The sequence below is a fragment of the Pseudomonas sp. CCNWLW23 genome, assembly GCF_037095675.1.
Lineage (GTDB): Bacteria > Pseudomonadota > Gammaproteobacteria > Pseudomonadales > Pseudomonadaceae > Aquipseudomonas > Aquipseudomonas atacamensis.
The window spans coordinates 1-43,050 of record NZ_JBAWKM010000030.1 but is presented as its reverse complement, the minus strand read 5'-3'; the positions used below and the strand labels follow the sequence as shown (position 1 = coordinate 43,050).

Below are 43,050 nucleotides of genomic sequence, written 5' to 3'. Positions count from 1 at the left end.
CTTCTCCCCTCCTCTTTAAAACCGCGAAACACTCCGCATCGCATCCACCAGATAGCGCATGGCGATCCGGTCGCTTTCCGATAGCTCTCGATAACGTTCCACCAGTTTCAATTCCTCGGAATTGAGACGGCGTCTTCTGCGCCCGCCGCCCAAGCAAGGAAAGATGCCCAACATTTCGGTGATGCCCTGTATTTTTGCCATGGACGATGTCCTTCTCTATTGAGTCAAGAAACTGCTGAACCTCACATCGCCCTGCCTCTTCGAGCAGCGTCGTGTGCCCCGCCGGCACGAAGGCTTGTATCCGGTCTTGCTCATAGAATAGGAATTAAATCGGCGTTGAAAAGTGGTTTTTAGAGTAATTAATCGAAAAAAGCAGATATGCCCTCTAAATCAGAGGGCCCTGTCAGAAAAATTACAGACATGTCTTGTTTCATTGCCAGATGGCGCAACGCAAACAAGCCTTTTTGCCCGACAATCGAACCGATTAAGCTAGCGGGCATCTGTTTATAGTCCGTTGCGTTTGGCCGAAGGCATGACCGAACCGTAATTTCCGATCCGACAGGTGCCAGGAACGGCGCTGGATTGCACACGACAGGTTGTATTTATGCACCGCAGGAATTTGCTCAAAGCGTCCATGGCCATTGCGGCCTATACCGGTCTTTCCGCGTCGGGTCTGTTGGCTGCTCGCGCCTGGGCGGCCAATGGTGGCGCCGCCGATGGCGAGGCCCAGGCTTTCGATTTCGAAGCGTTGAAGCGTCAGGCCAAGCAGCTCGCCGGCAATGCCTATCAGGATACGAAACAGGTGTTGCCGCCAACCCTGGCGACCATGACTCCGCAGAATTTCAACGCGATCCGCTACGACGGCGAGCATTCCTTGTGGAAGGAAAACAAAGGTCAGTTGGACGTGCAGTTCTTCCACGTCGGCATGGGTTTCCGTCAGCCGGTGCGCATGTACAGCGTTGATCCGAAGACGCGCATGGCGCGCGAGGTGCATTTCCGCCCGGCGCTGTTCAATTACGAGAACACTTCGGTCGACACCCAGCAGCTCAAGGGCGATCTGGGTTTTGCCGGCTTCAAACTGTTCAAGGCGCCGGAGCTGGATCGGCATGATGTGGTGTCGTTTCTCGGCGCCAGCTATTTCCGTGCGGTCGATGCTACTGGCCAATATGGCCTCTCCGCGCGCGGCCTGGCCATTGATACCTACGCGAAGAAGCGCGAAGAGTTTCCCGACTTCACCAAGTTCTGGTTCGAGACGCCTGACAAGAACGCCACGCGTTTTGTGGTCTACGCCCTGCTCGACTCGCCGAGCGCCACTGGCGCGTATCGCTTCGACATCGATTGCCAGGCCGAGCGCGTGGTCATGGAAATCGACGCGCACATCAATGCCCGTACCACCATCGAACAACTCGGCGTGGCGCCAATGACGAGCATGTTCAGCTGCGGCACCCACGAACGGCGCATGTGCGACACCATTCATCCGCAAATCCACGACTCCGATCGCTTGGCCATGTGGCGCGGCAATGGCGAGTGGATCTGCCGTCCGTTGAACAATCCGGCAAAGCTGCAATTCAACGCATTTGCCGACAAGGACCCGAAAGGTTTCGGCCTGGTGCAGACCGACCACGAATTCGCCAACTATCAGGACACCGTCGACTGGTACAGCAAGCGCCCGAGCCTGTGGGTAGAACCGACAACCGCATGGGGCGAAGGCTCGATCGATCTGCTGGAAATTCCTACGACCGGCGAGACGCTGGATAACATCGTCGCCTTCTGGACGCCGAAGAAACCCGTGGCTGCCGGTGATTCGCTGAACTACGGGTACAAGCTGTACTGGAGCGCCCTGCCACCGGTCGGCACGCCACTGGCGCGGGTGCACGCGACGCGTTCGGGCATGGGCGGCTTCACCGAAGGTTGGGCGCCGGGTGAACACTACCCGCCAGTCTGGGCGCGGCGCTTCGCCGTGGACTTCACCGGTGGCGGCCTCGAGCGCCTGCCACAGGGCACCGGGATCGAGCCGGTGATTACCTGTTCCAACGGCAAGGTGCAGGACTTCAGCGTGCTGGTGCTGGATGACATCAAGGGTTATCGGATCCTGTTCGACTGGTATCCGACCAATGACAGTGTCGAGCCGGTGGAACTGCGCCTGTTCATTCGCACCAATGACCGCACGCTGAGCGAGACCTGGCTGTACCAGTATTTCCCGCCGGCGCCGGACAAGCGTAAATACCCTTGAGGTTCTAAGGCGGCGGTTCTGGCGTCATTCGCGAGCAGGCTCGCTCCCACAGGGGTCCGCATTCCTACTGTGGGAGCGAGCCTGCTCGCGAAGAGGCCCGCCTGACAACGCAAACTTGTGCCGAATAGAAAAGCCCCGACCATCACTGGTTCGGGGCTTTTGCTTTCCAGCCTTCAATCAATCACGCAAATCCGACTCATGAATGGGCTGATCCCGATGGGTCGCGCGCTGATACTGCGCCGGCCACACTGCTTTGCGTCCGCCCAGATCATCGTCGGCGTGCAGCGGCCAGTACGGATCGCGCAGCAGCTCTCGGGCGAGGAAAATGATATCAGCCTGACAGGTACGCAGAATGTGCTCGGCCTGGGCCGGCTCGGTAATCATTCCGACAGTACCGGTGGCGATGCCTGACTCTTTGCGTACCCGCTCGGCAAAGCGCGTCTGATAACCCGGCCCGACCGGAATTTCCGCGTTTGCAGCTGTCCCTCCTGAAGACACGTCAATGAGATCGGCGCCCAGCGTGTGAAGGCGACGCGCCAGTTCCACGGTCTCATCCGGGTTCCAGCCGTCTTCGACCCAATCAGTCGCCGAGACGCGGACAAACACCGGCAATTCCTCCGGCCAAACCGCCCTCACCGCTTCAGTGACTTGCAGCACCAGACGGATACGATTCTCGAACGAACCACCGTACTGATCGCGGCGTTGATTGCTCAGCGGCGAGAGAAACTGATGCAGCAGATAGCCATGCGCGGCATGCACCTCGACCACGCTGAACCCCGCCGTCAGCGCGCGCTTGGCCGCGTCGACAAAGGCCTGGATCACTTCGGCGATCTGCCCCTCATCCAGCTGCTTCGGTTGAGTGTGTTGCGGATCGAAAGCAATCGGGGATGGCCCGACCGGGGTCCAGCCGCCATCCTCGGGTTTGACGCTGCCATGCTTGCCGATCCACGGCCGATGGGTGCTGGCCTTGCGCCCGGCGTGGGCCAGCTGAATGCCGGCGACCGCGCCCTGGGCGGTGATGAAGCGGGTGATGCGTTGCAGCGGTGCGATCTGTTCGTCGTTCCACAGGCCGAGGTCTTCGGCGGTGATGCGCCCGTCGGCCGTAACCGCCGTGGCTTCGGTGAAAACCAGACCGGCACCGCCCACCGCGCGGCTGCCCAGGTGCACCAGGTGCCAGTCGTTGGCCAGGCCATCGACGCTGGAGTACTGGCACATCGGCGACACGGCGATGCGGTTGGGCAGGGTCAGTTGGCGCAGGGTAAAGGGTTCAAGCAGCAGACTCATGGGGCACCTCTCGAATCAGTGGGCAGGCTCCAGGGTTCTGTTTGAAAAGTCGACGAGTGACAGAAAAAGGGTACAGCGCCCGCCCCCGCGGGCAAGAATTCGACAAGACGTCACAAGGCCAATCAAGCAGTGCTTAGAGCCTAGTCGACAACGGGGGATCTTGGAGGGTTCCAGAAAAGATCGCAGCCTTCGGCAGCTCCAACAGAGGAATGCGAACCCCTGTAGGAGCTGCCGAAGGCTGCGATCTTTTGATCTTCAGCGCGGTTCGATATGAGCAATCATCAACTGCACAGTCTCGTTGCCACGAAACTCGTTGACGTCGAGCTTGTAAGCCAGTTCAACCCATTGAATCGTCGGGTTCGGCCACACATCGCGATCAATGCCAAACGCGATGCCATCGAGCTTCACCGAACCGCATTCGCTTTTCAGCACCACTTTCAAATGCCGTTCGCCAACCACGCGCTGCTCGACCAGTTGAAACACACCGTGAAACAGCGGCTCCGGAAAGTGCTGACCCCATGGCCCGGCGTGGCGCAAGGCGCGGGCCAGTTCGAGGTGGAACTCTTCGACGGCCAGCGTGCCGTCCGACAACATTCGCCCAGTGAGGTCTTCTTCGCGAAGTTGCCTACGTACTTCAGCGTCGAATGCCTCGGCGAACAGCGGAAAATTCTCCTGCGGCAAGGTCAGACCAGCGGCCATCGCGTGGCCACCGTACTTGGCGATCAGGTTCGGATGCTGCGCCGCGACCACGCTCAGCGCATCGCGAATATGGAAGCCCTGCACCGAGCGACCGGAGCCCTTGAGCAGACCATCACCGGCATCGGCGAAGGCAATGGTCGGGCGGAAATAGCGCTCTTTCATCCGCGAGGCGAGGATGCCGATCACGCCCTGATGCCACTCCGGATCGAACAGGCACAGACCGAACGGCATCGACTCGACCGGCAGATCCTTGAGCTGCGCCAGCGCTTCACGCTGCATGCCCTGCTCGATGGATTTGCGATCCTGGTTCATACCGTCCAGTTGCGCAGCCATCTCCCGCGCCAGATTGGCGTCGGCAGTGAGCAGGCATTCGATGCCCAGGCTCATGTCGTCCAGACGCCCGGCGGCGTTCAGGCGCGGGCCGACGATGAAACCCAGGTCGGTGGAAGTGATCCGCGCAGCCTCTCGCTTGGCGACTTCGAGAATCGCCTTGATCCCCGGCCGCGCCCGGCCGGCACGAATCCGCTCCAGCCCTTGATGCACGAGAATGCGGTTGTTGGCATCCAGCGGCACCACGTCGGCGACGCTGCCCAGCGCCACCAGATCGAGCAGTTCGCCGATGTTCGGTTGTGGTTTGCTCTCGTACCAGCCGAGGCTGCGCAGACGCGCGCGCAACGCCATGAGTACGTAAAAGATCACTCCGACGCCGGCCAGCGCTTTGCTCGGAAACTCGCAGCCCGGCTGGTTCGGATTGACCAGCGCATCGGCCTGCGGCAGTTCATCGCCGGGCAAGTGGTGGTCGGTGATCAACACCTTCAGTCCGGCGCGCTTGGCCGCCGCGACGCCTTCGACGCTGGAGATGCCGTTATCGACGGTGATCAATAGTTGCGGTTCACGGGTCAGCGCGACTTCGACGATTTCCGGCGTCAGGCCATAGCCGTATTCGAAACGGTTCGGCACCAGATAATCGACATGCGCAGCGCCCAGCAGGCGCAGGCCGAGCACACCGACAGTGCTGGCGGTGGCGCCGTCCGCGTCGAAGTCGCCGACGATCAAAATGCGCTGGCGTTGCTCCAATGCCGTCACCAGCAGGGCAACCGCCGCCTCAATGCCTTTGAGCTGCTGGAACGGGATCAAGCGCGCCAGACTTTTGTCCAGCTCCGCTTCCGATTGCACGCCCCGCGCCGCGTACAGGCGGGTCAGCAGTGGCGGCAGATCACCAAGAAAAGGCAGCGTGGCAGGCAGTTGACGAGGTTCGATACGCATGGGGCGAAGGAGGCTTCTCTTTGATTCGTGGGAAATATCAGCGGTGTCGCGACCTCAGCCGCGCTCACCTTGCAGCCATTGCAACTGGACTTCGTGCTGACCGCGGTCGTCGGTGACGAAGATCGTGCCTTCGCTGATCATCACGTCCCACTTGATGACGCGCGGCATGTCCTTGGCCAGGGTCTCCAGCACTTCCTGCGGGACGGCGGCGATGTTGACGTTTTTCAGGTTCTTGATCGCCGGGATCACCTTGGTTTCCCAGACACGCAGGCTGCCGTAGGCCAGCAGGCTGGTGCGTTCGGTGCGGCGCGAGCACCAGGTCAGGCGATCGGCATCCGGCTGGCCGACTTCGATCCAGTGCAGGACACGGTCGTCCAGGCTCTTTTCCCACAAGGCCGGTTCATCCACGTCTGACAGACCACGGCCGAACGACAGCTGCTCGTTGTACCAGAGCGCGTAGGCCAGCAGCCGCACAGTCATGCGTTCTTCGGTCTCCGAAGGATGACGGGCGATGGTCTGCTTGACGCTTTCGTAGACGCTGCGGTCGAGGTCGGTGAGGTTCAGTTCGAATTTGTAGGTAGTGGACGGCTGGGCCATGAACGGGCTTCTTGATACGAGGAAAGTCGGCAAGTCTAACCGATGCCACAGGCAATCATCGAATTGATGGCGATCCAGCTGCGGCGTCTGACAGCCGGCTATGTTAAAACCCTGTATCCGTTCAGCCTTGTCCTACAGGATTTCGCATGCCGTTCACCAGCAAACCGCTCTCGGGTCTGAAAGTCATTGAATTGGGTACGCTGATCGCCGGGCCGTTTGCCTCGCGCATTTGCGGCGAATTCGGCGCCGAGGTGATCAAGATCGAGTCGCCGGACGGCGGCGATCCCCTGCGCAAGTGGCGCAAATTGTACGAAGGCACCTCGTTGTGGTGGTTCGTCCAGGCGCGCAACAAGAAGTCGCTGACCCTCAATCTGAAACACCCGGACGGTTTGGCGATCCTGAACCAGCTGCTGGGCGAAGCCGACATCCTCATCGAGAATTTCCGCCCCGGCGTCCTGGAAAAACTCGGCCTGAGCTGGGGAACCCTGCACGCACTGAACCCGAAACTGGTGATGGTGCGCCTGTCCGGTTTTGGTCAGACCGGGCCGATGAAGGACCAGCCGGGTTTCGGTGCGGTCGGCGAATCCATGGGTGGCCTGCGGTACATCACCGGTTTCGAAGATCGGCCACCGGTGCGTACCGGCATTTCCATCGGTGATTCGATTGCCGCGCTGTGGGGCGTGATCGGTGCGCTGATGGCGCTGCGTCATCGCGAGGTCAATGGCGGGCTGGGCCAAGTGGTCGACGTTGCGCTGTATGAAGCTATCTTCGCGATGATGGAAAGCATGGTGCCGGAGTTCGACGTGTTCGGTTTCATTCGTGAGCGCAGCGGCAACATCATGCCGGGCATCACGCCCTCTTCGATCCACACCAGCGCCGACGGCAAGCATGTGCAGATCGGCGCCAATGGTGATGCAATCTTCAAACGCTTCATGCTCGTGATTGGCCGCGAAGATCTTGCCAACGACCCACTGCTGGCCAGTAACGACGGGCGCGACAGTCGCCGGGACGAGTTGTATGGCGTGATTGATCGCTGGGTCAATTCCTTACCACTGCAGACTGTTCTCGACTTGCTCAATCAGGCCGACGTACCGGTCAGCCGGATCTTCAGCGCCGAGGACATGTTCAACGATCCGCAATATCTGGCGCGAGAGATGTTCCTGCACGCCAAGCTGCCGGACGGCAAGGACTTCAAGATGCCCGGCATCGTGCCGAAACTTTCCGAAACCCCAGGTTCATCCGAATGGGTCGGGCCGCAGTTGGGCGAACACAATGCGCAGGTGCTTGGCGATCTGGGCTACGACGCGGCGCAAATCGCTCGGCTGCGCGAAGACGGGGCCATCTGAGCAGCGCCGGGCGCTTCGGTTTTTCAAGCAACAAGCCGCGCACTGGGCAAACGCCGGGCAAAAGAAACCCCGAGAAGTGGGGAGACGACTCGGGGTTAAACGGGGTCTGCTTCGAGACCCGTAGCAGCAAGCGACAAGCACCGGAGCACAATGCTTGATCTCGCTGTTATGGGGTCTGACTGACAGGGATGCAGGAAGGTTCCCACAAAAAATATTTCATCTTTACAGGGCCGGACGCTTGTCCAGAGCTGCATTGCGCAACGCCGCAATCACGCAGGGTTCCAGCCGCCCTTCGGCGATCATCACGTCACGGTGCAGGCCGTCCACCACGTCGGTCAGCAAGCGCTTGTCGCTCAACTGGGCCTGATTGAATTCGCGTTCCACCACAATGGCGCCGCTGCTGTTCTTCAGCGTCACCAGACATTCACCATGGCTGCCGCGAGGGGTCAGCGTCACCTGATACGGGCTCAGAGCCTCACCGAGCAATAGACTGATACTTTCCATCTCGATCTCCACTCAATAGTCCGAAAACACAGTGCCTGGGGCGTGTTCACATTAAATGACCACCGGCCCGAGAAGAAAGTTCTGCCTGTCGCGTCCCAACCTTGCGGGTCCGCGTCTGACAGAGCATGCACGGCGAAGATGACAGAAAAATATTCGCCGGTTTCAGGCCTCGATGAGCTCCTGCGGGGTGATCAGATAACTGTCCAGCAGACCTCTCATCAACACCGCCGAAACCGGCGTTTGCAGCCGTCCCAGCAGGCGCAGGCGTTGCTGGCGGAGCAGCGGCTCCAGATCACTCATCAAACTCTGCGCGACCGAGCCCAGCAGAATCAGGGCACGCGCCTCATGGTGCGCCGCCAGGTGATGAATCAAAGCCAGCCCATCGCCACCCTTGAGCTGCGGATCGCAGATGGCGATATCGACCGCGCCGCGATGCCCCAGTGAACTCAAGGCTGACGCCAGCGAAGGCGCGGTCAATACATCGTAGATGCCGATGGCATTGAGCATTTGATGCAATGCCATCAGCTGGAACGGGTTGAGTTCAAGAATCAGGACTTTAAGCGAGCGCATGGGCGACCTCTGGAGCGATCATCGCGGACTCTCACCGCAGTTGTCGTTCACTCTAGGGCAGGCGTCTTAAGCCTCCCATCAGAAAAGTAGCCGCGTCTTGCAGGACATTTCCCTTCTTTACTGCAGACAGCGACACCCGCTCTCGGTCCTGCGCTGAGTGATATCGGTCCAGCCACCCAACAGGCCGCGCAATTTACCGTCACCGCTGTAAAACGGCACGGTCCACTGATAAACCTCGCGAGACCCGCCCTTGAACAGCAGCTGTCGTTTGCTGAAGCGCGACTTGCGGGTCTGCAACTGGGCGATGAATTCATCGTGGAGCATGCGCGCGGTGGTTTCCGGAAACGCATCGACTTCGATCAGCAGGCGCCCCTGCATCTGGTCCAAGCGCACCGACAGCGCTTCCTCGTAACTGCGATTGCAGATGATCAACCGCCCGTGCAGATCACGGACAAACACCGGATCCGGCATCGAATCGATCAGGGCGTGCTGAAAGGCCAGTTGATCGCCCAACTCCTTTTCCGCCGCGCAGCGCAACTTGATCACGGCCGCTAGGCGTCTGTTCCACACTAGCGACAGCATCCCGAAAACGCCGATTACCCCCATCGCCCAGCATGCCCACTCGACCAGGCGTTCCCAGACGGAGGGCACGGGCGGCGGCGAAACGCCCGCCAGCCACTTGAGACGCATCGCCCGCAACTCCGCCGCAGGGAACGCTTCCAGCGCCTTGTTGAGAATACTCAGTAGTTGCGGCATGCCTTTTCGTACAGCCAGATGATCGGCTTCCCACTTGCCCTCTACCAGGGCACCGACCTTGAGCATGCCCAACGGATAGAGCTGCGCGCCGATTTCGTTTTCGATGGTTGCGTAGGCTTCACCGCTCTCGACCAGCGCCCGCGCTTCGGCGTAGGTTTTCACCGAGCGTATTTCAATCGACGGATAATCGCGGCGAATCGCATCCTCCAGGGCATGACGGGCGGGCAGCACCAGAACGCGCTTGGCCAGTTGCTCGAAAGACTCCACCCGCGGGGTATTGGCATGTCCGACAAAAACCCAGCCTGCCCCTCCAAAAGCATGACTGAAATCGAGAAACGCCTTGCGATCATCACTCATGGCCAAGGTCGTACTGATGTCCGCGACTCCGCTTTGCAGGCGATCGAGCATATGGTCGGTAGAGAACGATTCCTGGTGCTCGAATTGCAGGCCGGTCATTGCGCTGACGCGCTTGAGCACATCGTTGTTCAGACCGCTCCACTGGCCATGTTCGTCCTGAAACAGGTACAACGGATATTGCACCGATGCCACCGTCACTCTGGGGTTGTCACGTATCCATTGCTGCTCGTGCGCATCCAGCTCGATAGCCTGGACACTGGCTGACGCATTGGCCTGATCGAGTGCCATTTGCGCTGCCATGCCGCTGTGTGTCCACCCCAGCACCGCCAACAAAAACAACCAGCCCAGTGCCGGTTTCAAACCTCTGTAAAACAGCATTGCCATTTCCTTCGTGATCGACTCACCCGTCCTTCGTGGGTGAAAACCCGAGCAGTGTGGCAGCAGAAACAAAAAAGCCCGTCAGGAGACGGGCTTCAAAATGTGACAGCTTTTACTGGCTTAGAGTGGCTTGCCGCGGTTGCCATGCTGGCTGACAAAGGCTTGCACGGCTTTCAGGTCGTTTGGCAGAACCGTGCAGCGCTCGTTTCGCTCAAACAAATCAGAAAGATGTGCAGGTAGTTCGAGCGCTTTTCCTACACCCGCTTTCTCCACTGCCTCAGGAAACTTGACCGGATGGGCAGTACCCAGAATGACCATCGGGATATCCAGGCTGCGACGGCATTCGCGCGCGGCTTTCACACCGATGGCAGTGTGCGGGTCGAGCACCTCACCGGTTTGCTCGTAGACGTCGGCGATGGTTTCGCAGGTCTGCGCATCGTCCACCGCCAGGGAATCGAACAGCTTGCGTGCTTCGGTCCAGCGCTCTTGCTCGACGCTGAAACTGCCGTCCTTTTTGAACGAGTCCATCAGGCCGGCAATCGCCGCACCGTTACGGCCGTGCAGGTCGAACAGCAGGCGCTCGAAGTTCGACGACACCATGATGTCCATCGACGGCGACAGCGTTGCGTGCAGGGTTTCCTTGACGTACTGGTTGCCGCTCATGAAGCGGTGCAGGATGTCGTTGCGGTTGGTCGCGACGATCAACTGGTTGATCGGCAGGCCCATGTTGCGCGCCAGGTAACCGGCGAAGATGTCGCCGAAGTTACCGGTCGGTACCGAGAACGACACCGAACGCGCCGGACCGCCCAACTGCAGGGACGCATGGAAGTAGTAAACGATCTGGGCCATGATCCGCGCCCAGTTGATCGAGTTCACCGCCACCAGACGCGTGCCTTTGAGGAAGCTCTGGTCGGCGAAGCTGTTCTTGACCATTTCCTGGCAGTCATCGAAGTTGCCTTCGATGGCGATGTTGTGGATGTTCTCGCCGAAGATCGTCGTCATCTGCCGACGCTGCACTTCCGATACACGCTGATGCGGGTGCAGGATGAAGATGTCGACATTTTCGCAGTGCTTGCAGCCTTCGATGGCCGCAGAACCGGTGTCACCAGAGGTGGCACCGACAATCACCACGCGCTCGCCGCGCTTTTCCAGCACGTAATCGAGCAGGCGACCGAGCAGTTGCAGGGCGAAGTCCTTGAACGCCAGGGTCGGGCCGTGGAACAGCTCAAGCACCCATTCATTACCGTTCAACTGACGCAGTGGCGCCACGGCGCTGTGCGCGAACACGCCGTAGGTTTCTTCGAGAATTTTCTTGAAATCGGCATCCGGAATGCTGCCGGTGACAAACGGGCGCATCACCCGGAAGGCCAGTTCGTGATACGGCAGGCCGGCCCAGGAAGCGATTTCTTCCTGAGTGAAACGTGGCAGGTTTTCCGGGACGTACAGACCGCCGTCGGTCGCCAGACCGGCCAGCAGGACCTCTTCGAAATTCAGGGCCGGGGCCTGGCCGCGAGTACTGATATATCGCATTTTTTTCAAACCTTCGGTTTGAGCTGCAAGCTGCAAGCTGCAAGTCGCAAGTAAAAGCCAGACTGCTTCTCTCTTGCCGCTTGCAGCTCGAAGCTTGCCGCTGCTTTTAGTTCAAATGTTCGACACGGATCCGTACAACCGGGCCGTCGACGCCAGCCAGTGCTTCCAGCGCGGTGATCGCATCGTTGATGCGCTGCTCGACCACGCGGTGGGTCAGCAGGATCATCGGCACCAGGCCGTCATGCTCTTCGACTTCCTTCTGCATGATCGATTCGATATTGATGCCGCGCTCCGACAGGATGCTCGCCACCTGCGCCAGTACGCCCGGATGATCCTTGGCGTGAATGCGCAGGTAGTAAGCGCTTTCGCAGGCTTCGATCGGCAGGATCGGATGCGCCGACAGCGAGTCCGGCTGGAAGGCCAGGTGCGGCACACGGTTTTCCGGGTCGGAAGTCATCGCGCGAACCACGTCGACCAGGTCGGCGATCACCGAGGAAGCGGTCGGCTCCATGCCAGCGCCGGCACCGTAGAACAGCGTCGAACCGGCGGCGTCGCCGTTGACCATCACTGCGTTCATCACGCCGTTGACGTTGGCGATCAGGCGATCGGCCGGAATCAGCGTCGGGTGCACGCGCAACTCGATGCCGGCGTCAGTGCTGCGCGCCACGCCGAGGTGCTTGATGCGATAGCCCAGCGCTTCGGCGTAGTTGACGTCGGCGGTGGTCAGTTTGGTGATGCCTTCGGTGTAAGCCTTGTCGAATTGCAGCGGAATGCCGAAGGCAATCGACGCCAGAATGGTCAGCTTGTGCGCGGCATCGATGCCTTCGACGTCGAAGGTCGGGTCGGCTTCGGCGTAACCCAGCGCTTGCGCTTCGGCGAGTACGTCTTCAAACGTACGGCCCTTCTCGCGCATTTCGGTGAGGATGAAGTTGCCGGTACCGTTGATGATCCCGGCAACCCAGTTGATGCGGTTGGCGGACAGGCCTTCGCGGATCGCCTTGATCACCGGAATGCCACCGGCCACCGCCGCTTCGAATGCCACGATCACGCCTTTCTCGCGTGCCTTGGCGAAAATCTCATTACCGTGAACGGCTATCAGCGCCTTGTTCGCGGTGACCACATGCTTGCCATTCTCGATGGCCTTGAGTACCAGCTCGCGGGCAACGGTGTAGCCGCCCATCAGCTCTATGACGATGTCGATCTCAGGGTTCGTGGCCACTTCGAAGACATCGTTGGTAATCGCAATACCGGTCGTCTGGAACTGAGGCTTTGGCGTGCGCGTGGCAATTTGTGCCACTTCGATTCCACGCCCGGCACGACGAGCAATTTCCTCGGCGTTGCGCTGAAGTACGTTGAAGGTACCGCCACCGACGGTCCCTAACCCACAGATGCCTACTTTGACCGGATTCACTGTGAACTCCCCATGAAACGGCCGACACAGGGTCGGCCGGAAAACAACCGCGTGCTCGCGGCTCTCTGTTGATGGCCCGGCGCTGTTGCCGCCGGACCACGATCGTCAACGGTTGCCCGTGACGATGCGAATTACTTCGCGCCCAGCGCCAGTTTGGCGACTTGTGGCGCCGGCTGGTAGCCCGGAATGACCTGGCCGTCGGCCAAAACGATGGCCGGTGTACCGTTCACGCCGATCGACTGACCGAGGGCGAATTGCTTGGAAACCGGGTTATCGCACTTGGCGGCCTTGATTTCCTTGCCATCGACCATTTTGTCCATGGCGGCTTTCTTGTCTTTCGAGCACCACACTGCTTGCAGCTGCTCGTCACCCGGCGAATTCAGGCCCTGGCGCGGGAACGCCACGTAGCGCACTTCAATGCCGCGCTTGTTCAGCTCCGGCACTTCGGCGTGCAGTTTATGGCAGTACGGACAGGTGGTGTCGGTGAACACGGTGATATGCGATTTGGTCTCGCCCACGGCCGGGTAGACCACGGTTTCGGCCACCGGGATGGCATTGATCAGTTTGGAAATGCCCAGGCGTTCGGTCTTCTCGGTCAGGTTGACCGGTTTGCCATTCGCCAGCTGATACAGGTTGCCCTGCACGATGTACTGGCCATCGGCGCTGGCGTACAGCACGCGGCTGCCTTTGAGTTTGACTTCGTACATGCCAGGCAATGGGCTGGCACTGATGCTCTCGACCGGAACCTCGAGTTCGAGTTTTTCCAGGCTTTGACGAATGGCTTTGTCAGCCGCGTCGTCAGCGACGGCAAAGGTGCTCACCAACGCAATGGCGGCGGCGGCGAAAATCTGGGTCAGACGCATGAGTACTCCTGAGGGCGGGCCAATGAAACGGTCAGAACGCCCGTGCGAAACACCGGGTCATAACCGTCCATCGTGCAAACCGGCAAAGCCTAACACATAAGGTCACGAGGGCCGAATGCGCCTGTCGCCACACACTCATGTGCCACTGACCCACAACCACATGTGGCGGACACACATTATTGTGGCGAGGGGATTTATCCCCGCTGGGTTGCGAAGCAGCCCTAAGCCATCCACCGCGATCTTTCACTCAAAATCGAGCCAGCCGGGTTTGCGACTGCTGCGCAGCCGAACGGGGATAAATCCCCTCGCCACAGGTCAGTGTTTCAACATTATGGGATGTGTCAGCCGCGTGGGTGGTGCTTGGCATGCAAGTCCTGCAAGCGGGCGCGGGCGACATGGGTATAGATCTGCGTCGTAGACAGGTCGCTGTGCCCGAGCAGCATCTGCACCACGCGCAAGTCCGCGCCATGGTTGAGCAGGTGTGTGGCGAACGCGTGGCGCAAGGTGTGCGGCGACAGCGACTTGCTGATCCCGGCGACCTTGGCCTGATGCTTGATGCGATGCCAGAACGTCTGCCGGGTCATCTGCTCGCCGCGCTGGCTGGGGAACAGCACATCGCTGGGGCGGCCACCGAGCAACTCGCCACGACCATCACGCATATAACGCTCGACCCACACAATCGCCTCCTCGCCCATCGGCACCAGACGCTCCTTGCTGCCCTTGCCCATCACCCGCAATACGCCTTGGCGCAGGTTGACCTGCTCCAGCGTCAGGCTGATCAGTTCGGTCACGCGCAGGCCACAGGCATACAGCACTTCCAGCATCGCGCGGTCGCGCTGGCCGATGGCTTCGCTCAGATCCGGCGCCTTGAGCAGTGCTTCGACATCGGCTTCCGACAGCGACTTGGGCAACGGCCGCCCCAGTTGCGGCATGTCGACGCGCAACGTCGGGTCGACGCTGATCAGTTTTTCCCGCAACAGATAGCGATAAAAGCCACGCACCCCGGAGAGAAATCTCGCGGTGGAGCGCGGCTTGTAGTTTTGCTCCAGCCGCCACGCCAGATGATCGAGGATCAATTCGCGGCCGGCATTGATCAGCTCGAGATTTTTCTCCTGCAACCAGCCGTTGAACAGCGCGAGGTCACTGCGATAGGCGTCGCGGGTATTGTCGGACAGGCCTTTCTCCAGCCATAAAGCGTCGAGAAATTGATCAATCAGCGGATGGTCGATGGCAGGCATGGGTGCTCGGGGCAGGCAGTTTTTAACACTGCGCGCAAATAGACAGTGAACGACGGGAATGGCCGCTAGTCTTTCATAGCCAGCCAGATCAAGGAACAGGGAGCATCAATGAACGAGCAGCAAATTCTCTTGGCATTTGGCGGGATCGGCGCGGCGGCGCTGGGTTGTCAGTGGCTGGCATGGCGCCTGAAGCTGCCGGCCATTCTGTTTCTGCTGCTGACCGGCATTTTGGCCGGCCCGCTGCTGGGTTGGCTCGACCCGCAGGAAATGTTCGGCCCGCTGCTGATGCCACTGGTGTCGCTGGCAGTGGCGCTGATTCTGTTCGAAGGCAGCCTGACCCTGCACCTGTCGGAATGGAAAGAGATCGGCAGCGTCGTTCATCGACTGGTGACCCTCGGTGCGATTTCGACCTGGATCGTCATCGCGGTCGCCACGCACTTTCTGCTGGGCTTCGACTGGATGCTGGCGATTCTGTTTGGCAGCCTGACGCTGGTCACCGGTCCGACCGTGATCGTGCCGATGCTGCGGGTGGTGCGGCCAAAAGCTTCGATTGCCAACATCCTGCGCTGGGAAGGCATCGTCATCGATCCGATCGGCGCTCTGCTCGCCGTCGTGGTGTACAGCTTCATCATCGCCAGCGCTGAAGGGCATGGCCTCAAGCAAAGTCTTCTCACCTTCGGCGGGGTGATCCTCTGCGGCGCGGTGTTTGGTGTCGTCGGTGGTTGGCTGCTGGGGACGGTGATCCGACGTCAATGGCTGCCGGAATACCTGCATAACCTGGCCTCCCTGGCAGCCGTGCTGGCGATTTTCATCGGTGCCAACCAAGTGATGCATGAGTCCGGACTGCTGGCGGTGACGCTGATGGGCATGTGGCTGGCCAACATGAAAGGCGTGGACGTGCGGCACATCCTGCACTTCAAAGAAAACCTCAGCGTGTTGCTGATTTCCGGGCTGTTCATCCTGCTCGCGGCGCGCCTGGACCTAGACGCTTTGCTTGGCCTGGGACCGCTGGTGTTGATTCTGCTGTTGGTGATCCAGCTGATCGCTCGCCCATTGAATGTTTTGCTCAGCACCGCCGGTTCCAGTCTGAGCTGGCGCGAACGGGCGTTGCTGTGCTGGATCGCGCCGCGCGGGATCGTCGCTGCGGCTGTCTCGGCGATTTTCGCGATTCGCCTGGATGAATCCGGACATCAAGGCGCCCTGCTCCTGGTGCCGCTGACCTTTGCGGTAATCATCGGCACCGTGGTTTTGCAAAGCGCAACGGCTCGACCGCTGGCACGGCTGTTAAAGGTCGCCGAACCGGCGCCGAGCGGTTTTCTGATCGTTGGAGCCAATGGCCCGGCCCGTGAATTGGGCAAGTCGCTGCAGCAACTGGGCAGCCGCGTGCTGCTGACCGATTCGAGCTGGGAAAATATCCGCGCGGCACGTATGGAAGGCTTGCCGACCTACTTCGGCAACCCGGCGTCGCAGCATGCCGACGCGCATCTGGACCTGGTGGGGTTGGGGCATTTGCTGGCACTGTCACCGTCGGGCGAGCTGAACACATTGGCGGCGATGCGCTTTCGTCATGACTTCGGTCATCAGCGCCTGTTCGGTCTGGCTAGCGGCCATGAAAGCCGCCGCAGCGACAAGCACCGCGCAAGCCTGGAACACCGGGGCAATCAATTGGGCAGTGAGGCACTGACCTATTCGAAACTGGCCGGCCAGATGGGCCAGGGTGCCGAGCTGTACAGCACAACCTTGACGGATGGGTTTGGCTGGGAGGATTACCTAGCGCTGCATGGCAATCGCGCGACGCTGCTGTTCATGCGTGATGACAGCGGCTGGGTGCATGTGGTGACACCGGAAACGGCGTTGAAGCCGGGAGCTGGGTGGACGTTGCTGGCATTGATTCAACCGCAAGGTTCCGGCGCCTGACAGACCGATTCGCGAGCAGGCTCGCTCCCACATTTGAATTCCTGTGGGAGCGAGCCTGCTCGCGAAGGCCGCGACTCGGTCACAGATAGACAGAAGATCCTTGCAGCACGAATCGCAGGCAACAAAAAAGCAGCCCGTAGGCTGCTTTTTTCTGCATCGGAAGCTGGGCTTAAGCCAGTTTTTCCTTGATGCGTGCTGCTTTACCCGACAGGTCGCGCAGGTAGTACAGCTTGGCTTTACGTACGTCACCGCGACGTTTGACAGCCATGCTGTCGATCTGCGGGGAGTAGGTCTGGAAAGTACGTTCTACGCCAACACCGTTGGAGATTTTACGAACGGTGAACGCACTGTTCACGCCGCGGTTACGCTTGGCGATTACAACGCCTTCGAACGCTTGCAGACGGGAACGATCGCCTTCCTTCACTTTCACCTGAACGACAATAGTGTCGCCTGGGGCGAAGGTAGGGATTTCTTTGGTCATCTGCTCTGCTTCGAGTGCAAGGATGATTTTGTTGGTCATGCTGTGCTCCTAAGGTAAATCGTTCGATCTACCATCGATACGTTGTTAACTATCGTCCCGCTCGCGGATGTATTCCTCGAGCAGCTTCTTCTCTTCTCCAGAAAGCGAGCGGCTTTCCAGAAGATCGGCGCGTCGTTCATAGGTCCGACCAAGGGACTGCTGTAAACGCCAACGCCGGATATGCGCGTGATTGCCACTCAGCAACACGTCGGGAACACGCTGATCCGCATACACCTCCGGTCGGGTGTAGTGCGGGCAATCCAGCAGACCATCCGTAAAGGAATCTTCCTCAGCGGAATCCGCATGCCCTAAAGCTCCAGGCAGCAGTCGTGTAACCGCATCGATCAGGACCATGGCCGGCAGCTCGCCGCCAGACAGTACATAGTCGCCAATCGACCACTCTTCATCGACATGAGCCTCAATAAAGCGCTCGTCAATGCCTTCGTAGCGGCCGGCAATCAGGATCAATGCATCCGATTGTGCCAGCTCGCGTACCGCCGACTGAGTCAGTTGACGGCCTTGGGGGGACAGGTAAATCACCTTCGCCGCCTCCCCGGCTGCTGCCTTGGCCTGAGCCAGCGCATCTTCCAGGGGCTTGATCTTCATCACCATGCCCGGACCACCGCCAAACGGGCGATCGTCCACAGTGTGATGCCGATCCGTCGTGTAATCTCGCGGATTCCAACAGGTCAGCTGCAAGAGCCCCTGTTTGACCGCACGACTGGTGATGCCGTAATCGCCAATGGCGGAAAACATCTCGGGAAACAAACTGATCACTTCTACGCGCAAGTTAGCCACGTTCAGAAGTCCGCGTCCCAATCCACCTTCATCTCGCCCGCTTCCAGGTCGACGGCCAACACGCATTGCTCCGTATAGGGCAACAGGCGTTCGCGATCATCCAGGCTGCCAGCGCAAGGCTTGACGACCATTACATCATTGGCGCCGGTTTCCAGAAGATGATCGATTTTCCCGAGCAGTTGCCCAAGGGTGTCGATGACCTTCAGACCTTCCAGCTGGTACCAGTAGTACTCGCCTTCGGTCAATTCAGCGAACAGGTTGCGCGGCACGCAGATCTCATAACCGGCCAGAAGACGAGCTTCTTCACGATCATCGAGACCCTTGAGCTTGGCGACCAGGAACTTGTCGCTCCCGCGTCCACTGACCAGCTCGACCTGTTTGACATTGCCTTCGCGCTTGAGCGTCCAGGTTTTGTACTGCAACAGGTTTTCAGTCGGATCAGTAAAGGAATAAACCTTCACTTCGCCGCGAACGCCATGAACAGAATAAATTTTGCCAATAACGATCAAATCATCGGCAGGGGCTGGCGTCGCGTTCATATTGCTCAGGCCGCAGCCTTGGCAGATTCCTTCAACAACTGAGCAACGCGCTCAGAAGGTTGTGCACCAACGCTCAGCCAGTAGGCAACGCGCTCTTGGTTCACGGACAGACGGATTTCCTGACCACGGGCAACAGGGTTGAAGAAACCAACCTGTTCTTTGTGGGAGCCGTCACGCGGGTTACGCGAGTCGGTTACGGTCAGGTGGTAAAACGGGCGCTTTTTGGAGCCGCCAAGGGCAAGACGGATTGTTAGCATGTGAACATCGTTCCTGTAGTCGGTGCTGCAAATCTAAATGCACAGCGGGCATGGGTGCCCGAAAGGCCGCATATTCTAAGGAATATCCGGACTTTTGCAAATGACTTTTTCCGGCGCCCATGGCATGCCGTGCAGATTTGCATAGAGAGCCGTCGATAAAAACGGCCAGTCAGCTCCCGCCGAGTGCGGGTTTGCTGTTGATCCTGCGTCCTTGCAGGGTCTGCGCCGGTGCGACGACCGGCGAAGTCTTTACATTTTCGGCATGCCGCCGCCGGGCAACATACCGCCCATGCCGCGCATCATTTTTGCCATACCGCCCTTGGCGGTGAATTTCTTCATCATCTTCTGCATCTGCTTGTGCTGCTTGATCAAGCGGCCGATGTCCTGCACCTGCGTGCCGGAACCCATGGCGATCCGGCGCTTGCGCGAACCGCTGATCAGCTCAGGGTCGCGGCGCTCGGCCGGGGTCATGGAATTGATGATGGCTTCCATCTGCTTGAACTGCTTCTCTGCGGCGTTCTGGGCATTGCCCATCTGCGACAGGTTGACGCCGCCGATGCTCGGCAGTTTGTCCATGAGCCCGCCGAGGCCGCCCATGTTCTTCATCTGTTGCAGCTGATCGCGGAAGTCTTCGAGGTCGAAGCCCTTGCCCTTCTTCAGCTTCTTGGCCAGTTTGTCGGCCTTGTCCTTGTCCAGCGTCGCTTCGGCCTGCTCGATCAGGCTGAGCACGTCGCCCATGCCGAGGATCCGCGAGGCGATACGCTCAGGGTGGAACGGATCGAGCGCTTCGCTCTTCTCGCCCATACCGATGAACTTGATCGGCTTGCCGGTGATGGCGCGCACCGACAGCGCGGCACCGCCACGGGCGTCGCCGTCGACCTTGGTCAGGATCACACCGGTCAGCGGCAGCGCATCGCCGAACGCCTTGGCCGTGTTGGCGGCGTCCTGACCGGTCATGGCGTCGACCACGAACAGGGTTTCGACCGGGTTGATCGCGGCGTGCAGCGCCTTGATCTCGCCCATCATCTCTTCGTCGATGTGCAGACGACCGGCGGTATCGACGATGACCACGTCGATGAATTTCAGTTTTGCTTCTTTAATAGCCGCATTGGCGATGTCGACCGGCTTCTGGCTCAGGTCGGACGGGAAGAACGTCACGCCGATGTCGTTGGCCAGGGTTTCCAGCTGCTTGATCGCCGCCGGACGATATATGTCCGCCGAAACAACCATGACCGACTTCTTCTTGCGCTCTTTAAGAAAGCGCGCCAGTTTGCCGGCGGTGGTGGTTTTACCCGCGCCCTGCAGACCGGCCATCAGAATCACGGCTGGCGGAACGGCACTCAGGTTGAGGTCTTCGTTGGCCGCACCCATCAGGCTTTCGAGTTCGGCCTGGACGATCTTCACGAATGCCTGGCCCGGCGTCAGGCTGCGCGACACCTCGGTGCCGACAGCGCGCTCCTTGACCGAATTGACGAAGTCCTTGACCACCGGCAATGCGACGTCAGCTTCGAGCAACGCCATGCGCACTTCACGCAGGGTGTCTTTGATATTGTCCTCGGTCAGCTTGGCCTTGCCGGTGACATGGCGCAGCGTCTGCGAGAGACGGTCGGTTAAGTTTTCAAACATTGCGCGATCCTTTCAGGCCCTGTACGAACCGGGATAATGGCGGCCCAGACCGGAATCAACATGTGCTCGGCGAGCCTGCGGCGTGGGCAGGTCGCGGATTATAGCGAAGACTGCGGCCGGCGGACACCTCGCCGTCAGCTTGCGGAGTCTTTCGTGCCGTGGCGGTTCTATGCCAAACTCAGCGCCTTTCGGGCTCGCCTAACAGGATTTATGCTCCCCTTGTCACCCAGTTTGCTGACCACCCTCGCCGCCGCCCTGCTCTATGCCGCTGCGACCGTCTATCAAAGCACCCGCCTGGCCACCGGCGCCAAGGCGAACAAGCGCCTGCTGGTCAGCCTCGGCGTCTTCGCCGTGCTCGCCCACGGCGCCAGCCTGCTTACACATCTATTGACCCCGATCGGCCTTGGCCTGGACTTCTTCAGTGCGTCCAGTCTGATCGCTGCTGCGGTAATCGCCCTGACCCTGCTCGCCTGTTCGCGGATCCCGGTGGAAAACCTGCTGGTGCTGCTGTTCCCGCTGGGCGCGATCACGATATTGCTGGCGCAGTTCGCTCCGACCGGCACGGTGCAGATCATCGATGAAGAGCCGGGCATTCTCGCGCACATTCTATTGTCGATCCTCGCTTACGGCATGTTCACCATCGCCGTGTTCCAGGCGTTGCTGCTGCTGGTTCAGGACCATCAGCTCAAGCACAAGCACCCGTCCGGGCTGATCAAGAACTTCCCGCCCCTGCAAACCATGGAAAGCCTGCTGTTCGGCTTTCTCTGGGCCGGCTGGACGCTGCTGTCGCTATCGCTGATTTCCGGCTGGCTGTTCGTCGAGAACCTGTTCGCTCAGCACTTGGTGCACAAGACCCTGCTGGCCTGTTTGGCATGGATCGTCTTCAGCGTGCTGTTGTGGGGCCGCAACCGTCTGGGCTGGCGCGGCCACAAGGCGATTCGCTGGACCCTCGCCGGTTTCTGCCTGCTGATGCTGGCGTACTTCGGCAGCAAACTGGTTCGTGAATACATTCTGCACATCTGACGGGCGGCATAAATGGACGGTTTGCCCATAGGGCCGATGCTCGCGGTATTTGTCCTGCTGATTTTATGGTCAGGGCTGTTTACCGCCGTCGAAATCGCGCAGCAACACTTGCTCGCGCAACGTATCGCCTCGCGCGCCAGCGATAAACCGCTAGCGAAGCTGAGCTTCCCGCTCGACAGCCTGATCCTCTGCAACACCCTGTGCCGCGCCCTCGCAGTGATCATCGCGACGTTGCTGGCGATTTTCCTCTGCGAAGAAAACGGCCCGTGGGCGGCCTGCCTTGGCGCCGGTGGCATCCTGCTGGTGTTCGCCGATTATTTCCCGCGCACCGTGGCTCGACGCTATCCCGACGCTGTGCTGGCGTTCGGCAATACCCTGCTGGTCGTGCCGATGAAAATCGTCTACCCGTTCGCGTGGCTGTTCAGCCGGGTCAGCGCTTTGCTGTTGACCCCGTTCACGCGCAAGGCTCAGGTGGTGCAACAGAGCGAGGACGAGTTGCCGGCCGATCACGATGAGGATCACGACCATCCGGTCCGCACCCACCCGGTGTCGGGCATTCATGCGCTGGACAACATCACGGTCAACGACATTCTGGTGCCGCGCAGTGACGTCGACGGCATCAACCTCGACGATTCGATCGAAGAGATCATCGAGCAACTGCGCGAGAACAAGCGCACGCGTCTGCCGGTGTTTCACAGTGACATCAATCAGGTCGAAGCGGTGCTCAACACCCGCCAGATCGGCCATTTGCTGAGCAACGGCGGATTGACCCGCGAGGCACTGCTGGCCGCCAGCTACGAGCCTTACTTCGTCCCGGAAAGCACGCCGCTGCAACTGCAACTGCTGAACTTCCACAAGCAGCAACGCCGTCTCGGCATGGTCGTGGACGAGTACGGTGAAGTGCTGGGCATCGTCACCCTTGAAGACATTCTCGAAGAGATCGTCGGCGAATTCGAAAGCGAGCACAGCCTCGACAACCCGCACATCCATCCCCAGGCCGACGGGCGTATGGTGATTGATGGCGCCGCGTCGATCCGCGACCTGAACAAGTGCCTGGGCTGGCACCTGCCGAGCGACGGGCCGAAAACGCTCAACGGCCTGGTCACCGAAGCGCTGGAAACTATTCCGGAAAGCGCGGTGTGCCTGAAGATCGGGCGTTATCGACTGGAAATCCTCGAGACCGAGGAGAACCGGGTGAGCAAGGTGTTGATCTGGCTGACCTCATCGGTGCCTGCTCTGGTGCCTGCTCGATAAAGCTGCATTGTTTGCGCTTGTTTGATCGTTAGCCCCCTTCCTATAATCGAGGCGCTTACCCAAGCGCCGTCGATCCCTGTGCCTACCCGGCACTGCCCGGATCCTGACTGTTTCCGCTGCAAACCGACGACTGTTCCTACTCGAAACAGCGCTCGCGCCCTACCCCACATCCCTGGGTGTTCGACCATAATAATTCGCTCCACTGGAGCTCATGACTGTCAGGGATCACCGCATGACGACCCATACCGCTTACAGCGAAACCGCGCCTGCCCAGCCGACCAATTCCGCCACTCGCGTGGCCACGGCAAGCTTCATCGGCACCGCCATCGAGTTCTACGACTTCTACGTTTACGCCACTGCTGCGGCGCTGGTGATCGGGCCGGTGTTCTTTCCGCAGACCTCCGGCACGGCGCAGATGCTTTCCGCTTTTCTCACTTTCGGCATTGCCTTCCTCGCCCGACCACTGGGTTCGGCACTGTTTGGCCACTTCGGCGACCGTATCGGTCGTAAATCGACGCTGGTCGCCTCGCTGCTGTTGATGGGCGTGTGCACCACCTTGATTGGCGTGTTGCCGGGCTACGACAGCATTGGGGCCTGGGCGCCGATTCTGCTGTGCGTGCTGCGCTTCGGTCAGGGCCTGGGCCTTGGCGGCGAATGGGGCGGTGCGGCGCTGCTGGCCACGGAAAACGCGCCGAAGGGCAAACGCGCGTGGTTCGGCATGTTCCCGCAGCTCGGGCCATCGATTGGTTTTCTTGCAGCCAACGGCCTGTTCCTGACCTTGGCAATGACCTTGGATGACGAACAGTTCCGCAGTTGGGGCTGGCGTATTCCGTTTCTGCTCAGCGCGGCGCTGGTGATGGTCGGCCTGTATGTGCGCCTGAAATTGCATGAAACGCCAGTGTTCGCCAATGCGATCGCCCGTCAGGAGCGAGTCAAGGTGCCGCTGGTCGAGCTGTTCAGCCAATACTGGGCGCCGACCCTGCTCGGGGCGGCGGCGATGGTGGTCTGCTATGCGCTGTTCTATATCTCGACGGTGTTTTCCCTGAGCTATGGCGTATCGACGCTGGGTTACAGCCGCGAGACTTTCCTTGGCCTGCTGTGCTTTGCCGTGTTGTTCATGGCCGCAGCGACGCCTTTGTCGGCCTGGGCCAGCGACCGTTACGGGCGCAAACCGGTGCTGATCATCGGTGGCGTGCTGGCGATTCTGTCCGGATTTCTCATGGAGCCATTGCTAACGCAGGGCTCGACCTGGGGCGTGGCGCTGTTTCTGTGCATCGAGCTGTTTTTGATGGGCGTGACATTCGCACCGATGGGCGCGCTGTTGCCTGAGCTGTTTCCGACCCACGTGCGTTATACCGGCGCTTCAGCGGCGTACAACCTCGGCGGCATCGTCGGAGCCTCGGCGGCGCCGTTCTTTGCGCAGAAGCTGGTGGCGATGGGCGGGTTGAGCTATGTCGGCGGGTATGTGTCGGCGGCGGCGGTTTTGAGTCTGATTGCGGTGCTGTGCTTGAAGGAGACGCGCAATAACGATCTGAGTCGGGTTGCCTGACGGAAGGTAAAAAGCTTCGCGAGCAGGCTCGCTCCCACAGGGAAATGCATTCCAAATGTGGGAGCGAGCCTGCTCGCGAATGTATGCCGCAACTCGGTTTACAGCTCGACAACAACCGCCTGCGACGCACGGGTCGCCTTGGCACGTGCAGCCTCGATCGACTCATCACGGGCCAGCGCCACGCCCATGCGGCGCTGACCGTTCACTTCCGGCTTGCCGAACAGACGCAGCGCGGTGTCCGGCTCGCTCAACGCAGCGCCCAGGTTGGCAAATGCGGTCTGGGTCGACTGCCCTTCCACCAGAATCACTGCCGACGCCGACGGGCCGAACTGACGGATCAGCGGCACCGGCAGGCCGAGAATGGCGCGGGCATGCAGGGCGAATTGCGACAGGTCCTGGGAAATCAGCGTGACCAGACCGGTGTCATGCGGCCGTGGCGACACTTCGCTGAACCACACCTGATCACCTTTGATGAACAGCTCGACGCCGAACAGACCACGGCCACCCAGCGCTTCAGTGACTGCTTTGGCAACGCGCTCGGATTCAGCCAGAGCAATCGGGCTCATGGCCTGCGGCTGCCAGGATTCCTGATAGTCGCCCTTCTCCTGACGGTGCCCCACCGGTGCGCAGAACGTGGTGCCGCCAATGTGGCGCACGGTCAGCAGGGTGATTTCGTAGTCAAAGTCGATGAAGCCTTCGATGATCACCCGACCTTTGCCGGCGCGACCGCCCTCTTGCGCGTAATCCCAGGCTTTCTGTACGTCATCGGCGCTGCGCAGCAGGCTCTGGCCCTTGCCCGACGAACTCATCACCGGCTTGACCACGCAAGGGAAACCCAGGTCCTGAACGGCTTTGCTGTAGTCCTCGAAGGTGTCGGCGAAGTGGTACGGCGAGGTCGGCAGGTCCAGCTCTTCGGCAGCCAGACGACGAATACCTTCGCGGTTCATGGTCAGCTGCGCCGCACGCGCGGTCGGAATCACGGTGAAGCCTTCGGCTTCCAGCTCGACCAGCGTGGCGGTAGCGATGGCTTCGATTTCCGGCACGATGAAGTGCGGCTTCTCGGCTTCGATCACTGCACGCAGAGCAGCGCCGTCGAGCATGTTGATCACGTGGCTGCGATGGGCGACTTGCATGGCCGGCGCGTTGGCGTAGCGGTCGACGGCAATCACTTCAACGCCCAGGCGCTGCAGTTCGATTACCACTTCCTTGCCCAACTCACCACAGCCACACAGCAATACGCGGGTCGCGGTTGGCGACAATGGAGTTCCGATACGGGTCATCTCAGGTCCTCAAAGGAAGCGGATCATCGAGGAAAGCCACGCAGGTGCGCTTTCCATGGGGAGAAAGCGCGGCATTTTACATGAACCCGAGGGTTTGGCTTCAGCTGGCGACAGCCTGTTTGCGATCACGCCAGGCCATGATCAGCCAGACCGCGGTAACGCCGGCGAACTTGGAGGCCAGCGCGGTGATGATCACCGGCGGCGTCAAGGCGTCGATCATGCCGAAAAAGATGAAGGTATCCAGCGGAATGCTCAGCGCCGAACTGATCCACAGACGATCACGCAACGGCCGCTTGGTGATGCTGAACACCAGCCAGTCGATGCACTCGGAAACCGCGAACGCCGTGGCGCTGGCCAGCGCGATGGAAGGGTCGGACGTGATGTAGGAGAGCACCAGCGCCGCCAGCATCGCCACGATCGCGCCATGACCGAAGCGCGTTTGCACCATGTCGCGCAGCACGAACACCAGCCCGCCCCAGGCCGACCAGATGATGTCCAGGTGCGGTGCGGTGGAAAAGGCGAAGTTGATCAGCACGACGCTGCTGATGTAGGCGATGAGGAAGATCATGGAGGTGGCCTGTAAATGTGGCGCACAGGTTACTTGAGCGCTGGTATTGCGCCAATAGGTGCGGTGACAGGACCGACGTCTTCACGAGCAGGCTCGCTCCCACAGTGGAACGCATTTTCAAGGTGGGAGCGAGCCTGCTCGCGAAAGCGGTGGTTCAGACGCCTGACTTCGCGGGAATCATCCAGACCAATCCACTCGCCTTCGCCCGTTCATGACACAACCCCAGCACGACGCGGCGCTCGTCATTGTTCATGCGGCCCCAGCGGGTGATCTCCGCGACCGTGCGCTGGCACCCGGTGCAAACATCATCTTCGTCCAGCGCGCAGATATTCACGCAGGGAGAGGCGACTGGTCGTTCAACAGTCGTCATTGTTCCTGCTCGACCAGATCGCGGGCGTAACGCTGCGAGTTATGCACATAGTGCGCGGCGCTGGCTTCGAGCATATTCTTTTGCGCCTCGGTCAGTTCACGCACGACCTTGCCCGGCGAGCCCATCACCAGCGAACCGTCGGGAATTTCCTTGCCTTCGCCGATCAGCGAATTGGCGCCGATGATGCAGTTCTTGCCGATCTTCGCGCCGTTGAGAATCACTGCGTTGATACCGATCAGGCTGTAATCGCCGACCGTGCAACCGTGAAGCATCGCGTTGTGGCCGATGGTCACGCCGGTACCGATGGTCAGTGGATAGCCCATGTCGGTGTGCATCACCGTACCGTCCTGCACATTGCTGTTCTTGCCGACGAGGATCAGTTCGTTGTCGCCGCGCAACACAGCGTTGAACCAGACGTTGGCGCCCTCTTCCAGGCGAACCTTGCCCACCAGCACGGCATTGGGCGCGACCCAGCTCTGTGGATGGGTTTCGACACGGGCGTCGCCCAGGCGGTATTTCATTTTGTTTTCCTCAGGGCTCACGGCCGTTCGAACGACGGCTCAGGTATCGATAAAGCTTTTCGGCGGTCGGTGCAGGCTGATTTTGGCGTCATAGAGCAGGTTGATCAACTCGACGATCATGATTGCCGTCAGGCCCCAGATCTTGTACTCGCCGAAGCGATAGCTCGGCACGTACCAACTGCGGCCCTGATAATCGATGCGATGAGTATGCTCACGCGGGTCCTTGCGGAAGAATTCCAGCGGCACGCTGAAGACGGCGGCGATCTCGGCATCATTGGGCTGGTATTCGACAAAGTCGGGAATCACCCCGACATACGGCGTTACCTTGATGCCGTGCAGGGAGATCAGCGGACTCAGCGGGCCGATGACTTCGACCAGGCCCGGTGGCAGGCCGATCTCTTCTTCGGCTTCGCGCAGCGCGGTGAATATGAGGTCCGGATCTTCCGGGTCGCGTCGCCCTCCGGGGAAGGCAACTTCGCCGCCATGGGTCGAAAGCCCGCTGGCGCGCAGGGTCAGGACCAGTTCCGGTTCGTCACTGCGGGTGATCGGCACCAGCACGGCGGCTTCGGGGAAACGTGCGTCGGTCTCCAGCGTACGCGGTGTGTGGTTGCTTACCCTATGCAGTAGCTCGTCCAGCATGAGTGTTCTCGATCGGTGCCTTGCTCCGCATCATGCACCAATCAAAGCAAGCGCCCAAGCCCCCAAAACCCGTCGTGTCGCGAAACGACAACTTGCCGACCGGCCCCGCTGCACGCCAAGATAGGCGCAGCATTCAGGAACCCGAGCATGAAATTTTGCAGCCACTGCGGTAACCCGGTCACCCAGCGCATTCCCGAAGGCGACTCGCGGCTGCGATTTGTCTGCGACAGCTGTCAGACCATTCACTACCAGAACCCCAATATCGTCGCCGGTTGCGTGCCGACCTGGGGGACGAAAGTGCTGCTCTGCCGCCGCGCCATCGAGCCCCGTCTCGGTTACTGGACGCTACCTGCCGGCTTCATGGAAAACGGCGAGACCATCGAGCAGGCCGCCATCCGCGAAACCGCCGAAGAAGCCTGCGCCCGGGTGCGCAACCTGAGCATCTACACGCTGATCGACGTGCCGCATATCAGCCAGGTGCATGTGTTCTTCCGCGCCGAACTGGCCGATCTGCAATACGCGGCCGGGCCGGAAAGCCTTGAAGTGCAGCTGTTCGAAGAAGCCGACATTCCCTGGGACGAGCTGGCTTTCCGCACGGTCGGGCGCACGCTGGAATGTTTCTTTGCCGATCGGCGCAGCGAGGTTTACCCGGTGCGTTCGGAGTCGATTCCGCCACTGGTGCAGCCGGCGATCACTTGAGCTTCGCGGCACCCTGCCGATAACCACACCTGCATCTATCACTATGTGTCTGCGTCATTCTTGGGGAATCGTTTCAATGCGTTGGTTGCTTGCCCTGTTGTGCCTGTCGTTCGTCAGCGTTTCGCAAGCGTCATTCGTGACCACCGTGACGCCCTCGAACACTCCGCTGATCGAAAAAGTCCTGGTACTGAAATCGGCCCACCAACTGCAGTTGATTGCCGACGGCAAGCCGCTGAAGACCTATCGCATCTCCTTGGGCAAGGGTGCAAAGAAAGGCCCGAAACTGATCGAGGGCGACAAACGCACACCCGAAGGTTTCTATTGGATCGACTGGCGCAAGACCAGCGACAAATTCAACCTGTCGATGCACATCTCCTACCCGAACATCAGCGATGCCGCCCGCGCACGCCGTGAAGGTGTCGAGCCCGGCGGGATGATCATGATCCACGGCACCCCGGATTCAGCAGACAATCCGGAGCAGTTATTCCACACCCTCGACTGGACCGATGGCTGCATCGCCATGCGCAACGTCGACATGCGTGAAGTGTGGAATCTGGTACCGGACGGCACGATGATCGAGATTCGTCCGTAAACTCGACCGCTGGTCACCGCAACAAAAATAAATCAAAAGATCGCAGCCTGCGACGGCGCCTACAGGGGTGATACCACTCTCAACTGTAGAAGCTGTCGCAGGCTGCGATCTTTTGCTTTTTATGGTCCACCACTAATACCACTTTAAACATGACCCCTGACAACCGCCAATCCATTGGGCCAGACGCCATTTCATCGCGTTGACATGGTATTCAAGTGGTATTAGCTTCCGTCGCACAAGCGAGCCACAACAATCCTATACTCGCGACGGAAACGACCTACATGAACGACCTTCAAACCCTACGCCCCGATGACTCCCAGCCGACGCCGCTGTACTTGCAACTGGCGCGCAATCTGGAAGCGGCGATTCATGCCGGGCAGTGGAAGGCCGAACAGGCGATGCCGTCCGAGCGCAACCTCAGCGACCAGCTCGGCATCTCCCGGGTCACCGCACGCAAGGCTTTGGAAGTTTTGCTTGAGCAAGGCCTGATCCGCCGCCTGCAAGGCTCGGGCACGTTCATCACCCCACGCCTGGAACAACCGCTGTCGCGTCTGTCCGGCTTCAGCGAAATGCTGCGCTTGAAAGGTTTCGTGCCGAGCTCGAAATGGCTGGAGCGGGAGATCACCCTGCCAACTCACGAAGAACTGATCCGCCTCGGCCTGTCGCCGAACGACAAGGTGGCGCGCATGAAACGCCTGCGCAAAGCCGATGACACGGTCATGGCGATCGAAATGAGCACCCTGCCCGCGTCGATCATGCCCAGGCCGCAAGCGGTGGGCGATTCGCTTTACGAATACCTCGACGGCATCGGCAAACCGATCGTCCGCGCCCTTCAGCACATCCAGGCAATCAACGCCTCGGACGAATTCGCCGCGCTGGTCGGCATCGCCCCCGGCACCGCCATGCTGCTGATGACCCGGGTCGGCTATCTGGAAGACAACACGCCGATCGAAGTCACCGACACCTATTGCCGCAACGACTACTACGACTTTGTTGCAGAGCTGCGCCGCTGAGCGCAACCCCAAGCGAGAACGAAAATGTCCGAAGACAACATCCTCACCGCCAGCGGCTGGGTTCGCGGCCGGCTGATTCACGAACACGGCAAGATCGTGTCGATCGAAGGCGTGCCCTGCGATCCGGCGGCTAACGATCTACCCTATCTGCTGCCGGGTTTCATCGACCTGCATGTGCACGGCGGCGGTGGCAAAGACATTATGGAAGGCGCCGAAGCCTTCGAAACCATCAGCAAAACCCACGTGCGCTTTGGCACCACCTCGCTGTTGGCCACGACCATGACCGCGCCGAGTGCGGAGATTTCCAGCGTCTTGAAAGAGGTAGGAGAATTCTGCAAACAGCGTCCGAAAGGCGCCGCGCGAGTGCTTGGCGTACACCTTGAAGGCCCTTACATCAACCCGGGAAAACTCGGCGCTCAACCGAACTTCGCCCACACCGCGTTGATGGCAGAAGTCGAAGAATATCTGGCGCTGGCACCGATCCGCGTCATCACCATTGCCCCGGAAATCGCCGGTCACGATGCATTGATTCGCGAGCTGAGCAGCCGTGGCATCCGCATGCAGATCGGCCACACCCTCGGCAGCTACGAGGAAGGCGTCGCTGCGCTGGCTGCCGGTGCCAGCAGTTTCACTCACCTCTATAACGCCATGAGCCCGCTGCATCACCGCGAGCCGGGCATCGTCGGCGCAGCACTGGCGCACGCCAAATACGCCGAGCTGATTCCCGATCTGTTGCACGTGCATCCCGGCGCCATTCGCGTGGCCCTGCGTTCGATCCCGTGCCTGTACTGCGTCACTGATTCGACCGCCGCCGCCGGCATGCCCGACGGTGAATACAAGCTTGGCAGCCACACCGTGACCAAATGCCTGGGCGGCGTGCGCCTGCCCGACGGCACGCTGGCCGGCAGCACCCTGACCATGGATCAGGCCCTGCGCAATCTGGTCAAGATCGGTCTGCCGATCGCCGAAGCCTCGCAGCGTCTGTCGCAATTTCCCGCCGACTACCTCGGCATCACCGAACGCGGGCGCCTTGCCCCCGGCGCCTGGGCCGACTGCGTGCGGCTCGATCGCTCACTCACACTGACCGCCGTCATGGTCGAAGGAGAAGACATTGACTTCAAAAATGCTTGAGGAGGCGCTGTCCTCGTTCGAGGCCGTGCAAGCCCAACTGCAACAGCTCGACGCGCCGATGATCGAGATCGCCGGGCGCCTGCGCCGTCAGCCGCCGCAAGTGGCGATGACCGTCGCCCGTGGCAGCTCCGACCACGCGGCGAGCTACTTCGCCTACCTGACCATGCAGCAACTGGGCGTGCCGGTGGCCTCGTTGCCGATGTCGGTGGTGACCATGCAGCAGGCGCCACTGAAAGTCAGCGGTCAGGTCGCCTTTGCGTTTTCGCAGTCGGGGCAGAGCCCGGATCTGGTCAACAGCCTGCGCCTGTTGCGCAAGCGTGGCGCGCTGAGCGTGTCGATGGTTAACGCTGCCGATTCGCCACTCGAAGCGGCCTGTGAATTCAGCCTGCCGCTGCTTGCCGGGACTGAAAGCAGCGTCGCTGCGACCAAAAGCTTTATCGCCACCCTCAGCGCCAGCGCGCGTTTGATCGCGCACTGGAAAGAGGACAGCGAATTGCTGCAAGCCCACGACGCGCTGCCAGAAGGCCTGCGCGAAGCGGCGAAACAGGACTGGAGCGTGGCCATCGAAGCCCTGCGCGATTGCGAGCGCCTGATGGTGATCGGCCGTGGCGCCGGTTTCGCCATTGCTCAGGAAGCCGCGCTGAAGTTCAAGGAAACCTCGGCGATTCAGGCCGAAGCGTTCAGCAGTGCCGAAGTCCGTCACGGCCCGATGGCACTGATCGACGAACACTATCCGCTGCTGGTTTTCGCCCCACGCGGCGCTGAGCAGGCCGGCCTGCTGAGCCTGGCGGCGGAAATGCGCCAGCGCGGCGCCCGGGTCTTGCTCGCCGCGCCGGATGACGTCAGCGAACGCGACCTGACCCTGAGCCGCGCCGAACACCCGGCCCTCGATCCGATTCTGGCGATCCAGAGCTTTTACGTGATGGCCGCAGGCCTGGCCGTGGCGCGGGGCATGGACCCGGATCAGCCGCGCCATTTGAGCAAAGTGACCCGCACGCACTGACAACTGCTGACGGATGTACCCGTGTAGGAGCTGCCGAAGGCTGCGATCTTTTGATCTCGACCCATAAAAACAAGATCAAAAGATCGCAGCCTTCGGCAGCTCCTACAGGGGACATCGAACCGAGATTCAACTGATGAGACCCAGCCATGCCCGACAACAATAAAGAGCTGACCCTCAGCGCCCCGCTCAGCGGCCCGGTGCTGACGCTCGCCAACGTCCCGGACGCGGTATTCGCCAGTGGCGCGATGGGCGACGGCATCGCCATCGACCCGCTCAACGACACGCTGTATTCGCCCTGCGCCGGCGTGGTCATCCACGTTGCGCGCAGCAGCCACGCGGTGACCGTTCGCGCCGACAACGGTGCGGAAATCCTCCTGCATTTGGGCCTCGACACCGTTGAACTGAACGGCGAAGGTTTCGCCATGCTGGTCAAGGAAAGCGATCGCGTCAGCCTTGGCCAGCCGCTGCTGCGCTATGACCTGGACAAGGTCGGTCAGCACTGCAAAAGCCTGGTCAGCCTGTTGATCCTGACCAACAGCGCGGATTTTCAGGTGCGGCCGATCACCCTCAAAGCGGTGAACGTCGGCGAGCCGTTGCTGCACATCATCGCGCGCAATGTTGTCGCGGCGAATACCGATATAAGCGCTGGGCCAGAGGTTCGTGGTCAAGTGCAGGTTGCTCATCGCGGCGGCTTGCATGCGCGCCCCGCTGCGCTGATCCGCCAGACCGCCCAGGGTTTCAGCAGCCACTCACAGCTGCACTTCAACGGCAAATCGGCGCCGTGCAACAGTCTGATCGGTTTGATGGGGCTGGCCATTGGTGAGCAGGATGAAGTGCAGGTCAGTTGTCAGGGGCCGGACGCCGATGCCGCATTGCAAGCTCTGCTCAGCGCATTGGCCACGGCGCTGCCGGACGATCATCACGGGCAAGCGCCGACCACCACCGCCGCGCTGAAACGTCCGGCCGAGGCTGGGGTGTTGCATGGTGTTTGCGCCGCGCCAGGGCTGGTCGCCGGGCCGTTGTTTCGCTTGAACGCGATCACCTTGCCGGCGGATACGGGCCATCACGATCCAGTGCAACAGCAGCAGACGCTTGAAACGGCATTGAACGCGGTGCGCAGCGAAATCGCCGCCACCCTCGCCCAGGCGAAAAAGCACAAGAACGCCGACGAAGAAGCGATCTTCGCTGCACACATGGCGCTGCTCGAAGACCCGGCCCTGCTCGACGCCGCGCATCAATTCATCGCACAAGGCACCGCTGCGACGCACGCCTGGAGTCAGTCGATCGACACCCAGTGCGACATGCTCCAAGGCACCGGCAGTCCGCTGCTGGCCGAACGTGCCAACGATTTGCGCGACCTCAAGCAACGCGTCCTGCGCGCCCTGCTTGGCGAGGCCTGGCAATACCAGGTGCCGGCCGGCGCCATTGTTGCCGCCCACGAACTGACGCCATCGGATCTGCTGCAACTCAGCGCGCAAGGTGTCGCCGGGTTGTGCATGGCCGAGGGCGGCGCGACCTCGCACGTAGCGATTCTGGCGCGCGGCAAAGGCCTGCCGTGCATCGTCGCTTTGGGCGCGCAATTGCTTGAGCAGCCGCAAGATCAGGCCGTGGTGCTCGACGCTGAGGGCGGTCGTCTCGAATTGACGCCAAACGCCGAGCGCCTGGCCGAAGTGCAACAGGCGCAGATCGAGCGTCAGCAGCGTCGCGAAAGCCAACAGGCCAAAGCCCATTTGCCCGCTGAAACGCGCAATGGCGTGCACATCGAAGTGGTCGCCAATGTCGCCTCAAGCAACGAAGCAGCAGACGCTTTTGCCAACGGTGCCGATGGCGTCGGCCTGTTGCGCACCGAGTTTCTCTTCGTTGATCGCCAGACGGCACCGGACGTCGAAGAACAGCGCAGCGCCTATCAAGCGGTGATCGATGCCATGGGCGACAAGTCAGTGATCATCCGCACCATCGACGTCGGCGGCGACAAGCAACTCGACTACCTGCCGCTGCCCGCCGAGGCCAACCCAGTGCTCGGTCTGCGCGGCATTCGGCTGGCCCAGGCGCGCCCGGAAATTCTCGATCAGCAACTGCGCGCGCTGCTGCAGGTCAAGCCGTTGTCGCGTTGCCGGATTCTGTTGCCGATGGTCACCGAGGTCGACGAACTGCTGCACATCCGCCAGCGCGTCGATGCCTTGCGCCTTGAGCTGGGCATTACCGAGCGCCCGGAAATCGGCGTGATGATCGAAGTCCCCGCCGCCGCGCTGCAAGCCGAACAACTGGCCGAACACGCCGACTTTCTCTCGATCGGCACCAACGATCTGTCGCAATACACCCTGGCCATGGACCGCGATCACGCCGGGCTGGCGGCGCGGGTCGATGCCCTGCATCCGGCGTTGCTGCGTCTGATCGCCATGACCTGCGAAGGCGCGGCGGTGCACAAGCGCTGGGTCGGTGTCTGCGGCGCCCTCGCCTCCGACCCGCTGGCCACGCCGGTGCTGATCGGCCTCGGCGTCACCGAACTGTCGGTGAGCCCGGTGCAGATCGGTGAAATCAAGGACCGCGTACGCCAGTTGCATGAAGCCGAATGTCAGCGCCTGAGCCGCGACTTGCTCAAGCTGTCCAGCGCCGCCGCCGTTCGCCACGCCTGTCATCAACATTGGCCTCTGCGCTAACAAAAACAAAAAGGACAAACGCCATGTACCAACTCTTCATCGAAGGCCTGCAACGCCTGGGCCGCGCGCTGATGCTGCCGATCGCGATCCTGCCGATTGCCGGCCTGCTGCTGCGCCTGGGCGACACGGACCTGTTGAACATCGCGATCATTCACGATGCCGGACAAGTGATCTTCGCCAACCTGGCGATGATCTTTGCCATCGGCATCGCCGTCGGTTTCGCCAAGGACAACAACGGCACCGCCGGCCTGGCCGGGGTGATCGGTTATCTGGTGATGATCTCCACGCTCAAGGTGCTCGACTCGACCATCAACATGGGCATGCTCGCCGGGATCGTCAGCGGCCTGATGGCCGGTGCGCTGTACAACCGCTTCAAGGACATCAAGTTGCCGGAGTATCTGGCGTTCTTCGGTGGCCGGCGTTTTGTGCCGATTGTCACCGGGTTCGCGGCGGTGGGTCTGGGCGTGCTGTTCGGCTATATCTGGCCGCCGATCCAGCAGGGCATCAACGCGTTCGGCGCGCTGATGATGGAAAGCGGCAGCATCGGCGCCTTCGTCTTCGGCGTGTTCAACCGCCTGCTGATCGTCACCGGCCTGCACCACATCCTCAACAACATGGCGTGGTTCGTCTTCGGCAACTTCACCGACCCGACCACGGGCGCCTTGGTGACCGGCGATCTGTCGCGGTATTTTGCCGGCGATCCGAAGGGCGGCCAGTTCATGACCGGCATGTTCCCGATGATGATCTTCGGCCTGCCCGCCGCGTGCCTGGCGATGTACCGCAACGCTTTGCCGGAGCGGCGCAAGGTGATGGGCGGGATCTTCCTGTCGATGGCGCTGACATCGTTTCTCACCGGTGTTACCGAGCCAATCGAATTTGCCTTCATGTTTCTCGCGCCGCTGCTGTTCCTCCTGCACGCGCTGCTGACCGGGCTGTCGATGGCGATCACCAACGGCTTGAACATTCATCTGGGCTTCACCTTTTCCGGTGGCTTCATCGACATGATTCTCGGCTGGGGCAAGTCGACCAATGGCTGGCTGGTGGTGCCGGTCGGGCTGGCTTATGCGGTCATCTATTACCTGGTCTTCGACTTCTGTATCCGCCGCTTCAATCTGAAGACACCGGGGCGCGAAGACGTCGCCAGCGCCGAAAAAGCCGTGCTCTCGGAAACCGAACGCGCCAGTGCGTATATCAAAGCCCTGGGCGGCGCAGAGAATCTGCTCACCGTCGGCGCCTGCACGACCCGACTGCGCCTGGAGATGGTCGATCGCAACAAAGCCTCGGATGCCGAACTAAAAGCGCTGGGCGCGATGGCGGTGGTGCGCCCGGGCAAGGGCGGCAGTTTGCAGGTCGTGGTCGGGCCGCTTGCTGACAGCATTGCCGATGAGATTCGCTTGGCCATGCCTGCGCTGGGCCGAACAGCATTGGTGGAAACCGCAGTGGTTGCCGATGAGCCGAAGAGCGTTGCGCTTACCCGCAACGAGGCGCAGCAATGGCTGGATGCACTGGGCGGTCGCGACAATGTGCTGCAACTCGATTGCATCGCCATGACCCGCATTCGCCTGCAACTGGCCGATGCCAAGGCATTGTCCGATGCGCAGCTCAAAGCGCTCGGCTGCTTGGGTGTCAGCCAGTTGGACGGCGGCGTCTGGCATTTGCTGGTGGGGGACAAGGCCGCGAGTTTGAGCGGGGCGATCGAGACATTGCTGAGTCGCGGGGAGGTCAGCGCGCAGGTTTGATCTGCGCCGGTGGCGGGAGGGCTGGAGCGGGCGGGGAAAATCCGGCCCGCGCACGATACATGGATACCACCCTCCTCCACGCCCCGCTCGCCATGCTGGCCCTTCATCCCCAGCATGGAAATCGTGCCCATGAGCACCCCCAACGCACCCACACCCGATGAGATCAAAAACGATCTCAACCAGATCGGGCGTCTGCTCTTCAACACCGAAACCCCGCTGCTGCCCGAGCACAAACCGAGCACCGAGCAGGCTCATCTCAAACGCCTCGAAGAGCAGCTGAAAACCTATCGCGACGGCTACCTGCAACGCAGTCGCGCGCTCTATCAGGCGCTGGCAACCAGCGACCTGCAAAGCGAGGCTGGCAAGCAACTGATCGCCACGCTGAAGGTGCGCCTCAGCACGCAACTGATCAACATGGATCTGCGTGACCAGATCGACGGCAAACCGGCGAAAACCTTCCTTAAATACGACGCCGGTTTCACCGCGCTCGAGGACGAGGCGCAACAAGCCGTCAAGGATCGCCTGTTGCACCCGCAGGCTGGTGAGCTGATGAAGAAACTGGCGCTGGGCCCGCTGTTGCGTCCGGCCATGTATGCGTTGCAGTTCACTTATCAGCAAACCACTGTCGAGCTCGCCGGGACCTTTGTCGTTACGCAAAACGACACCCCGAAAGTCAGCGATCTGCTGACCGACCAGAGCGCGGGTTTCGTCGTGTTGTTCACGCCCGCCAGGGGCCTGGAGCTGTTCAATTCCCTGGCTGATCTCGACGCCCATCTGCTCGAGACCATGAAGCACAGCATCAGCCGTGACGAGTTGATGCAGCTGCTGCCCAGCCGCTACCACGAGATCGGTACAGCAGGAATCTGGCCATTGCAGCTGACGCCCATCGACAGCCAACCGCTGTTCGAACACATCTACGATGCCTTGATCGAAAAACGCACCCTGGATATCGAATATGCACTGAGTTTCGCCGCTAACCCGCAGCAGGATCCCGCTCGCTTGATCGCCGAGCTGGAGCGCGCCATCGGCGCTGCGCTGCCGGATCTCACTCCGCGTCTGGCCCTTCAGGCACAAACGCTGTTCGAACGGCACCTGCGCAACAGCGCCCCGGACTGGTACCGCAGCGCCGACGCCGCCAAGCGGGCCGAACTGGCCTTGCACCTGGGCAACTACAATCAGGCCCGGCAAAACCTGCTTGACCTGATGGGCCCCGCGGTCAGTCTGATGGCCGTGGCCCGCCAGCAATGGCTGGAGCGTCTGAGTGATGATCTGCAAATCGACGATCTGCAACCGGACAACCTGCAAATCACCACCGACCGGCGGGTACCGGGATACGGCGTATATGTGCACAAGCGCAACCTGGTCGAGCTGACCCTGCGCGGCCCGCACACCGGCGATGAGTTGCCAGGCTCGGAGTTTCTCAGCCACACCCGGCTGACTTACAACGACCTGCCGTTATCCGACGAGTACGCGGACGTGACGCCCGCCTGGGTGATCAAGCAGGCACTGGAGCTGGAACCGCGCGTCGACTTCGCACGTTTGCAAACGCAGATGCAGGCAAGCTCCGCAATCAAACCTGCCATTGAGCAGATGCTCGATCAGCGCATCGTCGCGCTCGCCCATACCGCAGCGCTGCAAGGGCACCTGCTCGACAGCGACCTGCAAATGATCCAGCGCCTGCGCAGCGGCAGCGATTCACAGTTACGCGCCGCCACGCTGTGTTTGCACGGTGCGCAACTCCAAGACCTTTGGGTGCTGCGTCAGAACGATCAGTCCGGTGCGGTCAAACGCGTTCTGCTATGCACGCCACAAGCCCCACGCGATCGCCAGTTCGAGGCCTTTGACAGTGAGCGCGAATGTCAGGCCCATGTGTTGTCGTGGGCCAAGCAGGGTGACGCAGCCCAAACCATGGCCGGTTACCTGGTCAGCCGCGCACCGATGCGCTTTCGTCCTGCTCTGCGCAAAGTCTTGTCGGGGCTGAGCTTCAAACCGGAAGCAGCGGAGCACCAGAAGGTGACTTTCGATCACCTCGGCAACCATCTCGATTGCCTCAAAGCGATGGCTGAACACGTGCTTGCCACACGCATCGATGATTATGATTTCAGTACACCGGTGTGGTATCGCTCGACCACTGCGGCCAATCGCCGACAACTGACGACGCTGAGCGACGACGCCGAGGGCGCACTGCTCGCATTCAATCAACATCCGCTGTCGGGCGGGCGTTTCCAGACATTTGACGCCTACGTGCACGAGCAAGCGAAGCTCAGCCTGAACCGCTTGCTCAAACGTGCGGCCAATGACGTCGATCCTGACACCGTCTGGGCCTACTCGCCAAAATCGATCGTGCCCTCATGGACACCAAAGCCGTTGACCTATACCCGGCTGTATCGCGACGGCTATGCCGACGGCGTGGGTTTTCTCGAGCAGAAATTCTCACGCTCGGCGCGCTTCAGAGGTCCGCAAGGCATCGATATCAGCAGCCTGACCGCGCAGAATGTCGCGCGCTCGGTCACAGGGGTGTGGATCGGCCAACGCTATACCGACAAAGTCAAAAAGGAGCTGCAGAATTCCCAGAGCGAAGGCTACGCGTTCCGCCGCAACGCGACACTGGCGATCACTCAGCGCCAGATGCAAAGCGCCGCGCTGGAATGCCAGCTGCAAGGACATATCGCCAGCAGCGACCTGCAATGGCTCCAGCAAAGCATCACCAGCATGGATCAAACGTCGGGGCAGACGCGGACGAAGTACCCGATCCACCGGTTGATGATCGACGGCGAATGGGTGATCGATACCTGGCTGTTCAGCCATGACAGTAATCCGGTTCTGCTGTATACGCCGGACGCGCCGGACGGCGTGCGTTTTCGTGAAGCGCGCCTGTTCAATTATCTGCTGCTGCAATCGGGCATGGTCGAGTACTTCACCTCGCGCGTGGGTATCAGCGCCCAGACCCGGGTCCGCACGCACCTGGACAACATCCGCAAGAAGCTGCCCAAAGACCTCAACAAAACCACCCCCAGCCCCGCCCGCTACGACTCGATGCGACCGGCTGACGCCGTCAGCGACCTGCTCACCGCGCTCTATGACATGAAGCTGCAACGGCGGATCGACAACGTCCACGCGACCACCACCAGTCGTATCGAAATGATCGCCGGCCTGATCTGGACGAGCGTTGAGTGGGTCGCGGCCATCGCCACCGCGCCCTTCCCGCTGTTGAGCCTGAGCACCGGCCTGTTGCTGGCCTTCAAGGACGCGATGCTCGCCCTGCATGCCTATCGTCAGGGCAACAACAACGAAGCGTTCCGGCACTTGCTCGGTTATCTGTTCAACAGTGCCGGCGCGGTGCTGACGGATCTGCGTCCGGCGCTACGGTCACTCAAGCCCGTCCGGCGCCCGTTACGTCAGGCTGTCGCCACTGCCGGCGATGAGCAACAGAGTGCTCTGGCATTGGTCGATCAAATGGCCACTGAACCCGTCTGGGACGATATGCAGGCGGTCGCTTTCAGAGGACAGTCGTATTACGCCAGTAACAACCCGGACGCGCTGGGCCGTTATTTGCTCTATCGCCCGGATCCGAATGGCTCCGGACTGCTTTCGACCGGCATTCTGACCGTGCGTAACTCCGACGGGGTGATGGTGCGCAGCGGCCTGTCCGGCGGGGCACCGAAATACGAAGCTGTACCCGATACACCCGGTCCGCACAAAGATTATGGAGTCGCGATCGACTACCGCGAGCGCGTCGAAACGTTGCTGGTGCCGCAATCGCGCGAGGCATTGCTGCAACTGAGCGACATGGGTATCCCGCGGCAGACCATCATGGCCCGGGTGGTCGATCAGTTGAGCGATGTACGCACAGCCTATCTGGAACAGGTCGAAAAACTCACCAAAGACGCCACGCGCCATTTTGCCCGGCTCGCACCGCTGCCCGCCCGTGCCGAAGTGCCGGCAGTTGCCGCCAATACCTCATTCGCACAGTTGATCGGCAGCGATGCATTCGCCGCAAAAAACCTGGTGATCGGTGCACAACCTGGTTCGATCGCCAGCAAACAGTTATTGATCGAGCATCTCGACGTCCTCGTGGCGAACGGCTACAAGCATCTCTTTCTCGAATACCTGCCGGGTGACGTGTTTCATCTCAAACTGGAAAAGCTCAACAGGAACGGCTCCTGGTTTCATATCAACAAACACCTGAAGGCGCTCGACAAAGCCATGGGGTATGCGCCGGACGCAGCTTTTTCTTACCTGGCGCTGGTGCGCAGGGCCCGGGAAAAAGGCATGAGCATCCATGCGCTAGACGGCTCGGCCAGCTATAAACTCGAAGGGATCATGGTGATGTCCGAGGTCTCGCCGCTGACCCCGCGAAACAACTCCATCAGAAACTTCTATTCGCACAAGGCGCTTGCCAGTGATGTGGCCGACGTCGGCGAAGAGCGCTGGATTGCCCTGACCGAACAGTCGCGCATGACCACGTTCGACAACACGCCGGGCCTGGCCGACCTGCACGAGGCCGTAGCCATACGTGTTGAAGACATCGACCTGTACCAACCGGCACGCATAAGCAGGGATACACCCGGCGCCATCGCCGGCGATGCGACTGCGCAAGGTGATTTCCTGGTACAGATGCCGAGCGCCTACAAGGCACCTCTACCCGTCTCCAGGCCCCCCGCCGCAGCTAGCGCCGTTGATCACTTCAGCGATTTCGATGTGGCTTTGCCGCTGCGTGACGATATTGCTGAAATGTTGCATAAGCCCTACTCCATGGACTCGAATTACACCCCGACGATCTCCAGTGAAAGAACGGCCTACGAGGCTTTCATCGCCCAGCGCAAGCGCCTGGAAAAAACCGCCAGAGACGCTTTCACCGACTACGTCCCTCCCGATGCGCCGATCCTGCCGGTGCTCACCTCCGACTGCACATTCGAGGCTTTTCTGCGGCAGCTGGCCGACGGACGCTTGAATCTGCTGATCGGCGAAGCCCATGCCGATGTAGCGAGCAAAGCGCTGCTGAAAAAGCACATGAAAGCGCTCAAGAAAGCAGGCTATGACACGTTGTATGTCGAGCACCTGTTCACCGATCTGCACCAGGCCGATCTCGACATTTTTTTGCGAACCCAACGTATGCCGCACAGGCTGAAGGCGTACCTGCATCGTCAGGACCGAGGGCACATGATGGCTTACGGTGGGAGCGATACCTACACGGAGCTCTACCAGGCAGCAGCCAAATACAACATCCGCATCAGAGCGATCGATTGCACAGCGTCCTACCACCTCAAGGGCCTGCATGACAAAGCAGTCTCGCGAAACGAGATGTTCAGCTACTTTGCAACCCAAGTAATCGAGGCTGATCAACTGGCCAACGGCCCGCATAAATGGGTGGCCCTCATCGGCAGTGCGCACACCAATTACAACCTCGGCGTGCCAGGTCTGGCCGATACACTTTCAGCCGTCAGCCTGCACGTGCGCGACACCGCCCCTGAGCTGGCCAGGGATATTCATCGCGGTACATGGGAATTTGTCAGCGGCCAGCACGAGACCAACGTGAGGGCCTTGAGCAGCGACTTTGTGATGGAGGTGGCCGTCCCCGGCACGAAAAAGCCTGCTGCGCCGCCTTCCGTCAGTCGCAGCAGACTGACTCGACAGGGCCAATTCCTGATCGAAAATGCAGATACCCGCAAAGCCAGTGTGGTGCATAGATCCAGGTCCGGCGAGATCGTTGAGACGCCGATTCAGATCAATGACAAAGGTCTGTTCTTCATTGATCGCTGGGGGAAAAAAGATGAGAGCTTCCAATACCTGCAAACCTTGGTCGACATGCTTGTAACGGACGTCAAGCTGACACAGGTGACGTGACATCCACGCGATTGCACGTCGTGGAAAACACCGGGCTTAACGGCCCGGTGGTTTTTTTACGCCTACGGATCAACCCGATCCAGCGCACGGTTCACCGCCAGCTCAGCGAGCATGATGATCTGCTGAATCACCAGCGCCGTATTGCGCTGCGGTCGCCCCAACTGATCGGCGAAATCACTGGCCAGGGTGTTGGCTGAAGCGAGGGATTCACAGGCGTGGGCGAGCAGGGTTTCGGTGTCGACGTCGGGCTGGATCAGAAACAGGGTGCCGGGCGGGCGCGCTTTGCTCGGCTGTGGGCACAGGTAAAAATCCAGAGCGCGCTTGATCGCTTCGCGGTTTTTCGCGAGGTCGTCGGCGCGGATGGTTTGTTCGAGGGGGGTGGTGGGTTCGAGGGGTGGGTCGGGGACGATCTTATCCAAAATGCTTCTCCTGCTGATGCTGATGGGCAGCCATCGATCGCCGGATCTCACGCG

General features: G+C 60.6%; 36 protein-coding genes. 14 read left to right on the top strand and 22 right to left on the bottom strand.

What is annotated here, in order from left to right; translation table 11 throughout:
• Positions 1 to 15 precede the first annotated feature (15 nt).
• Positions 16 to 201, bottom strand: coding sequence for a hypothetical protein (locus V8J63_RS25995; protein WP_016771524.1), 186 nt, complete (start codon positions 199 to 201; stop codon positions 16 to 18).
• 403 nt (positions 202 to 604) lie between these two features.
• Between V8J63_RS25995 and V8J63_RS25990 the strand changes: the two genes are divergently transcribed.
• A complete protein-coding gene (locus tag V8J63_RS25990) occupies positions 605 to 2,233 on the top strand; it encodes a glucan biosynthesis protein D (protein WP_110646996.1) in 1,629 nt (542 codons plus the stop codon).
• A 177-nt stretch (positions 2,234 to 2,410) separates the two neighbouring features.
• Here V8J63_RS25990 and V8J63_RS25985 read toward each other — a convergent pair whose 3' ends face one another.
• The 3 genes from V8J63_RS25985 to V8J63_RS25975 all read right to left on the bottom strand — a co-directional run bounded on the left by V8J63_RS25985 (position 2,411) and on the right by V8J63_RS25975 (position 6,079).
• Entirely contained in the window at positions 2,411 to 3,517 is a 1,107-nt protein-coding gene (locus tag V8J63_RS25985) for an NADH:flavin oxidoreductase/NADH oxidase (RefSeq protein ID WP_041478189.1), read from the bottom strand.
• Positions 3,518 to 3,772: 255 nt separating this feature from the next.
• Entirely contained in the window at positions 3,773 to 5,482 is a 1,710-nt protein-coding gene (recJ, locus tag V8J63_RS25980; protein WP_336464848.1) for a single-stranded-DNA-specific exonuclease RecJ, read from the bottom strand.
• Positions 5,483 to 5,536: 54 nt separating this feature from the next.
• A complete protein-coding gene (locus V8J63_RS25975) occupies positions 5,537 to 6,079 on the bottom strand; it encodes a YaeQ family protein (protein WP_007908961.1) in 543 nt (180 codons plus the stop codon).
• Positions 6,080 to 6,225: 146 nt separating this feature from the next.
• Here V8J63_RS25975 and V8J63_RS25970 point away from each other — a divergent pair, with 146 nt between their 5' ends.
• Positions 6,226 to 7,425 carry a CaiB/BaiF CoA transferase family protein gene (locus V8J63_RS25970; protein WP_336464847.1) on the top strand — a complete coding sequence of 400 codons (1,200 nt, stop codon included), beginning with the start codon at positions 6,226 to 6,228 and terminating at the stop codon, positions 7,423 to 7,425.
• A 222-nt stretch (positions 7,426 to 7,647) separates the two neighbouring features.
• Here the strand turns inward: V8J63_RS25970 and V8J63_RS25965 are convergent, their stop codons facing one another.
• The 7 genes from V8J63_RS25965 to xerD form a co-directional block, all read right to left on the bottom strand.
• Complete coding sequence (locus V8J63_RS25965) at positions 7,648 to 7,929, bottom strand: DUF3509 domain-containing protein (RefSeq protein ID WP_016771530.1); 282 nt, start codon at positions 7,927 to 7,929, stop codon at positions 7,648 to 7,650.
• Between the two features lie 162 nt (positions 7,930 to 8,091).
• Positions 8,092 to 8,499, bottom strand: a complete 408-nt coding sequence (locus V8J63_RS25960; RefSeq protein WP_336464846.1) for a response regulator — start codon at positions 8,497 to 8,499, stop codon at positions 8,092 to 8,094.
• 117 nt (positions 8,500 to 8,616) lie between these two features.
• On the bottom strand, positions 8,617 to 9,990 hold the full coding sequence (locus tag V8J63_RS25955; RefSeq protein ID WP_122706120.1) for a transporter substrate-binding domain-containing protein: 1,374 nt from the start codon (positions 9,988 to 9,990) through the stop codon (positions 8,617 to 8,619).
• Between the two features lie 120 nt (positions 9,991 to 10,110).
• Positions 10,111 to 11,520 carry a threonine synthase gene (gene thrC / locus V8J63_RS25950; protein WP_024011723.1) on the bottom strand — a complete coding sequence of 470 codons (1,410 nt, stop codon included), beginning with the start codon at positions 11,518 to 11,520 and terminating at the stop codon, positions 10,111 to 10,113.
• Positions 11,521 to 11,626: 106 nt separating this feature from the next.
• Complete coding sequence (locus V8J63_RS25945; RefSeq protein ID WP_024011722.1) at positions 11,627 to 12,931, bottom strand: homoserine dehydrogenase; 1,305 nt, start codon at positions 12,929 to 12,931, stop codon at positions 11,627 to 11,629.
• Between the two features lie 131 nt (positions 12,932 to 13,062).
• Positions 13,063 to 13,794, bottom strand: a complete 732-nt coding sequence (gene dsbC, locus V8J63_RS25940; RefSeq protein ID WP_016771534.1) for a bifunctional protein-disulfide isomerase/oxidoreductase DsbC — start codon at positions 13,792 to 13,794, stop codon at positions 13,063 to 13,065.
• A gap of 341 nt (positions 13,795 to 14,135) precedes the next feature.
• Positions 14,136 to 15,032, bottom strand: coding sequence for a site-specific tyrosine recombinase XerD (gene xerD / locus V8J63_RS25935; RefSeq protein WP_071174488.1), 897 nt, complete (start codon positions 15,030 to 15,032; stop codon positions 14,136 to 14,138).
• 108 nt (positions 15,033 to 15,140) lie between these two features.
• Between xerD and V8J63_RS25930 the strand changes: the two genes are divergently transcribed.
• On the top strand, positions 15,141 to 16,949 hold the full coding sequence (locus V8J63_RS25930; protein ID WP_336464845.1) for a cation:proton antiporter: 1,809 nt from the start codon (positions 15,141 to 15,143) through the stop codon (positions 16,947 to 16,949).
• A 169-nt stretch (positions 16,950 to 17,118) separates the two neighbouring features.
• Here the strand turns inward: V8J63_RS25930 and rplS are convergent, their stop codons facing one another.
• The 5 genes from rplS to ffh all read right to left on the bottom strand — a co-directional run bounded on the left by rplS (position 17,119) and on the right by ffh (position 20,689).
• Positions 17,119 to 17,469, bottom strand: coding sequence for a 50S ribosomal protein L19 (rplS, locus tag V8J63_RS25925; RefSeq protein WP_003175895.1), 351 nt, complete (start codon positions 17,467 to 17,469; stop codon positions 17,119 to 17,121).
• A 45-nt stretch (positions 17,470 to 17,514) separates the two neighbouring features.
• On the bottom strand, positions 17,515 to 18,267 hold the full coding sequence (trmD, locus tag V8J63_RS25920) for a tRNA (guanosine(37)-N1)-methyltransferase TrmD (protein ID WP_038860625.1): 753 nt from the start codon (positions 18,265 to 18,267) through the stop codon (positions 17,515 to 17,517).
• A gap of 2 nt (positions 18,268 to 18,269) precedes the next feature.
• Positions 18,270 to 18,806, bottom strand: coding sequence for a ribosome maturation factor RimM (rimM, locus tag V8J63_RS25915; protein WP_016771538.1), 537 nt, complete (start codon positions 18,804 to 18,806; stop codon positions 18,270 to 18,272).
• A 5-nt stretch (positions 18,807 to 18,811) separates the two neighbouring features.
• On the bottom strand, positions 18,812 to 19,063 hold the full coding sequence (gene rpsP / locus V8J63_RS25910) for a 30S ribosomal protein S16 (RefSeq protein WP_003185073.1): 252 nt from the start codon (positions 19,061 to 19,063) through the stop codon (positions 18,812 to 18,814).
• A 249-nt stretch (positions 19,064 to 19,312) separates the two neighbouring features.
• Positions 19,313 to 20,689 (bottom strand): signal recognition particle protein, encoded by a 1,377-nt coding sequence (gene ffh / locus V8J63_RS25905; RefSeq protein WP_007967791.1) that lies wholly within the window; start codon positions 20,687 to 20,689, stop codon positions 19,313 to 19,315.
• Between the two features lie 210 nt (positions 20,690 to 20,899).
• Here ffh and V8J63_RS25900 point away from each other — a divergent pair, with 210 nt between their 5' ends.
• The 3 genes from V8J63_RS25900 to V8J63_RS25890 all read left to right on the top strand — a co-directional run bounded on the left by V8J63_RS25900 (position 20,900) and on the right by V8J63_RS25890 (position 24,515).
• Entirely contained in the window at positions 20,900 to 21,712 is an 813-nt protein-coding gene (locus tag V8J63_RS25900; RefSeq protein WP_336464844.1) for a cytochrome C assembly family protein, read from the top strand.
• A gap of 12 nt (positions 21,713 to 21,724) precedes the next feature.
• The gene (locus tag V8J63_RS25895) at positions 21,725 to 22,966 is read left to right on the top strand and encodes a CNNM domain-containing protein (protein WP_336464843.1); all 1,242 of its coding nucleotides are present in this window, start codon (positions 21,725 to 21,727) and stop codon (positions 22,964 to 22,966) included.
• A 232-nt stretch (positions 22,967 to 23,198) separates the two neighbouring features.
• Positions 23,199 to 24,515, top strand: coding sequence for an MFS transporter (locus V8J63_RS25890; RefSeq protein WP_130901537.1), 1,317 nt, complete (start codon positions 23,199 to 23,201; stop codon positions 24,513 to 24,515).
• A 98-nt stretch (positions 24,516 to 24,613) separates the two neighbouring features.
• Here the strand turns inward: V8J63_RS25890 and purT are convergent, their stop codons facing one another.
• From purT to V8J63_RS25865, 5 genes are all read right to left on the bottom strand, one after another.
• The gene (gene purT, locus V8J63_RS25885) at positions 24,614 to 25,795 is read right to left on the bottom strand and encodes a formate-dependent phosphoribosylglycinamide formyltransferase (RefSeq protein ID WP_024011715.1); all 1,182 of its coding nucleotides are present in this window, start codon (positions 25,793 to 25,795) and stop codon (positions 24,614 to 24,616) included.
• Positions 25,796 to 25,895: 100 nt separating this feature from the next.
• Positions 25,896 to 26,363, bottom strand: coding sequence for a VUT family protein (locus V8J63_RS25880; RefSeq protein ID WP_016771544.1), 468 nt, complete (start codon positions 26,361 to 26,363; stop codon positions 25,896 to 25,898).
• A 154-nt stretch (positions 26,364 to 26,517) separates the two neighbouring features.
• Complete coding sequence (locus V8J63_RS25875) at positions 26,518 to 26,733, bottom strand: DUF1289 domain-containing protein (protein ID WP_039759143.1); 216 nt, start codon at positions 26,731 to 26,733, stop codon at positions 26,518 to 26,520.
• Positions 26,730 to 27,254 (bottom strand): gamma carbonic anhydrase family protein, encoded by a 525-nt coding sequence (locus V8J63_RS25870; RefSeq protein ID WP_130888428.1) that lies wholly within the window; start codon positions 27,252 to 27,254, stop codon positions 26,730 to 26,732. Before V8J63_RS25870 ends, V8J63_RS25875 begins: the two co-directional genes overlap by 4 nt.
• Positions 27,255 to 27,293: 39 nt before the next feature.
• Positions 27,294 to 27,893, bottom strand: coding sequence for a CoA pyrophosphatase (locus V8J63_RS25865; protein ID WP_016771547.1), 600 nt, complete (start codon positions 27,891 to 27,893; stop codon positions 27,294 to 27,296).
• Positions 27,894 to 28,040: 147 nt separating this feature from the next.
• Here V8J63_RS25865 and V8J63_RS25860 point away from each other — a divergent pair, with 147 nt between their 5' ends.
• The 8 genes from V8J63_RS25860 to V8J63_RS25825 all read left to right on the top strand — a co-directional run bounded on the left by V8J63_RS25860 (position 28,041) and on the right by V8J63_RS25825 (position 42,577).
• Positions 28,041 to 28,592: an NUDIX hydrolase gene (locus V8J63_RS25860; protein ID WP_016771548.1), complete on the top strand. Its 552-nt coding sequence runs from the start codon at positions 28,041 to 28,043 to the stop codon at positions 28,590 to 28,592.
• A 76-nt stretch (positions 28,593 to 28,668) separates the two neighbouring features.
• Positions 28,669 to 29,184, top strand: coding sequence for a L,D-transpeptidase family protein (locus tag V8J63_RS25855; protein ID WP_024011712.1), 516 nt, complete (start codon positions 28,669 to 28,671; stop codon positions 29,182 to 29,184).
• A 281-nt stretch (positions 29,185 to 29,465) separates the two neighbouring features.
• Positions 29,466 to 30,197: a GntR family transcriptional regulator gene (locus V8J63_RS25850; RefSeq protein ID WP_016771550.1), complete on the top strand. Its 732-nt coding sequence runs from the start codon at positions 29,466 to 29,468 to the stop codon at positions 30,195 to 30,197.
• A 24-nt stretch (positions 30,198 to 30,221) separates the two neighbouring features.
• Complete coding sequence (gene nagA / locus V8J63_RS25845; protein ID WP_130888429.1) at positions 30,222 to 31,328, top strand: N-acetylglucosamine-6-phosphate deacetylase; 1,107 nt, start codon at positions 30,222 to 30,224, stop codon at positions 31,326 to 31,328.
• Entirely contained in the window at positions 31,309 to 32,331 is a 1,023-nt protein-coding gene (locus tag V8J63_RS25840) for an SIS domain-containing protein (RefSeq protein WP_110646986.1), read from the top strand. The genes nagA and V8J63_RS25840 overlap by 20 nt, the downstream gene beginning before the upstream one ends.
• Before the next feature lie 146 nt (positions 32,332 to 32,477).
• Entirely contained in the window at positions 32,478 to 34,991 is a 2,514-nt protein-coding gene (gene ptsP, locus V8J63_RS25835) for a phosphoenolpyruvate--protein phosphotransferase (protein ID WP_130888430.1), read from the top strand.
• Positions 34,992 to 35,014: 23 nt separating this feature from the next.
• The gene (gene nagE, locus V8J63_RS25830; RefSeq protein ID WP_130888431.1) at positions 35,015 to 36,730 is read left to right on the top strand and encodes an N-acetylglucosamine-specific PTS transporter subunit IIBC; all 1,716 of its coding nucleotides are present in this window, start codon (positions 35,015 to 35,017) and stop codon (positions 36,728 to 36,730) included.
• 129 nt (positions 36,731 to 36,859) lie between these two features.
• Positions 36,860 to 42,577: a membrane-targeted effector domain-containing toxin gene (locus V8J63_RS25825; RefSeq protein ID WP_130888432.1), complete on the top strand. Its 5,718-nt coding sequence runs from the start codon at positions 36,860 to 36,862 to the stop codon at positions 42,575 to 42,577.
• Positions 42,578 to 42,639: 62 nt separating this feature from the next.
• Here the strand turns inward: V8J63_RS25825 and V8J63_RS25820 are convergent, their stop codons facing one another.
• Positions 42,640 to 42,996 carry a DUF6124 family protein gene (locus V8J63_RS25820; protein WP_336353399.1) on the bottom strand — a complete coding sequence of 119 codons (357 nt, stop codon included), beginning with the start codon at positions 42,994 to 42,996 and terminating at the stop codon, positions 42,640 to 42,642.
• Positions 42,997 to 43,050: the final 54 nt, after the last annotated feature.

Coding starts and splice junctions, on each gene's coding strand:
- dsbC (WP_016771534.1), bottom strand. CDS start 13,794: ATGCGTCTGACCCAGATTTTCGCCGCCGCCGCCATTGCGTTGGTGAGC.
- V8J63_RS25875 (WP_039759143.1), bottom strand. CDS start 26,733: ATGACGACTGTTGAACGACCAGTCGCCTCTCCCTGCGTGAATATCTGC.
- V8J63_RS25890 (WP_130901537.1), top strand. CDS start 23,199: ATGACGACCCATACCGCTTACAGCGAAACCGCGCCTGCCCAGCCGACC.
- V8J63_RS25855 (WP_024011712.1), top strand. CDS start 28,669: ATGCGTTGGTTGCTTGCCCTGTTGTGCCTGTCGTTCGTCAGCGTTTCG.
- recJ (WP_336464848.1), bottom strand. CDS start 5,482: ATGCGTATCGAACCTCGTCAACTGCCTGCCACGCTGCCTTTTCTTGGT.
- V8J63_RS25900 (WP_336464844.1), top strand. CDS start 20,900: ATGCTCCCCTTGTCACCCAGTTTGCTGACCACCCTCGCCGCCGCCCTG.
- V8J63_RS25965 (WP_016771530.1), bottom strand. CDS start 7,929: ATGGAAAGTATCAGTCTATTGCTCGGTGAGGCTCTGAGCCCGTATCAG.
- V8J63_RS25850 (WP_016771550.1), top strand. CDS start 29,466: ATGAACGACCTTCAAACCCTACGCCCCGATGACTCCCAGCCGACGCCG.
- V8J63_RS25995 (WP_016771524.1), bottom strand. CDS start 201: ATGGCAAAAATACAGGGCATCACCGAAATGTTGGGCATCTTTCCTTGC.
- rimM (WP_016771538.1), bottom strand. CDS start 18,806: ATGAACGCGACGCCAGCCCCTGCCGATGATTTGATCGTTATTGGCAAA.
- ptsP (WP_130888430.1), top strand. CDS start 32,478: ATGCCCGACAACAATAAAGAGCTGACCCTCAGCGCCCCGCTCAGCGGC.
- rpsP (WP_003185073.1), bottom strand. CDS start 19,063: ATGCTAACAATCCGTCTTGCCCTTGGCGGCTCCAAAAAGCGCCCGTTT.
- purT (WP_024011715.1), bottom strand. CDS start 25,795: ATGACCCGTATCGGAACTCCATTGTCGCCAACCGCGACCCGCGTATTG.
- thrC (WP_024011723.1), bottom strand. CDS start 11,520: ATGCGATATATCAGTACTCGCGGCCAGGCCCCGGCCCTGAATTTCGAA.
- nagE (WP_130888431.1), top strand. CDS start 35,015: ATGTACCAACTCTTCATCGAAGGCCTGCAACGCCTGGGCCGCGCGCTG.
- V8J63_RS25990 (WP_110646996.1), top strand. CDS start 605: ATGCACCGCAGGAATTTGCTCAAAGCGTCCATGGCCATTGCGGCCTAT.
- nagA (WP_130888429.1), top strand. CDS start 30,222: ATGTCCGAAGACAACATCCTCACCGCCAGCGGCTGGGTTCGCGGCCGG.
- V8J63_RS25870 (WP_130888428.1), bottom strand. CDS start 27,254: ATGAAATACCGCCTGGGCGACGCCCGTGTCGAAACCCATCCACAGAGC.
- V8J63_RS25880 (WP_016771544.1), bottom strand. CDS start 26,363: ATGATCTTCCTCATCGCCTACATCAGCAGCGTCGTGCTGATCAACTTC.
- V8J63_RS25970 (WP_336464847.1), top strand. CDS start 6,226: ATGCCGTTCACCAGCAAACCGCTCTCGGGTCTGAAAGTCATTGAATTG.
- V8J63_RS25825 (WP_130888432.1), top strand. CDS start 36,860: ATGAGCACCCCCAACGCACCCACACCCGATGAGATCAAAAACGATCTC.
- V8J63_RS25985 (WP_041478189.1), bottom strand. CDS start 3,517: ATGAGTCTGCTGCTTGAACCCTTTACCCTGCGCCAACTGACCCTGCCC.
- xerD (WP_071174488.1), bottom strand. CDS start 15,032: ATGCCTGCCATCGACCATCCGCTGATTGATCAATTTCTCGACGCTTTA.
- rplS (WP_003175895.1), bottom strand. CDS start 17,469: ATGACCAACAAAATCATCCTTGCACTCGAAGCAGAGCAGATGACCAAA.
- V8J63_RS25960 (WP_336464846.1), bottom strand. CDS start 8,499: ATGCGCTCGCTTAAAGTCCTGATTCTTGAACTCAACCCGTTCCAGCTG.
- V8J63_RS25930 (WP_336464845.1), top strand. CDS start 15,141: ATGAACGAGCAGCAAATTCTCTTGGCATTTGGCGGGATCGGCGCGGCG.
- ffh (WP_007967791.1), bottom strand. CDS start 20,689: ATGTTTGAAAACTTAACCGACCGTCTCTCGCAGACGCTGCGCCATGTC.
- V8J63_RS25955 (WP_122706120.1), bottom strand. CDS start 9,990: ATGCTGTTTTACAGAGGTTTGAAACCGGCACTGGGCTGGTTGTTTTTG.
- V8J63_RS25895 (WP_336464843.1), top strand. CDS start 21,725: ATGGACGGTTTGCCCATAGGGCCGATGCTCGCGGTATTTGTCCTGCTG.
- V8J63_RS25860 (WP_016771548.1), top strand. CDS start 28,041: ATGAAATTTTGCAGCCACTGCGGTAACCCGGTCACCCAGCGCATTCCC.
- V8J63_RS25865 (WP_016771547.1), bottom strand. CDS start 27,893: ATGCTGGACGAGCTACTGCATAGGGTAAGCAACCACACACCGCGTACG.
- V8J63_RS25975 (WP_007908961.1), bottom strand. CDS start 6,079: ATGGCCCAGCCGTCCACTACCTACAAATTCGAACTGAACCTCACCGAC.